We start from the raw sequence: 54,011 nt of genomic DNA on the forward strand, positions 1-54,011 counted from the left end.
TTCCCTTTTCCACGACGCTGATGGTGCGCGACACCTGCCTCTGCCTGCATGTGCAGCGGGCAGCACGCGCGCTTGCCCGGCTGTTCGACGATGCGCTGAGGCCGGCCGGCCTGACCAACGGGCAGTTTTCGCTGATGATGTCGCTGAACCGGCCGGAGCCGCCGCCGATGGGGCCGGTCGCAGCCCTGCTCGCCATGGACCAGACGACGCTGACGGCGGCGTTGAAGCCGCTTCAGCGCAAGGGCTGGGTAACGGTGATGGAGAACCCCAGAGACAGGCGCGGCCGGCTGCTGAGCCTCACCCGTGAGGGCAAGGCGGTGCTGGCAAAAGCGCTGCCGATCTGGAAAAGCACACATGCGATGATCGACGGAAAGCTGCCGGAAGGCGGCTCCGCCCGGCTGCGACAGGATCTGCAGGCGCTGTCATGAATGACGATAGAAACGCCGAGGCCGGCCGGGCTGAACGCCGCCCGGCCGGCAGATGACGGCAGCCGATACGGCTACCAAGTTTTAAGCCGATCAGGCGACGGTGACCGGGACCTCGGTCGAGGTGCGCATCGCGTGGCTGTAGGGGCAGACGATGTGGGCTGCGGCTGCGAGCTTTTCAGCGGTTTCGCGGTCGAGACCCGGGATGTTGACCGTCAGCGCCACTTCGATGCCGAAGCCGCCGCCATCTTCACGCGGGCCGATGCCGACCTTGGCGGAGACCGTCGTGTCCTCGGGAATCTTGACCTTCTGCTGGCCCGCGACAAATTTCAATGCACCGAGGAAGCAGGCGGAGTAGCCGGCAGCGAAAAGCTGTTCGGGATTGGTGCCGGTCGCGCCGTCGCCGCCGAGTTCCTTGGGAACGGTCAGCGTCACGTCCAGAACGCCGTTTTCGGAAACGGCGCGGCCCGCGCGGCCGCCGGTGGCAGAGGCTTTGGTCGTATAGAGAATAGGCATGACGATCTCCTTTGGTTGGCCCTTCGATCGGGTTGGATTTTTATTATCGCACAATTAACTTGTACGCAAGTGAATTTTGCAAATTGCATTTCGGATTCGAAAAGAGGACAATCGGGCTTCAGGGATAATAGATATGAAAGCGCAAACGACGAAGACGATGGAGATACCGCAAGAGGAGAAGCGGCTGGAAAAGCAGTTGTGCTTCGCGGTCTACGCGACGGCGCATGCTTTCACCCGCGCCTACAAGCCGATCCTCGACAGGGTCGGCCTGACCTATCCGCAATATCTGGTGATGCTGGTGCTGTGGGAACGCGGCGAACTGCCGGTCAAGACGATCGGCGAGCAGCTGGATCTCGATTCCGGCACGCTATCGCCGCTGTTGAAACGGCTCGAACAGAGCGGGCTGCTCAAGCGCATCCGCGACCTGCGCGACGAACGGCAGGTGATCGTGTCGCTGACCCCGCAAGGTCAGGCAATGAAGGGGGAGATCGATACGATCATGACGGCGATCGGGCAAGCCGCAGGCTGCACGCTTGAGGAAATGGCCGAGATGCGCGACATGCTGCATCGGCTGCGGGGCAATCTCGGGCGGGCCGGCGCGGGCGGCTGAACGCACTCACCCGGTAGAGCGGGCACCCGGTAGAGCGGGCACCCGGTAGAGCGGGCACCCGGTAGAGCGGGCACCCGGTAGAGCCGGCACCCGGTAGAGCCGGCGTACGCGCCGAGAGATCAGGACCGCGGCTTAGCGGGCGACCGGCGCTTCTTTGCAGGCGCCGCCTTAGGTTCGGCCTCGGCCTCCTGCTGCAAACGCAGCGCCTTCAGCTTCTCCGTCTTCTTGTCACGGGCCGTTGCCTCGGCGGCGATAATGGCGCGCGCCGTGTGATCGGTCGCTTCCGCCTTGTCGCGAGACGAAAGCTTGGCGGGATTGAAGAATTCTCCCTTGGTGGCGGTCATGTGCCCCTTTCCCAGGTGATGGCGGCTTTACCGCATAGTTCCTCAAATCGAAATCGGTTCAAGGAATTATGCTGAAATACAAGTGTTACAGCCCCCTTGCGCGTCTGGAATAGGCGCGCGGCGCTGTAAGCCATGGCTCCACGGCAGAAACCATGATTCCCGGCTGAACCGTGATTGCCACGGTTGGGCCGTGATGCCACAGCCGGGATTAGCGGGTGGGGCGGAGAACCTTCTTCGGTGCCGGCAGCAGACCTTCGCGCTGCAGCTTCTTGCGAGCGAGCTTGCGCTGGCGGCGAATGGCCTCGGCCTTTTCGCGGGCGCGCTTCTCGGACGGCTTTTCAAAGGCGCTGCGAGCCTTCATTTCCCGGAACAGACCTTCCCGCTGCATCTTTTTCTTGAGCACGCGGAGCGCCTGATCGACATTGTTATCTCTGACGAGTACCTGCAAAACGATATCCTTCCTGTTGCGGCGGCGAAGCCGCACTGTCCAAAATTAAAAACCCGGGCCAAAATAAAAAACCCGGAACTACTTCCCGATTTTGATGCTCGAAAACTTCAGCCAGGGCTCGGCGCCGTCGGACTTGGCCACCGCCTCGGGGGAAGCCCTCGACGGCGATTCACCGGTATCGATGTCGGCCTCAGTGATGCGGCGCTCGAAATTCTCCGCGTCGAACTGGACGCGATATTGCACATGCCCGTGGTCGTTGGGCAGGATGCTGGAGATCCGGCACCGCTTGTCGGCTTTCGCCGTGCGGGTGAGGCCGGATTTCAGCACGATCATGTCGCCGACTTTATAGTTTGGTCTGCCCATTTCAGCGTCCCTTCGACTCTTCGGCTGCTCAATCGCTCAATCAGAACGACCGGGGGTCATTCAGGACCGACCGGGGCATTCCGGAAAAGCCTGCGATCAAAGCAAAAAGGCCGGGCTGGTACCCGACCTCTTCCAGTCACTCAGCCCGCCGCCGGTATCGGTAGCTCGCTGCCAGTACATCCGTGGTCAGCTTGCTGCCAGCACATGGCCAGCCCGCTGCCATATTCATGGTCAGCAGAGGAAGAGGCGAATGACAAATCATGCGGCCTGAAGGTTGTCGGCCGAATTCTTGCCGGACTTCTTGTCGCGGACGAGATCGTAGCGGATCTTCTGACCTTCAACGAGTTCGCGCATTCCGGCGCGTTCAACCGCTGAGATATGGACAAAAACGTCCGTAGAACCATCATCAGGCTGAATGAAGCCAAAACCCTTGGTGCCATTGAACCACTTTACGACGCCTGAATTCATAACGATCTCCTTTTCAACCGTTTGTGTTCGCCTGCGGAAAGATATCCGACAAGCCGTATCGATGTTGAGAGGATATCTGACGGAGCGCTCAAGCGCGTGGACAAAGGTCGCAAGCAATTCGATACGCACCATGTAGGATATTTACCGAATTAAGCAATGGTATTTCGGAAAATAATTCTCTCGCGGGCACAAAATGAAGCTCTTGCCCCAGGGGCAAAGCACCCTTTTCCCCGGGGCAAAGCACTCGCTCGCCCGGGGCAAAGCAACCGCTTGCCCGAGGCAAAGCGCCAGCTTGCCTGGGAAAAGCGATCGATCCGAGGCGGCCGGATTGCGGCCGCCTCGATGACGATTACTGCCAGACGACGATGGGCGCCTTGGTGGGAACGCGGTCGTAGAGATCGATGATATCCTGGTTCATCAGCCGCACGCAGCCTGACGAGACGGCCTTGCCGATCGAGCGCCAATCGGGATTTCCGTGCAGGCGGTAGAGCGTGTCCTCTCCATTCGAGAAGATATAGAGCGCGCGGGCGCCGAGCGGGTTCTTCAGACCCGGCTCCATGCCGCCGTTCTCGATCGAATATTTGACGAGTTCGGGCTGGCGGGCGACCATCTCGTTCGGCGGCTTCCAGCGCGGCCATCTCTGACGCCACTGGATGACGCCCGACCCCTGCCAGGCGAAACCCTCGCGGCCGATGCCGACGCCGTAGCGCATCGCCATGCCGTCACCCTGGACGAGATAGAGGAAGCGCGACGGCGTATCGACGACAATGGTGCCGGGAGGCTGACCGGTGGGATCGACGACGCGCTGGCGATAATAGCGCGGATCGATCTGCTCGTAGGGAACGGCTGGAATGAGAAAGCCGCCGTCTTCGATGGGGCCATACATGACGGCAAGCTCAGCCCCACTCGGCACGCTCGACGCACCCGGGGACTGGAACAGGCGCATTGGCGAACGGTAGGTGATCGTCGTATCGCCTGATGTCACGGTGTTGGCTGAGGAGGCGCAGCCGGCGAGCGCGGAGGCTGCGGTCAACGCCGAAAAGGAAAGAAAGCTGCGGCGGGAAAGATGTCTATCGAAGCTCATGACGCGGGACTGATTTCCTCTGATGCGGGAAGCCGGACGGGACGCCGGATAAACCGGTGATTCGTCCAATGCCGATAACAACATCAAAAGATCTATCGGCTTGCGCCAAATAAACCATAGCTTCACGCAGACGTGTCCAGCTCGGAGCGGACGATATGGGAAGCGCTGTTGCAGCGCTACATCACAACGATCTCGGCCTTGGCAGAAACGCGGTCGTAAAGATCGATGACGTCCTGGTTCAGCATGCGCACGCAGCCCGACGAGGTGGCCTTGCCGACCGACTGCCAGTCGGGTGTGCCGTGGATGCGATAGAGCGTATCCTGCCCGTCCTTGAAGATATACATGGCGCGGGCGCCGAGCGGGTTCATCAGCCCTGGATTCATGCCTCCATTCTCCGCTCCGAACGGGCGGACTTCAGGCTGGCGCGAGACCATTTCGACCGACGGCGTCCAGCGCGGCCATTTCTGCTTCCACTGGATGACGCCCCGGCCGGACCAGGCGTAACCGTCGCGGCCGAGGCCGACGCCGTAACGCATCGCCTTGCCGTTGCCCTCGACGAAATAGAGGAAATGCGCCTTGGTATCGATGACCACGGTGCCGGCACGCTCGGTCGTCTGATAATCGACCTCCTGGCGCAAGAACTGCGGCTGCACGCGGCTGACCGGGATCGCCGGCAGGGTGAAATCTTCGTCACGCTGCTGTCCGTACATCGCCATGTGCACGGGGTTGGTGACCGGCAGGCCATAGGTCTGGTGGAACTGGGTCTTGTAGAGCTCGCGCGTCTGCGGCACCGGCTGATCGGGGATCGGCCGCACCCGGCGCGGATCGACGCCGGGCGGCTGATAGAAGACCGGCGAGGTTTCCTGGACGAAGCGGGCGGGCGAATCGGCGGCGACATCGGGAATGAGGATGTTGCAGCCGCTCAGCGACGCAACCGCAATCACGAGCCCAGCAAGCGGGAAGACCCGGCGCAGAAAATTCATGGAACCACCCTTATCAACGATCGGCAGACAGCGACATCTGACGGAACGATGGCATTCGCGGCTGGCGCGAGGCTGGCGTTGGGGTGGAAAATCAGGAAACGAGCAGGACGCCATTGCCATAGGCGGCGGCCAGATCGCGGATCAGCTGCGTCTCCCGCTCGGTCAGCTTGCCAGGATCGACGAAACGCCAGTTGCGCTCATAAAGCGCGAAGGCCTCGCCGGCGGGCATGGCGCGCACGGGATCGCGATTCCAGGCGAGCGATTTCAGCTCGGGGAAGTCGTTCGGCACAATCATGCTCTCTGGCATGCTCTTAGCGTTCGTCGTCATTCCAGCAATATAGGGCTAATGGCCCTCATTTGAAGCGGCTGGAATTCAGGCCGCCACTCCGTGAAAGAAGCGGATGCTCTGTTCGATCTCGGCCGGCAGCGCCGAGGTGTGATTGCCGGCGACGGTTTCCGTTTCGATATGAACGCCGGCGCCGCGGGCGCGGCGGGCCAGCAGATCGGCGCGGTCGTTGAAATGCGGCTCCTCGGTGCCGTGGACGACACGGACCGGGCATTTAAAGCTGTGGGCGTAACACAGCGCCGAACGCACCTCGAATTCATGCCCGTTGCTATCGTCGAAACGGATGTCCTGGGGATAGCGGTTGAAGAAGCGGAAGGCATCGGGGTTGCCTGAAATTGGTGCTGCGGCGCGGAATTTGTGGGTGGTCATCGCCGTCAGCATGGTCAGCGTGCCGCCGATGCTATGGCCGGCGATGAAGAGGCGCTCGGGATCGACACCCGGCAGATGCGCCAGGCGCTCGGTGGCGGCGAGAACGTCGTCGACCTCGTCGTAGAAGCCGGAGAAATTGCCCATCTGGCCGTTTTCGCCACGCAACGACGGCATCATCACGACATAACCGGCATCCATATAGGGCTTCATCAGCTGCCAGTGGCCGATGCCCATGGCATTGCCGCCGTGCAGGAAGAGCACGGCCGGCCTGGCGGCGCGCTCGCGCTTGTATTTCGAGACCCAGGCCGCCAGCTCCAGCTCGCCGTAACCGGAGCGGTAGAAGATCTTGTCGGCATCGGCAGGCGCATTCAGCGGTTCGTATTTGTCGGGCGCCGGCCCCTTCTGCAGCAGCTTGGTGCGGAAATGGTGGCGGACCTTGGCGTAGTCGTGCTTGGCAAGGCGTGGCTCGTCCGGGACATCGAACGCGGCCGCCATGCGCGGCAGGATAAGTGCACCGGCGAGACCCGCCAGCACGGCACGGCGCTGGAGGAAAAGGGAATTTCGTTCACGCGAGCTCATAACGCAGCATCCATCATTTCCCCGGCCAGTCCAAATTAAACAGAGCATGATGTCGTCCGAAAACCGCTTACACTTTTCGGCACCATGCTCGGGAAAATCTGCACCGGAAGATCGTTGCCGCCAATACACATGCTGTTGAAAATATTGCCCTGCGTCATTGTTGCGCAGGGGTTGCAACTTCACGCCGGCTTGGCCTCGATCATGGCGATCAGCGTGCGCAGCCGGTCGGCCTCGTAGGAGGGCTTGTCGGGGCGAAGGCGGGCGATGCGGGGAAAGCGCATGGCGACGCCTGATTTGTGCCGGGTCGAACGGTTGATGCCCTCGAAGGCCACTTCGACGACGAAGCCGAAATCCTTGTCGGCGCGCACGGCGCGTACCGGGCCGAAACGCTCGGTGGTATTGTTGCGCACGAATTTGTCGAGCACCTCGAGCTCGGCATCGGTGAAGCCGAAATAGGCCTTGCCGACGGGCACCAGCTGTTCGCCGTCCTCGTCATCGGCCCAGACGCCGAAGGTGAAATCGGAATAGTAGCTGGAGCGCTTGCCGTGGCCGCGCTGGGCATACATCAGGACCGCATCGACATTATAGGGGTTGCGCTTCCACTTGAACCAAGGCCCCTTCATGCGGCCGGCCTGGTAGACGCTGTCGCGGCGCTTGATCATCACGCCTTCGATGACCGGATCGGGCGGGGCGGCGCGCAGAGTATCGAGCTCTTCCCACGACGAGAACGGCACCAGCGGCGAGAGGTCGAAACGGTCGTGCGGGGCGCGGTCGATGATCTCGGTCAGCCGGTCGCGGCGATCGACATAGGTGCGCCCGCGAACATCGTCGTCGCCATCGAAGAGCAGGTCATAGGTGCGGATGAAGGCGGGGTAATCACCAAGCATCTTTGCCGTTACCGTCTTGCGGTTCAGGCGCTGCTGCAGGTCGGAGAAGGTGCGCGTCGGGCTGTTCGAGCGGGCAGTGCCGCCGACCAGCAGCTCGCCATCGACGACGCCGGAAAAATTGATCGCGTCGAGAATATCGGGAAAGGCGCCTGAAATGTCGTCGCCGGAGCGGGAATAGATCTTGCGCCTGTCGCCGGAGCGGGAGAGCTGGACGCGGATGCCGTCCCATTTCCATTCGGCGGCGTAATTCACCGGATCGAGGCTGGTCAGATCGCCCTCCTCTACCGCATTGGCGAGCATGACGGAATGGAAGATCGCCGGTGTGGCCAGCACCGGCTTTTCGCCGCCGCCCGCCAGCCATTCGAACAGCGTCTCATAAGGCGGCTGCAGACCATGCCAGAGGGTTTCGATCTCGGTGACGTCCTTGTCGCCGAGATCGGCGAGCGCCTGCTTGGCAAGGCGGGCGGAAACGCCGATGCGCATGGCGCCGGTGGCAAGCTTGATGAAGGCGAAACGGCCGGACGAATCCAGCCGGTCGAGAAGATCGCGGACGTAGCTGCGCACTTCGGTGCGGCCGAGCGCGTTCATGCCGGTGACGACCTCGCCGAGACGCGGCTGGGCAAGTGCCGAGCGGTCGATATCCCTCTCATTGTCCCAGACGAGCGAGATGGTTTCGGCAAGATCGCCGACATAATCGTAGGAATAGCGAAACAGCACCTCGTCCATGCGCTCCAGCACCAGCTCGCGCAACATGGCGGGCTTGACGTTGCGCACCTCCAGCGTGCCGGCGATGGCGGCAAGGCCGTAGCCGCGATCAGGATCGGGCGTGTCGCGGAAATAATCGGTGAGCAGCTTCAGCTTGCCGTTGCGGCTGGGGGTCAGCACCAAGCGGTCGAGCAGGTCGGCGAAGGCTTTCATGGGTGCCTCGCGACTTCGGAGGGGTTTTGACGCGGGATATTGCTCATCTTCTCAATCCCCCTCGTCCTCATAACCCACCAGATGCAGCGGCTTCGCCTTGATGCCCTGCAATTGGCACCAGCGCACCAGGGCCTCCTCGCGGCCATGCGTCACCCAGACCTCGGCCGGGTGCAATTCCCGGATCGTTTCGGTCAGTTCCGGCCAGTCGCAATGATCGGAGATGACGAGGGGCAGTTCGACGCCGTGCTGTTTGGCGCGCTGGCGCACCATCATCCAGCCGGAGGCGAAGGCCGGAAGCGGCTCGCTGAAGCGCCGGGCCCAGCGATCGGCGAAGGCCGATGACGGGCCGATGACGACGGCCCCTTTGAAGGCGGACTTGTCGCGGCTTTCGATCGTCGCCGGCAGCAGTTCGCCGAGATCGATGCCCTGCTCGATATAATAGTCGCAGAGTTTTTCCATGGCGCCGTGGATATAGATCGGTTCGGCATAACCGGCATCGCGCAGCAGCCGGATGACGCGCTGGGCCTTGCCGAGCGCATAGGCGCCGACGAGATGGGTGCGCTCGGGAAATTGGCGCAGCGATGCCAAGAGCTTGCCGATCTCGTCCATCGGATCGGGGTGATGGAAGACCGGCAGGCCGAAGGTCGCCTCGGTGATGAAAACATCGCAGGCAACCGGCACATAGGCGGCGCAGGTCGGATCGGGGCGACGTTTGTAGTCGCCGGAGACGACGATGCGGGTGCCGTTCTTCTCGATGGCAATCTGGGCAGAGCCGAGCACATGGCCGGCCGGGTGAAAGCTCACCTTGACGCCGTTGACCAGCAGTTCCTCACCGAAGGCTGCCGCCTGCTCGCTGGCGCAGAAACCGTCGCCGTAACGCAGGCGCATGATGTCCAGCGTCTGGCGGGTGGCAAGCACGTTTACATGGCCCGGCCGGGCATGATCCGAATGGCCATGGGTGACGAGCGCCTGCTCGACGGGCCGCACCGGATCGACATAAAAGCCGCCTTCCGGGCAATAGAGCCCCTCCGGGGCAGGATAAAGCAGCGCATCAGGTCTCATGAAACGAGAGATAGCGGGAAATGGGCGCGAGGCCAGAGGGCGGGAAGAAGGGACTGGCGAATGCGCCGTGGCTCAACGCCGGCGATCGTCACGACCCTATTCCATCGAGGAAGGATTCGACAGCGGCACTAAATTGCGACGGCCGCTGCAGCGGCGCGAAATGGCTGACACCGTTGAGATAGATCATCTCAGCGTTCGGAATGCTGCGGGCAAGATATTCGGCATGGTCTGGCTTGATGAATTCGTCGTGCTCGGCGAGGACGATCGCGACCGGCACGTGGATCAGGCCCAAGTCGGCGGCCTGATAATTCGGCTCTGTCTGCATCATCAGGCTGACCGCCTCGACGAATGGATTAAAATCATCCGGCGTGGTGGACAATGCGGCGTAATCCTTGGCGTGCCGGCCGAAGCATCGGTCGATGACCGGGGTCGGAACGAATTCCAGCGTGCCGCTCGGATCCATGTTGCAGGCGAAGAAAAAGACGCCCTCGACCCGCGACGGCGCCGTCATGGCGAGGATCAAAGCGATGCAGGCGCCGTCGCTCCAGCCGACAATGGCCGCCTTGTCGAGATGCAGTTGGTCCATGACGGCGAGCACATCGGCAGCCATCAGCTCATAGCTATAGGGGCGTGAATCGCGGGTGCTTCTTCCATGGCCGCGGCTGTCGATCAGCACGACGCGGCGGCCGCGGCGCAAGAGTGCCGGGATCTGATAGCCCCAGTTGCCGCTGTGGCCGAGGCCGCCATGGAGGAGAATGACGGCTGGGCCGACGCCGTAGCTCGCATACCAGATACGGGCGCCGTCATGGGCGACATGACCGTCGACTGCTGCCGGCGGCAACGGGGCGGCGCCATGCGCTTCGAAATGGATGAGCTCGTCGTCGTCAAATTCCATAGCGATCAGACTCATTGTTGCCGCAGCATAGAAAAGCCGGAAAACAGCCCAAGAACAACCGGAATCGCTCTCTAGCCCTTGCGATGCAACCAGGGGGATCAGCATTGGGCAGGAAGCTTTTCTATTGTGCGGCGGTGATCGCCATTGCCGCGGCTGGCATTTACCTCAACAATACCAGTATGCTAGCGCAGCATCGATCCGGAAAACCGGTGTTGCTCGCCCATCGGGGCATCGCCCAGCGGTTCGACGAAACCGATCTGAAGAACGACACCTGCACGGCGAGCCGGATGCTGCCGCCGAAACACGATTATCTCGAAAACACCATCAGATCGATGCAGGCTGGCTTTGCCGCCGGCGCCGATATGGTCGAGATCGACGTGCATCCGACGACCGATGGGCAATTCGCCGTCTTTCACGACTGGACGCTCGACTGCCGCACCGACGGGCATGGCGTCACGCGCGAGCATTCGATGGCTGACATGAGGAAGCTCGACATCGGCTATGGCTATACCGCCGATGGCGGCAAGACCTTTCCCTTTCGCGGCCGGGGCATCGGCATGATGCCGACGCTTGCCGAGGTGCTGTCCACCTTTCCGGATCGGCGCTTCCTCATCAACATCAAGAGCCGCGATCCTTCCGAGGGTGAAAAGCTCGCCGCCGTGCTCAATGGGCTCTCCACTGAGCGACGGGCCGAGATCATCGTTTATGGCGGCGACGAGCCGATCGACGTGCTCCGCCTGATGGCACCCGATATCAAGGCCGCCTCGCGCAAGAGCCTGAAGGGCTGCCTGTTCGGCTATATCGGCTATGGTTGGACCGGCCTGCTGCCGGACGAATGCAAACAGGCGATGATGCTGGTGCCGATCAATATCGCGCCGTGGCTCTGGGGCTGGCCGGATCGTTTTCTCGACCGGATGGCGGATGCCGGGACCGAGGTTTTCGTGCTCGGCCCCTATCGCGGCAGCGATTTTTCCACCGGCATCGACGACCCCGCGCAACTGGCGCAGCTGCCTGAGGACTATGCGGCGGGCATATGGACGAACGAGATCGAAGCGATCGGCAGGCTCGTGAAATGAGGTTTGAAAGACGTCACATCGACCAGATCGATGCGAGGTCTTTCAATGTTTCCTTTTGTGCATGTCGTACTCCCAAAACCGCTGCACAGTTTTGGGCGACCTGCATCAGAGACTGCCAGTCTGCAGCAATGCCGGGATCTCCTCCGGGGAGACCGGCTTGGAGAAGCGGAAGCCTTGCGCCTCCTCGCAGTGGGCCTGGCGCAGGAAATCCATCTGGGCGTCGGTTTCGACGCCTTCGGCGAGAACCGAGAGCTTCAGCGTCTGCGCCAGCGAAATGACCGCCGAGGCGATGGCAACGGCGGTCTTGTCGCCCGGCAGGGCCTCGACCAGCGAACGGTCCATCTTCAAGCGGTCGAAGGGGAAGGTCTTCAGCGCCGCCAGGCTGGAATAGCCGGAGCCGAAATCGTCGATCGACAGGCGCACGCCAAGCCCCCGCAGCGTTTCCATCATGGCAAGCGCGCGTTCGGCATTCTGCATCACCACGCTTTCGGTGACTTCCAGCTCCAGCCAGCGGGACTGCAGGCGGTGGCGCTCCAGCGCCTCGGCGACGTGGGTTGCGAAGTCAGGATCGGCGAACTGTTTAGCCGAGACGTTGACGGCAATCGTCAGCGGCGCCAGGCCCATGTCCTGCCAGTGGCGCGCCTGGCGGCAGGCCTCGTTCAGAACCCAGAGGCCGAGGGGAACGATAAGGCCGGTCTCTTCGGCGAGCGGAATGAAATTGACCGGAGGCACCCTGCCCTTTGCCGGATGGTTCCAGCGCACCAATGCCTCCAGCCCGGTGATGCGGCCGGTGGCGACGTCGACCTGCGGTTGGTATTGCAGGAACAACTGCTGGCCAGTGATCGCCTGATGCAGTTCCTCCTGCTCGCCGAGCGGCATTCCCACAGGCGTGCTGCCGCCATCGTGATGCTGCAATGTGTTGCGGCCGAGCTCCTTGGCGCGGTACATGGCGCGGTCGGCATTGGCGAGAAGCTCTTCCGAGGTCGCGCCATCGAAGGGGAAGGCGGCAACGCCGATGCTGGAGGTGACGGTGATTTCGCCATGCGCCCCACGGATCGGCCGGTTGATCGCCTTCTGCAGCTCGCGAAGGCGGCGCGTGATGCCGGCATCGTGGCTCGACTGGTGAACGAGCACCACGAGGAATTCGTCGCCGCCGAGACGCACCACCATATCGGACGCCCTGACGCTGTTGGCCATGCGGGCGGCGATCTCTTTCAGCACCTCGTCGCCGGCGGCGTGGCCGCGGCCGTCGTTGATGTCCTTGAAATTGTCGAGATCGATATAGGCGACGGTCACCTTGCGGTTGTTGCGCCGGGCCTGGTCAAGAATGCTCGCCAGCCGTTCCTTGAGGAAGGCGCGGTTCGGCAGGCCCGTCAGATCGTCATGATGGGCCATGAAATGTATGCGGTCATCGACACGCTTGCGCTCGATGGCGATGCCGGCGATATGGGTGGCGAGCGCCACCAGCGTCATCTCGTGCTCGGTGGGACGGCGGACTTCCCGGGAATAGAGCGCAAACGTGCCGAGCACATTGTTCTGCGAGGTGGCGATCGGCGTCGACCAGCAGGATCGGAAGCCGAACGGCGCGATCATCGCGCGAAAATCCTCCCAGAGCGGATCAATCGTCACGTCCTCGACGATCACCGTCTGGCCGCGCCAGACGGCGGTACCGCAGGAGCCGACCTTGGGGCCAATCGTGACGCCATCGATCAGGCGGCTATAGCCGCCGGGCAGATTGGGGGACGCGCCGTGATAGAGCCTGGTGCCCTCGCCGTCGAGTAGCAGCACGGATCCGTCAATCCCATCCAGCTGCGCCTCGATCATCAGCACGAGCGCCTCGAGGATCATCGGCAACGGCTCGTTGCGGGCGATCATTTCCAGCAGGCTCGCCTGGCCGCGATGCAGATCCTCCTGGCGCTTGCGTTCGGTGATATCACGGGAAACACCGATCAGGCCGACGATCTCGCCGCGATCGTTGCGCAGCGGTATCTTCGAGGTCAGCCGGCATATCGGCTTGCGGGCGCCTGGAAGGGTGTAGGATTCCTCCATGTCGATGCGGGCTTCGCCGGTCGCCATGATCTGCTGTTCGATGTCGAAATGGCGGCACGCCGTCTCGAAATCGAACAGGTCGAAATCGCGCTTGCCGGTGATCAGCGCGGCGCTCTCCAGGCCAAGGCTGCTGGCGGTGACGGCGTTGGCGAAGACGAAGCGGCTGTCACGATCCTTGACGTAAAGGAAATCCGGCAGTTCGTGGACGATCGCTTTGAGGCGCAGGTTCTCGATACCCTCGGAAAGGTGATGAGCGGTCGATGCCATCATTGCCTCCGTCGCGGCGACGATGCGTCGCGTTTCGGCCGTCAGGGCATCGGTCGATTCCCATCGCCTGGCACCCAATTCGTGCATGACGCCATTCTCCCCGCCGGCCGAAGGCCGTATCCCGCAATCGTCATCATTGAAATTCCCTTCAAAGTAGTCCTCATTTCCTTCGGCTTGCTTAAATGAAAGGGTGAACAAGACGACAATATAAGCGGCGATATCCTGCCGTCGCGCTCGGCCATAACGGCAATTTCGCCGGCCTTTGCCAAGCTTGTGCCAAAACAATTCATGCGGGTTTGGCACGTTTCCTGCTACGGCGCGTTATGACAAGTGATCCCCGGATGCGCTCACGCCGCGACATGCTTTTCTTTCTTGCCGCCTCGGCCGTTGCGGGAGGGGCATCGCGCGCACTTGCCTCGCCGCTGACGGCGGCCGCTCAGCCCAATCTGCGCGGGGCGATCGACGCGGTGGACTATCGCGCCATTCCCGACAGCGGCGATCGCAAGACCCGCAACCTGCAGCAGATGATCGAACAAGCGGCGCGCGAGAACGTGCCGGTCTTCCTGCCGCCCGGCACCTACCGGGTCTCCAATCTCACTTTGCCCGACAATACGCGTATCACTGGCGTGCCGGGCGCCTCGCGGATCGTCTATACTGGCGAAGGCCATCTGTTTGCGGCCGAGAACGTGCGGCGGATCGAGCTTTCCAATCTCGTCATCGACGGCGGCAACCGCTGGCTTGGCGACTATGCCGGCGGGCTTTTGCAATTTACCGGCGTCGACGAGGTGCTGATCGACAATTGCGAGATCGGCGGCAGCCGCAAACACGGGCTGCAACTGGAGCGCTGCGGCGGGCGGATCGAGCGCAGCCGCATCTCGGGGGCTGCCCAATCCGGGCTTTACGCGGTGGATTCCAGCACCCTCTCGGTCACCGGCAATACGGTCTCGGATTGCGGCAATGGCGGCATCCTGGTGCATCGCTGGAAGAAGGCGGAGGACGGCACTGTCGTATCAGGCAACCGCATCTCCAACATCCGCGCCAATGACGGGGGCACCGGGCAAAACGGCAACGGCATCAACATCTTCCGCGCCGACGGCGTGATGGTGGTGAATAACCAGATCTCCGATTGCGCCTTTACGGCGATCCGCGCCAATTCGGCTTCGGACATCCAGATCAGCAGCAATCAGTGCCGGCGGTCCGGCGAGACGGCGATCTATGTCGAATTCGCCTTCGAAGGCGCCGTCGTTTCCGCCAACATGATCGACGGGGCGGCGAACGGCATCTCGATCGCCAATTTCGACGAGGGCGGCCGGCTGGCGAGCGTCACCGGCAATGTCGTGCGCAACCTGACGCTGCGCGGCCCATACCAGCACGAGGTCGGCTTCGGCATCGGCATTGCGGCCGAGGCCGATACGCTGATTTCAGGCAATGTGATCGAGGGCGCGCCGCGGTGGGGCCTTCAGATCGGCTGGGGACCGTATCTGCGCAACGTCGTTGTGACAGGCAATGTGGTGCGCAAGGCGCCTGTGGGATGCGCCGTCTCGGTCGCCGATGGCGCAGGCACTGCCGTCATCACCGACAACATCTTCCAGGAGACCGCCGAAGGGGCGGTGCTCGGCTTCCAATGGGAAAAGAAGGTCTCCGGCGAGATGGCGGGCGGCGGCTCGCCCTATGCACAGCTGACTGTCGAGCGGAACCGCGTCTCCTGAGGAGAGCATTTGCTTTCCCGAGAGACGAAAATGCTCTATCTCTTTGTTTTTGTGACATAAAGTCAGCTTATGCCGAAGGCGGCATTTGCTTGGTTTCGCGCGCGGATAGCATTCCTGACAACGGCATTCGTTCCGTGAGTGGCTCCTTCGTCCGCCCCTTGCTCCGTCATGCTCGGCACAGGGCCGAGCATCTGCACCGTATCGATCAATCGCCACGGGCATAGATCCTCGGCACAAGGCCGAGGATGACGGAGGGTGGGAGCGCGTTTCCGCCAAACTCGCACCGGCCTACGGAGGCACCCCGACTTGGTGTCTGTCAGGCACTCGACTCTCTTCCGGCCTGTGAAAACCACCGCGCGGTTTGTACAACTGAGCACTTTTTTACCGGAATTGCTTGGCGCATCAAAAGCTTTCATCATCCCATAAGCGCCAGGGACTTCTCGCAGCCCGATCCGGCATTTACGGTCTTTGGACATATCGAGGGGATATCGTTCATGCTGACAATCTACGGGGTCTACCGATCGCGCGCGTCTCGTGTTTACTGGATGGCGGAGGAACTCGGGCTCGAATTCCGCTCGGTGCCGGTGCTGCAGGCAAGGCGGCTGGCAGAACCGCTCGCAACGGATGCGCCCCTCAATACGCATTCGCCTGATTTCATCGCCGTCAACCCGATGGCGCAGATCCCCAGCATCAGGGATGGCGATCTCGTCATGCACGAGTCGCTGGCCATCAATCTTTACCTGGCACGCAGACATGGCGGGCCGCTTTCCGGCCAAACCGTCGAAGAAGACGGATTGCTGACGATGTGGACGGTCTGGGCGGCGTCGCAGGTCGAACCGCTTACGGTGAAGATCGTGCTCACCTATGATAACGGGCTCGAAAACAGCGAAGGCGGCCAACAGACGATCGCGGTTTCCTGCCGGTCGCTGCGCAAGCCGTTGGCGGTTCTCGAAGGCCACCTTGCCGGAAGGCAGTGGATCGTCGGCGACCGATTTACCGTCGCCGATCTCAACCTCGCCGAAGTTCTGCGCTACGCCCAGAGCGAAGAGAAGCTTTTCCAAGCCCATCCCAATGTCAAAGCCTGGATCGAGCGTTGCCAGTCCCGCCCGGCCTATAAGGCGATGCAGGCGACCCGCGGCAAGGAGCCGATCGAGGTGTGAAAATCACTGGAAAAGCGCGAGCGTGCCGGCCATCTCTTCGCGAATCCAGGCCTTGAAATCCTTGACCTTCTTCGGCTCGCGTATGCCTTCGGAGGTGACGAAGTAGTGGCCGAAGCCGGTACGGGCGCGAATGCCGAAGGGGGCGGCCAGCCGGCCTTCGGCGAGCGCAAAGCCGGAAAGGGTCTGCCAGGCCAGCATGACGCCCTGGCCGGCGATCGCCGCATCGAGGCAGAGCGAGGCATCGTTGAAGACGTGGCGGGTTGAAAGCGTCGCGCCTGATAGTCCGGCCTCGCGCATCCAGACCTCCCAGGTGAACATGGCATGGCCGTCGATGATGGCCGGCAGGGCGAGGATATCGGCGGGTTCTTTCAACTTCGCCGCCATCTCAGGCGAACAGACGGGAAAGACCTCCTGTTCCAGGAGCAATTCGGCCTTCACGTCAGGCCATTTACCGGTGCCGACGCGGATGCCGATATCGACATCGCAAAGCGCCGGACTGACGAGATTGGTCGTTGCATCCAGCCGCAGCTTGATGTCGGGATGACGCTCGGCGAAACGATCGAGCCGGCAGACCAGCCAGCGGGCGGCGAAGACCGGCGCCACCGATATGGTCAGGATCGTATCATCCTTGCGGCTGGCGATCGATACCGCCGCCGAAAGACGGGCAAACCCCTCGTCGAGCGCCAGGAGTACCGGCCGAGCGGCTTCGGTGACGATCATTCCCCGGGCTGTGCGCTCGAAGATCACCTGGCCAAGCTGGGCTTCGGCCTTGATGACCTGCTGGCTGACGGCGCCGACCGAGACGCCGAGTTCGTCGGCCGCTGCCTGCAGCGAGCCGAGACGGCCGACGGCTTCCAGCGCCCGCAGGCCGTTGAGATGGACCATGTTCAGGTTCTTCATATAGTTTTTCTATACCGCCTCAGCGTTATTCTCAATTGAAAATCTGCCTGTTGAGGCCGACATTGCAAGCATAGGCAATCCATTCGAACGCGGGGTGTGGGCGGATGGGACGGCTCAGCAGGCGCCAACCGCTTGCGATCATCCTTCTACGCCACTGAGAAAGCGAGGCATGCCATGTCGTTGCTGAAGTTTTTCTTGAGACCTGCCCTTCAGGTGGGAGGCGCAGAAATTGCCCCGGCCTGGAAGGACGATCCGCTGCGGCATCCCGAGGTCGAGCGCATGTCGATGCGCGAAATCGCCGATCTGCCGCTCGGGATGCAGACCGGCTTTCAGGCGGAGGCCAAGCCGCCGCTGGCGAAATGCGCCTGAAAATATGCGAGAGCCTTTCCGGGTTAGATTGAAGCATTCTGCCGGAGCAGGTTTTCGTCAGGGCAAAGGCGATTGGCGACGGGCATACCCCACGGTACGTCCGAGCCGATCGCCTTTGATCCTGGCGGAAAGATGCCCGGCCCACCGGGTTGGCTGAAACGGGCCGGCTGATCGACCGGCCGGCTTGGCCGTAGAGCCGGGCTACGACGCGCGCCGGCCGGTCGACCATCCGACTCCGTTTGAGCCAACAGAATGCTTCAATCTAACCCGGAAAGGCTCTAGGTTTCGCCCTGGCAGAAAGGGCGGAACCATGGCCTGTCATGTCGATGCGATCTTCGAACGCCTGAAGCGGCTGGCGGCGGAAGCCGGGCTGCCTGATGTCGAGAAGAGCACCTCCTACGGCAATCCGGCGCTGAAGGTCGGCGGCAAGAGTTTTGTGGCGGTGAAGAACGCCGAGACGATCGTGATCTCGATTTCACTCGACGACAAGGATCACCTGCTGGAAATGGCGCCTGACGTCTATTTTCAAACCGATCATTATGTCGGCTGGCCGTATCTGCCGGTGCGCGCCGCCATGATCGGCGACGAGGAATTGCGGCTGCGGCTGATCGGCGCCTGGCTGTTCCGGGCGCCGAAGAAGCTTGCCGCCCGTTTTACCGCATAATTCAAAGTGTCACGGCGTCCTTTGCGCGTCTGAAAAGACGCGCCGGTAGAGATCAGGCCCGATCGTAGGCCAGCGCCCGCTGGACGGCGGGGCGCTGCAGCATGCGGGCGTGGTGATCGCTCGCCTTTTCGAACCGGGCGGGATCGACGCCGTCCGACGGCAGCCAGTCGGTCATGACGAAGAGATAGGGATCGGCGAGCGAATAGGCTTCACCCATCACCCATGGGCCTTCGAACATCGTCTGCTCGATCAGCGTGAAACAATCGGCCATATTCTCAGGCACCTTGGCCTTCATCGCCTCGATGGCCGCCGGCTCGTCTGCCCAGCGCGAGCCGCGCGGGCGATGGGCATGGTTCACATGCACGGTCGAGCAGATATAGCTGTTGAAGGACTGCAGTCTGGCAAATTCAAAGGGATCATCGAGCGGCGCCAGCTTGGCGGCCGGCGCGCTCTGGGCGATATAGGTAAGGATCGCCGGCGTTTCCGTCAGCACGCCATAATCGGTGACCAGTGCCGGCACCCGGCCCTTCGGGTTGATCTTCAGATAGTCCGGCGCACGCTGCTCGCCATCGCGGAGGCTGATATTCTTGACTTCGAAGGCCAGGCCGGATTCTTCCAGGGCAATAAGGCTTGCGAGCGCGCAGGTTCCCGGCGCGTAATACAATGTCAGCATGGTTCTAGACTCCCTTTCGGCAAGGGTTATAGCGTAGCGGTCGGTGCGCCGGAACTGGGGAGATTGGGTTTTGATCTTCCATTGGGACAAGGGTGGGTGCGTCGAGTGTGTGGGGCAATGATCGGTGTGCCGCGCGGCCCCCTCATCCGCCTGCCGGCACCTTCTCCCCGTTGGGGAGAAGAGACTTGTGGCAGCGCCTCACTTCCTCTCAAAGCGCCTATTGGGGAACCGAAGCCAATCGGCTTGCTCCCTCTTCTCTCCATCGGGGAGAAGGTGGCCCGAAGGGTCGGTTGAGGGGGTGAGCGGCAAAGCCGCGAATGCTCTGAGCGCAAGCGAAGGGCAATGTAGAGGCGCGCCAACGCCGCGAACCTCTCAGCCGCAGCCCGGCACATCCTCCAGCCTGTGCCAGACCGGAATGCCGCGTTCCCGGGCGATGCGCACGTCGTTGTCCGCCCCCTTGGAATCGCCGGGCAGACGCAGCACACCCTCGCAGAGTTGCAGCAGCCGGCCGGCGACCGGGTGGAAGATCTCTTCGTAGAGCGCATCGCCGACCGACCGGCCGCCGGCGGCGTGCCAGATCGGCAGGGCCACCCATTCGCCGATCATGGGCACATGGCCGGCTTCAAAGAGCGCGTGCGAAGGCGCTTCCAGCCGCTTCAGGTTGGCGGCCATCTTTTCCGGGTCGTCGCCCGTTCCGGACCGATAAGGCCCGGCAATCAAAATCAACATGATCCACTCCTTCGCTCCGCTTTATGCGTGAGCACTTTCCCGGCCTCATGCACGGAATTTCGTGAAAATGCACGATATTTCTTGAATGTCGAGTCCCTTCGTGCAATATCGGGTTATTATGTTTAATTTCGTGCAGAGAGACGATGCTGACAACGCAACGCAAGACCCTCATTCTCGACATCCTGCGCCGTGACGGCCAAGTGGTCGCCAAGCGCGTCGCCGAGGATTTCGCGCTTTCGGAGGACACGATCCGCCGCGACCTCAGGGAAATGGCGGCGGAGGGGCTGTTGAAACGGGTGCATGGCGGGGCAATGCCGCTGGCGCCAGACCTGCCTGATTTCACCGCGCGGCGCAGCGTCTCGTCGCAGATCAAGGCGCGGCTGGGAGCAGCGGCGGCGGCGATGGTGAGGCCCGGTCAGATGATCTTCCTCGACGGCGGCACGACGACGGCGGAGATCGCCAGGCATTTGCCGCGCGACATGCCGCTGACGGTTGCGACCCACAGCCCGACGATCGCCGCCGAGCTGGAACACCACCCGACAGCCGAGGTGATCCTCACCGGCGGACGGCTCTACAAACATTCGATGGTGGCGACGGGGGCAGCGGCGATGGCGGCGATCTCGCAGCTTCGCCCCGACCTCTTCTTCCTCGGGGTGACGGCGGCGCATCCGGTGCACGGGCTTTCCACCGGCGATTTCGAGGAGGCGGCGATCAAGCGGCATATCGCCCGCTGCGCGGCCGAAACGCATGTGCTGCTGACCGAGGAGAAGTTCGACCTCGTCTCGCCCTGCCCGGTGCTTGGCATTTCCGAGGTGGCGGGGCTGATCGTGCCCATGGAGATGACGGCCGAACAGCTGAAACCCTATCGCGATCTCAACGGCGCAATCGCCGCAGCATGATGGTGCTGCGGGAGGGCTGCGGTGCTGCAGCATGCGGCAAGAGGCTTGCGGCAAGGGCCGCGATGAAGGCCGTCAGCACGGCATAGGCCGGCGCCATGCTGCCGGTTCCAAGTGTGAGTACCGTCTGCAGATATGGCTGCGCCAACGCGATGACGACGGAAAGAGCCGGCATGTCGAGCAGGGTCCCGGCGATGCGCGACAGTTCCGGCATGAAGGCCACGCCGGCAAGCGCGCCGTAGACCGCCGTCAGGCGGAGGGCGAGGCGCAACGGCGCCGAGGCTGCAAGCGGCGGCATGTCGCCATCCTCGACGGCAATCATGAGATAGGCGACGAAAGCCGCCGGAAACAGCAAGGCGACGGGCAGCGCCGCCAAGGTGGCGGGTTGCGTCAGAGCCGCCGCATCCGCCGCCAGGAAGAGCAGGATCGGCGTGGAAGCGACGAACCAGATGGCGACGATCGGCCCCCAGAACCAGATGAGCGAGAGAGTGTGAAGACGGAGCAGCGTCGCCATGAAGAGCATGCCGATCGCAGCCCAGATGCAGGCGGGTTTGAGCATGCCCGATATCAGCCGGAGGACCGGCTCGCAGGCGCCGGGCATATCACCACAGCCGGACAGCTGGATCGTGAGCCAAGTGATATAATCGAGGCTCAGCGCGGCGAACATGAAGATGCCGATCCCCATCAGCATCCACCAGAGATAGCGGCCTGCAAACATGCCCTGCCCTCACGGCTTCCAGGACTGTGCTCACGTCGCCGCGAAAGGGTGCATCCGCGATCGCAGGACGTATCCCTCTTTATATTAGGTAATTCTTATTTTTCTAATAACTTATATACGTAAGCTCGCATTCATCCGGCCAAGGCGGAGGTCACCCTGATATCGCCGACATGGATGCCATTCCAATTGCGCATCGGCGTTGCGGCATGGGCCATCAATGCCGCATGCACCTCGCTCTCCGTCTCGAAGAAGCGGGCGAGGGTCGCCGCCACCATGGCTTCGGCGGCGCGGGTCATGCCATCTTCGCATTTGAGGGCGATGGCGATGCCCTTTTCCGGGATCGCCGCACAGAAAACGCCCTCGGCGCCGGTTTTGACGAAGATCCGGCCGGGGGCGATCTGCATCAACTCCGTGCAGGCGCGGCCGGAGCCGGCGACGTAGAAGGGTTCGGCCATGCAGGCTTCGATCAGGCGGCGTGATGCCTTTGCACGCAGGGGTTCGAGGCCGGTGCCGGTCGCCATTTTGGCAAAACCGTGGGCAAGGCTGCGCAGCGGCACGGCATAAGTTGGAATCGAGCAGCCATCGGTGCCGCAGCTTTCTGCTCCGAGCACCGCGCCGGTCAGGCTTTCCATCGCCGCGCGAATCTCGACCTGCAGCGGGTGCTGGTAGCCGACATAGCCCTTTGGATCGATATCCTGATGGCAGCAGGCGCAGATAAAGCCCGCATGTTTTCCCGAGCAATTGTTGTGCAGCGCGTTCGGCGCATCGAGCGCGCGGACCTGACGGATCAGGACCTTTTGACTCATCGACCAATGGGCGCCGCATTCCAGCGCCTCGGCATCGCGACCGGCCCGCGACAGCATGGACGCGGCAAGCGTCACATGCTCGTCCTCGCCATTATGCGAGGCGCAGGCCAGCGCCAATTCCTTGTCGCCGAAGCCATAGGCATCGGCAGCACCGCTCTCGACCAGCGGCAGCGCCTGCATCGCCTTGCAGGACGAGCGCGGGAAGATCGCAGCCTCGATGTCGCCCAGCGAGAAGACAAGCTTGCCGTCGCCATCAACGACAGCCACCGCGCCGCGATGGCGACTTTCGACGAGCAGGCCGCGGGTGACTTCGACGGTGACGGGATTGGTCATGAGCTTTTGTCCGGATGCTGGCGGGGGTAGCGCAGTCCATAACGCGTCACGCGGGGAAAGCCAACGGGGTTGACGCTTTGCAAGGGTTAGGCGGCCGCGCGAGTGCCTGCCTGATGGAGCACCTGGCGCGCCTGCGGCGAGTTTGGCGAAGACGTCACCGCACATTCCGTCTTCCTCGGCCTTGAGCCGAGGATCCATGCCCGGTGCTGATGGATGCCAGCGTGGGTCCTCGGGTCAAGCCCGAGGAAGACGGAGGCTGGGGTGAGCGTCTGCGCTTTTCTATTCTCTTTCAACAACGATTTTCCGGAGGGCACCGCCACTGTCAGGAACCTGGACTTCGATGGCTTTGCTCTTATTTCCGGGTTTCGCCTTGCCGCAAATTGCAATCGCGGCTCTCATGAGGCCTCTGTCAGTCATGCGTTCTCTGTCAGTCGGTATAACTGGCTTAAAGGTATCTGTGGCTTGTCTCGCCGATTCCCATGTCATCTGGAAACCACATCCCCTCATCACAAGATCCCGAAAGAAGTGTTGAATGAGGGGCCGACCGTCAGGAGCAACGCTACTGCAACCTGCAACGGCAAAGGAAAGCGCCACAGCGCCAACAAAGCGAAATTTCATTGTCCCCATCCAATTGATCAACCCCGGCGAGCACTAAGGGCAGAAGATTGATAGAGTCAATCGGCTGCGGGCACGGCGAGCATTTACCGGGCGAGCTAGGCGCTCAGCCTCGTTGCGGGCTCGTCCGGCGATCACATCGTCCAAATATTCATCACATAAATTGACCGAGGCGATCGAAAACTATCGTTTCTCTGATGGATCCGATGCGGCTAAGAGTGGTGCATCAGGAACCGCTCCCCATGCCATCCACCTTTTCCTTGATCCTTCGCGACAACAGGATCCGTATTCCGACCGTGACACTCGTCGCGCTCGCCTTCACCTATGCGTCGACCGCGCCCTATCAGTCGATCATCGGGATCAACGAACTCGGCATGAGCAACGGCGCCTATTCGGCACTGGTGTTCTTCTCTTCGATCGTCAACGTCACGACGAGCCTGACGCTCGGCATCTGGTCGGACAGGCTGAAGGAGCGCCGGCCGCTGGTGCTGGGGCTTTGCGTCGCCGGCATGCTCGGCTTCGGATCGATCGCGATCATTCATAGCCCCGTTGTCTTCATCTTCTCCACGCTGTTGCTGGTGCCGATGAGCAATTCCACCTATTCGCTGCTGTTTGCCAGCCTGCGCGCCAGGACCAACCAGATGGACCGTGGCCAGGGGGCGGCGATCACCGCAACGGTGCGGGCGCTCTTTTCCGGCTCCTGGGCGCTGGCGCCGGGGTTGATCGGCCTCTATCTCGTCAGTTCGCCGTCGATGACGCCGGCCTATGGGATCGCGGCATTGGCAAGCTGCACCTGCTTCTGCCTGTATTTCTTCTTCGCACCCGGAAATGGCGCCGGCGGCCCTGCCCCCGATCCAGTCGGCTTCCTTGCTTCGCTGAAACGGATTTTCGTGCCGCATGTGCTGTCGCGCGTCATCGTCATGGCGATGCTGTTCGGACTGCAGCGGCTGAATAGCATGCTCCTGCCGCTGATCATCACCCATGCGGCCGGCGGGACCGTGGTCGATGTCGGCTTCATGGCCGGCTTGACGGCTTTGCTCGAGATGCCGTTCATGATGATGTGGGGTTTTGCGCAACGCCGCTTTCGAAGCGCGCATGTGCTCGCCTTCGGCGCGCTGATCTATTGCGTCTATCTACTGCTGCTCGGCTTTGCTTCCGCACCCTGGCACATCTACGCACTCCTCCTCTTCAATGCCTGCGGCGCGGCAGCGATCCTCAGCGTGCCGATCACCTATCTGCAGGACCTGATCGCGGACCGGCCGGGGCTCGGAACCTCGTTGATCTCGCTGAACACGTTCATTGGGGTTGGCGTCAGCGCCGGTCTCTTCGCCTTCGGCACCGCGATCACCGATTATTCCGGCACCGCCTTCGTCGGCGCGGCCGCGGGTCTCGCATCGATCGGAGTGCTGCTCTATCTCGAAAGCAGCAGGCGGCAGGCGCGGCAACCGGCGTGACGTGCGACGTTCCGATCGACAGGCGTCAACCTGGCGTGATGCGATAGGCGCAGCGGCGGGCGCCGGCGAGGATGTGTTCGCTCCGTTCGACGTCAGCGCCGAGGACGGCGCGGAAGGTTTCGAGTTCGGAGCGGCAGAAGCCGGCGCAGGCGGTGGCGGCAGCACAGATCGGGCAGTGGTTTTCGACCAGCATGAAGGAGCCGTCTGCCTCCTGCCAGTGATCGGCCATATAGCCCTCGCGGGTGCGGATGCCGGCAAGGGCCTCGACGCGTGCGGCGAGGTCATGCGCCTGGCTGAGCTCCTCCCGATAGCGCTTCAGCGTCTCGGCCTCGCGGGCGGAAATGACCGTATTGAGGGCCGCGGGGCCGAGCTGTTCGACGAGCGTGCCGAGGAGGTTTGCCGTCAGTTCGGCATGGCCATCCGGGAACTGGCGGTTGCCCGCGGCTGTGAGGTGCCAGAGCTGGCGCGGCCGGCCACGGCCGGCAGCAGCAACGGTGACCGGTTCCACCAGCCCCTCCTCCGCCATCTTCGACAGTTGCTGGCGGGCGGCCTCGCCCGATATGCCAAGCGTATCGCCGATCGCGGCGGCGAGCTGCGGCCCGTCGGTCTTTATCAGGATCAGGATCCGGTTGGCTGGGGACTGGCGCATATTTTCCAAGTCAAGTCTTGTTTAATTCGAGACGGCATGCAATTTTCCAATTTATAACTTGGAAAATAATCCTTCGCCAGTAAAAATCTCGGGATCCTCCCATGTCGAATATCGACCAGACAGCAGCCATTCCCAGCGCCAGCTCCGTCTTCCGCCTCTTCCTGCCCGAGCACCTGCCGGCAACATTGATGCTGGCCGGCGGCGTGACGCTTTATGCGGTGGAGAGTTACATCATGGCGACGATCGCGCCTTCGATCGTGCGCGATATCGGCGGGCTCGCGCTGTTTTCCTGGGTCACCAGCCTGTTCGTCGCCGCTGCCGTGCTCGGCTCGATCTTCGTCGCCATGCGGCCGCGCGGCATCGGGCTTCGATCCGTCTATGTGATCGCAGCTCTGGTCTTCGGCGCCGGCAGCCTGATTGCCGCAGCCGCACCGCCGATGCCGGTCGTGCTGATCGGACGCGCGGTGCAAGGCCTTGGAACAGGCGCACTTGCCGCGCTCGGCTATGCCTTCATCCGCTTCGTCTATCCCGAGCCGCTATGGCCGAAGGCATCGACCCTCTATGCGGCGATCTGGGGGGTCTCGACCGTCATCGGGCCGACGCTCGGTGGCTTCTTTTCTTCGGGCCACGCCTGGCGCTACGCTTTCATCGTGCTGGTGCCGCTCGGGCTGCTGATGGCGCTCTTGGCGCCGCGGCTGTTGCCTGACGTCGAGGATGACCGCGAGCAGGCAAAGACGCCGATTGCCCAGATCGGACTGCTGCTTGCCGCCGTGCTGATGGTCAGCACGGCCGGCGCGATCGAGGCGACAGCCACGAAGGTCGCGCTGATCGCCGCTTCGGTCGTCGCGGTCGCCGGCATGATCGTCATCGAGGGCCGAAGCCCGAACCGCCTGCTGCCCTCCGGCGCTGTCAGTCTTTCCCAGCCGATTTCACGGGTCTACCTGGCGATGCTCGCCATGACCGTCGTCCTCGTCAGCGACGTCTTCATTCCCTATTTCCTGCAGACCCTGCATGGGGTGCCCGCGATCGTCTCGGGTTATCTCGTGGCGCTCGTCGCCCTCGGCTGGACCTTCGCGGCCTTCCTCAGCGGCTCGTGGACCGGCGGTCGAGCCTATTGGGCAATCGTCATCGGCGCCCTCATCGAGGCGGCGGCGACCGCTTGCCTCGCCCTCTTCCTCGCCAAGGACAATCCCGAGGGGCATATGCTGATCATCGTGCCGGCGGCGATCGGCATGTTCATGATGGGCTTCGGCATCGGTCTCGGCTGGGCGCATCTCGTCGCCATGGTGCTGAAACTCGTCGCCGACAACGAGAAGGACAAGGCTTCTGCCGCGATCCCGACGATGAGTTCGCTCGGTGGGGCGTTCGGGGCCGCCTTTGCCGGCGTCATCGCCAATGGCGCCGGCCTCGTTCATCCCGGCGGCGTATCAGGTGCGCTGTCGGCGGCGCACTGGCTCTATCTGCTCATGGCGTTGCCCGGTGTTCTCGCTGTCGCGGTGTCGCTGACGCTCAGCCGACGCGCAGCATGATCTTGCCGACATGGCTGCCGTCCTCCAGCAGCCGGTGCGCTTCGACGACCTCTTCGAATGCAAAGACCTTGTGGATGACGGGGGCGACGGTGCCGGCTTCGAGCAGCGGCCAGACTTCCGAGAGCAAGTCGTCGCGGATGGCGCGTTTTTCTTCCGCCGTGCGCGGCCGCATGGTGGAGCCGGTGACCGTCAGGCGCTTGATCATGATCGGCGAGAGATTGATCTTTTCGGCAAGCGCGCCGCCGAGGAAGGCGATGATCGACAGGCAGCCATCCCTCGCCAGCGAGGCGATGTTGCGCTCGAAATAGGAGGCGCCGATCATGTCGAGGATGATATCGACGCCGTGGCCGGTCTCGGCCTTGATCACCTCGGCGAAGTCCTCGGTCCGGTAGTTGATCGCGCGTTTGGCGCCAAGCTTTTCGCAGGCCTCGCATTTCTCCTTCGAGCCCGCCGTCGCGTAGACCTCGGCGCCGAAGGCGCGGGCGAGCTGGATCGCCGTCGTGCCGATGCCGCTGGAACCACCATGGATCAGCACCGTCTCGCCTTCCGTCAACCCGGCCATCTGGAAGAGATTGGCCCAGACGGTGAAGAAGGTTTCAGGCAAAGCGGCCGCCTTCACCGCGTCATAGCCTTTGGGAAAGGGCAGGATCTGGCCTGCCGGCAGCAGGCAATATTCGGCGTAGGCGCCGCCATTGGCGAGGCCGCAGACCTTGTCGCCGACGGCATGGTCGCCGACGCCCGGGCCGACGGCAACGATTTCGCCCGACAATTCCAGGCCGAGGATCGGGCTCGCACCCTTCGGCGCGGGATAGTTGCCCTGGCGCTGGGCAATATCCGGGCGGTTGACGCCGATCGCCTCGGCGCGCACCAGGACCTCTCCGTCGCCGGGCACAGGAAGCGGACGCCTGCCGATCGTCATCACCTCCGGTCCGCCGAAGGACGGCAGATCGACGAAACGCATATCCTGAGGCAATGGCATGACCGGCTCCTCCCTGGGAGCGGTTCAGCTTTTGGTGGAAGTGGGCGGAACCGCTCTAGCTTTTTGTCTAAAACACAGGAAGTAAATCAGCCCCGCAGGCTTGGGAAGGCTTGATGTGGCAGAGGCGTCAATTCGCCTCGCCCAGCAGATGAAAGACGAGGCCTTCCTCGCTGTCCTTGGCTGCCGATTTGATGATGGCGATCTCGGCGCTGACGCGGTTGATATCGTCGATGACGAGGCATCCCGGCAGTTCGATGACGCCGATCGAGCAGCGCATCAGCGGGAACAATGCTTCGGCGCCGGTGCGGTCGTGACCGAGGATGCGGCCGGCGGCGCGGTCCTCCTCGGAATAGAAATCCCGCACATCGTCGTGGAAATCGCTGATCAGCCGGTCGAGGATCTCCGTCAGCTCTTCCTTGGTCCAGCCGACGACACCGATGAAGAAATCGTCGCCGCCGACATGGCCGAGGAAGTGGCGCTCGGCGAAGAAATAGCGGCGCATCAACGCGGCAAACAGCGAGATCGCGTGGTCGCCGAGATGGAAGCCATAGGCATCGTTGAACGGCTTGAAATTGTCGAAGTCGCAATAACAGAAGTGGCGGAGCTCATCGCCGTCGCGGCCGGACTGACGCATGAAATCGCGGATGGCGCGATTGCCCGGCAGGCCGGTCAGCGGGTTCTGGTCCTGCGCGGTCTTCAGCTGTTTCTCGTTGATGACCTTGATCAGCGAGGCGGCGGAGACGACGCCGGCATAACGCATATTGTCGGTCAGGATCAGGCAGTTGCTGCCTTCCATATTGGCGAAGATCGCCATCAACTGCGGCGTCGCTGTCGAGGCCGACGATCGGCGCCATCTCGACGAAATGCGAGATGCTACGCTCATACATTTTGTTCTTTAAGAGATCGCGGCCGAAGGGCTGGTAGATATATTCCTTGAGGTGATGCTCGTGGATGATGCCGCGCGGCTCGTCATTGGCGTTGAGGACGGGAAAGAAGGCCTGACGCGGATTGCGGCGGAAGAGTTCGAAGACGCTGTCGATGCTGTCGTTCTCATAGACCGTCGGTAGCAGCTCGATCTGCTTGCGGATGAGGATTTCGTCGAGCGACTGGCTGCCCCGCTTGCTCTTGCCGAGCTCCTGCAGATGCGAGAAGGACGGCGCCAGCTCCGATATATGCGTCGTCGGGCGGGAGATGAACCAGCCCTGGACGAGGTCGACGCCATATTCGCGGCAGGCGATGAATTCGGCCTCGGTCTCGATGCCTTCGGCGATGACGCGCGTGCCGAGCACATGGGCAATGTTGACGATGCTCTTCAACAGATGGCGCTTGCGCGGGCTGCGGTCGATCTCGGCGACGAAATGGCGGTCGATCTTGAGATAATCGACGGCATAATCGCAGAGCAGCTTCATCTCGCCGTGACCGACGCCGAAATCGTCGATCGCCAGCTTGAAACCGGCCTTACGCAGCCGGGAAACGAGGCCGGAAAATTCCGGCACGCTGGTATTGTCGAAACGCTCGGAGAATTCGAAGCAGACGGAGGACGGCGGAATATTCGCCTTCCGCAAATGCTGCAGCAGGCTCTCGACCAGGCTTTCGCCGTGCGGGATGAGCCGGACATCGAGGTTGAGGAACAGCGTCGAGGTGGAGAAATTCGACAGCGTCGAAAATTTGGCGAGAGCGCGGCTGGCGACCATCTGTTCGAGCTGCAGCAGCTGGCCGGCCTGGTGAGCCTCGTCGAGGATGTCGACCGGCGTCTCGTAGCCGATGCGATCCTGGCCGCGCATCAGGGATTCGTAGCCGAAGACCGTGCCGGTGCCCGCCTCGACGATCGGCTGGAAGGCATTCTCGACCACGAGCTTGGCAAGGGTTACGATCTGATCGCTGGCGTAGCGGCGCAGGACATCCGGCGCGACGGTGGCAGCCAAGGACACCCCAGTCTTCACGTGGCCGGTCTTCATTGGGGCTGATCTCCACTGTGACTTGTTCTTTTTCGTCCGGAACATGCCGCAGAAGGGTCAATGAACTCTTTCGCCAATGTGAAAGTTTTATGAAACGCGCAAGGGTCTTGCACGCGCTCCGCGTTTATTCAATTTTTCCAATGCAATCAAACGCTTGTTCAGGCGGAGCGACGGCGCTCCGCCTCATGATCGGCGAACATGTCGGCGACGCATCTGCCGCCTGACGGAACGCCCTCGTCGTCGAGAACATCGTCCCGGAACTCATTGAGCTTGCGGGTGGTATCCCAGAGGCGCAGCGCCTCGCGGACGACCTCGCTGCTCGAGGCATAACCGCCATTGTCGACGGCGGCGCGGATGCCCGCTGCCTGTTGCGGAGAGATGGAAACGGTGACCATCGGCATGAACTTCCTCCCTTTTCTGATCAGGCAGAACCCTGCCTCTGGGGGACGCATGACCATTTTTAGCATTCTCGGCGATTTCGCCGGTGCCTTGGTGCATTCGCACTCAGACCGTTCGCTTGCGCGGGACCGGCCTGTAACCCGTTAAGTCTAATCCCCTGTCCTAGTCTTGTCAAAAAAGAACGGGTCTTGTCAAAAAAGAACGGTCAGCGGCATCAGTTTCAATTGCGGATGCCGAGGCCGAAGGCGATCAAGGTCGAGCCCTGGACGATGAGATCGGCGGCCAGGAACAGGCCGAGGATCCACAGGCTGTTCACCGGCCAGCCGAGCGCGATGACGAAACCCGCAAGAGCGGTGATGACACCGCTTGCGACGATCCAGCGCCAGCCCTTGACCGGCTTCATGCGCATGCCGACCCAGGTGCGGAAGACGCCGGCGACGACGAGCGCCAGCGACAGAAACAGTGTCAGCGCCGCCGAAGTCAGGATCGGGTTGATGAAGGCGCAGATGCCGGCAAGCACATAGAGCAGGCCGCTCAGTATCCAGACCAGCACGTGATCCCAGCCGCGCACCTGGAAGGCATGGACGAGATAGATCACGCCGCCGAACAGCATCAGCATGCCGACATAATAGACCGAGACGACGGTGGCGAGCATCAGATTGCCGAGCGCGATCAGACCGCAGACGAGCAGCAGCACGCCGAGGCCGGCAAACCAGATCCATTTCGACTGCAGCGAAGATGTCGGTGTTCCCTCAAAGACATCGGCCATGATCCACCTCCTGAGATTCTGAATATGTTGCAGCAATTTTTCAGGGAAAGACCTGCGCCGGGCCAAATCGAGAAAGATTTTTATTGATTGATCAGTCAATCAAAAATAGCCTACTGCTGATTTCAAGGAGTGGTCTGTTGCCGAAGGTCGGAATGGAGCCGGTGCGCCGCAAGGCGCTTGTCGATGCGGCGCTGCGGGTGATCGGCGATCACGGCTCGCTCGCCGTCACCATGTCGGACATCGCCCGGCAGGCCGGCGTGTCACCAGCCCTGGCGCACCATTATTTCGGCAGCAAGGAGCAATTGCTGACCGAGACGATCCGCTCGCTTCTCCGGCAATTGCGCAGCGATACGGTGGCAGCACTCAAGGTCGCCAGGACGCCGCGCGCCCGGCTTTCGGCCGTCATCCGCGTCAGCTTCCATGCCGACCAGTTTGCGCCGGAGACGATTGCCGCCTGGCTTGCCTTTTACGCCGAAGCGCAGCGTTCGGAAGAGACGCGGCGCTTCCTGGTGATCTATGCGCGACGGCTGCGCTCCAATCTGCTGGCCGATCTGAAAGTGCTGCTGCCCGCTGACGCCGCAGAACGCATCGCCGAAGGCGCTGCGGCGATGATCGACGGGCTCTATATCAGGCAAAGTCTGAAATCGGCGCCGATCGGCATTGAAGCCTCGATCGCGCTGACGGAAGATTATCTGAATGCGCTTTTGGCCACCGCCTCCCCCTCTCCCCGGAGCGGGAAGGGACGACCACATCGAACCACCCAAGGACAAATGACATGAAAGCCCAGCCGAAAGCCTCGCACTTCATCGATGGCGAATATGTCGAGGATACCGACGGCACCGTCATCGAGAGCCTCTATCCGGCGACCGGCGAGGTGATCGCCCGGCTGTATGCCGCAACGCCCGCGATCGTCGAACGGGCGATCGCAGCCGCCAAGCGCGCCCAGCCGGAATGGGCGGCGATGAGCCCGATGGCGCGCGGGCGCATTCTGAAGCGGGCGGCCGACATCATGCGCGAGAGAAACCGGGCGCTCTCCGAACTCGAGACGCTCGATACCGGCAAGCCGATCCAGGAGACTGTTGTCGCCGATCCGACCTCGGGTGCGGATGCCTTCGAATTCTTCGGCGGTATCGCGCCGGCCGGTCTCAACGGGTCGCAGATCCCGCTCGGCCAGGATTTTGCCTATACCAAGCGGGTGCCGCTCGGCGTCTGCGTCGGCATCGGCGCCTGGAACTATCCGCAGCAGATCGCCTGCTGGAAAGCTGCGCCGGCGCTTGTCTGCGGCAATGCCATGGTGTTCAAGCCGTCGGAGAATACGCCGCTCGGCGCATTGAAGATCGCCGAGATCCTGCATGAGGCGGGACTGCCGAAGGGGCTCTTCAATGTGATCCAGGGCAACCGCGACACCGGGCCGCTGCTCGTCAACCATCCCGATGTCGCCAAGGTGTCGCTGACCGGCTCGGTGCCGACCGGGCGCAGGGTGGCGGCGGCTGCTGCCGGCAACCTCAAGCACGTGACGATGGAACTCGGCGGCAAGTCGCCGCTGATCGTTTTCGACGATGCCGATCTCGATTCGGCGGTCGGCGGTGCGATGCTCGGCAATTTCTATTCGACCGGCCAGGTCTGCTCGAACGGCACGCGCGTCTTCGTGCAGAAGACGATCAAGGACGAATTCCTCAAGCGGCTGAAGGTCCGCACCGAGGCGATGCTGATCGGCGATCCGATGGACGAGGCGACGCAGGTAGGCCCGATGGTCTCCTGGGCGCAGCGCGAGAAGGTGATCTCCTACATCGAGAAGGGCAAGGCCGAGGGCGCAACACTCATTGCCGGCGGCGGCATTCCGAACAATGTCTCCGGCGAAGGCTATTACGTGCAGCCGACGGTGTTTGCCGATGTCACCGACGACATGACCATCGCCCGCGAGGAGATCTTCGGGCCGGTCATGTCAGTGCTCGATTTCGACGCCGAGGACGAGGTGATCGCGCGGGCCAATGCCAGCGAATTCGGCCTTTCCGGCGGCGTCTTCACCGCCGACCTCACCCGCGCCCACCGCGTCGTCGACCGGCTGGAGGCGGGCACGCTGTGGATCAACACCTACAATCTCTGCCCGGTGGAAATCCCCTTCGGCGGCTCGAAACAATCCGGCTTCGGCCGCGAGAATTCGCTTGCCGCACTGGAGCATTATTCCGAGCTGAAGACAGTTTATGTGGGCATGGGGCCGGTGGTGGCGCCTTATTGAATTGAAACATATCTGCCCCCTTTGCCCCTCACCCTAACGGGGTCGAGCCACTCGTCTCGACCCGTCCTCCGGACCCCCGCTCGCGGGGAGAGGGGACGTGCCAAACGCGGCGTCGAGATTAGGAAGGCGGTGCGGCATATCCCCTTCTCCCCGCGAGCGGGGAGAAGGTGCCGGCAGGCGGATGAGGGGCAGGCTCTGGGAAAACAAGAAGCAGCCGGATGATGGCCGCTCGAGGGAACAAGACTATGCAAGCAGATTTCGTCATCATCGGCTCGGGCTCCGCCGGCTCCGCCCTCGCCTACCGCTTGTCGGAAGACGGCAAGAACAGTGTCATCGTCATCGAGGCGGGCGGCAGCGATTTTGGGCCGTTCATCCAGATGCCGGCAGCGCTTGCCTGGCCGATGAGCATGAAGCGCTATAACTGGGGTTATCTGTCCGAGCCGGAGGCGAACCTCAACAACCGGCGCATCACCGCGCCGCGCGGCAAGGTGATCGGTGGCTCCTCCTCGATCAACGGCATGGTCTATGTGCGCGGTCATGCCGAGGACTTCAACCGCTGGGAGGAGCTCGGCGCCAGCGGCTGGGCCTATGCCGACGTGCTTCCCTATTTCAAGCGGATGGAACATTCGCATGGCGGCGAAGAAAGCTGGCGCGGCACCGACGGGCCACTGCATGTCCAGCGCGGCGGCTTCACCAATCCGCTCTTCCAAGCCTTCGTCGAGGCCGGCAAACAGGCAGGCTTCGAGACGACGGAAGATTATAACGGCAGCAAGCAGGAAGGCTTCGGCCTGATGGAGCAGACCATCTTCGGCGGCCGCCGCTGGTCTGCCGCCAATGCCTATCTGAAACCGGCGCTGAAGCGGGACAATGTCGCGATCATCTACGGCTTTGCGCAGAGGATCGTGATCGAGGACGGACGGGCGACCGGCGTCGAGATCGAACGCAACGGCAGAATAGAGGTGGTGAAGGCGAACCGCGAGGTGATTGTCTCGGCCTCCTCCTTTAACTCGCCGAAGCTCTTGATGCTGTCGGGCATCGGTCCGGGCCAACATCTGCAGGACATGGGCATTGCGGTAAAGGCAGATCGGCCGGGCGTCGGCGCCAACCTGCAGGACCATATGGAATTCTATTTCCAGCAGGTGAGTACCAAGCCAGTGTCGCTCTATTCCTGGCTGCCGTGGTTCTGGCAGGGGGTGGCGGGCGCGCAGTGGCTGCTCTCGCGCGGCGGGCTCGGCGCCTCCAACCAGTTCGAGGCCTGCGCCTTCCTGCGCTCGGCACCCGGGCTGAAGCAACCCGATATCCAGTATCACTTCCTGCCGGTGGCAATCAGCTATGACGGCAAGGCGGCGGCGAAAAGCCACGGCTTCCAGGTTCATGTCGGCTACAACCTGTCGAAATCGCGCGGCAGCGTGAGCTTACGCTCCGCCGACCCCAAAGCCGATCCGGTGCTGCGCTTCAACTATATGAGCCATGCCGAAGATTGGGAGAAGTTCCGCCACTGCGTGCGCCTCACCCGCGAGATCTTCGGGCAGAGCGCCTTTAACGACTATCGCGGGCCGGAGATCCAGCCGGGCGAAGGCGTGCAGAGCGACGAAGAGATCGACGCCTTCCTGCGCGAACATCTGGAAAGCGCCTATCACCCTTGCGGCACCTGCCGGATGGGCGCCAAGGACGATCCGATGGCGGTGGTCGATCCGCAAACGCGGGTGATCGGCGTCGAGGCCTTGCGCGTCGCCGACAGCTCGATCTTCCCGCACGTCACCTACGGCAACCTGAACGGGCCGTCGATCATGACCGGAGAGAAGGCGGCCGACCACATCCTCGGCAAACAGCCGCTGGCGCGCTCGAACCAGGAGCCGTGGGTCAACCCGCGCTGGGCGGTCAGCGACCGCTGAGGCGTAGAGAGCTATTGGGCGGCAACTGCCACCGACCGGTAGTCGCTGGTCGTCGGGAATGTCTATCGTCAGAGCGATAGAAATACGGATGCCGGTATCAGAAATCGCTCACTCAGCGCGCGGGCTTGTCGAACATTGATTTGTCGCTTCCCGCTCAAAATCTCAGACACGACGGACTGAGCGCCCACTTCCGGCACCTCGGACTGGCCAAGGCTGCGCTCCTCCATGACATAACGCAGCGCATCGGCGCCAGTCACCGGAGGCATTGGGCGGTTTTGCTCGTCATAGGCCTCAACAAGGTCCGCCATGCGAGAGGCAAGCAACGCCAAAGGATGATCCTCATCGTCGCCCACTTCAGCGAGAATCTCGTCAAGTTGCTTCACGAGCTGATCATACTCAGCTTCATTGGCCGGCATGGCAAGAAGAGGAGCCACATACGTCCAGTGCTCGCTAACCAGTTTTACAAGTGCGCTCATCGGCCTAACCCTTCCATGCTCCTTTGTCGTACTCGGCATGATCCATAATCCGCTGAATATAGACCTTCCTGAATTTGTAGTGCACCACCGCGATCAAGCGCAGCTTGTTGCCGCCAATGTCGAACACGTGATGCTGCCCGACTTTGTCCGTTGCCGGAAACAGTGACTTCATGTCGGCGAAGTCTGTCGGCTCCGACGACTTCATCAGTCGATACCAAGTATCCAGGGCATTGGCTGTTTGAGGCCATCGGTCTTTCGCCTCCCAGATCTTTTTCTGTGTGATGACGTGCATAGATCCGGAATCATGTATCGCATTTTGCTATGGCTGCAATCTAGCGCAACTATCCGATTATAGCAAGTTGCTATGGACGAGATTGAAGACCGGCGGACGATGCGCAAACCGCTGGCGCGCTCGAACCAGGAGCCGTGGGTCAACCCGCGCTGGGCGGTCAGCGAGAGATAGTCAGTGGTAATCTTCTTCGCGCTGGTGACGGACGGCGAGGATAATGACGCTCGTTTCACTCATCAGTTTGAAAAGAATGACATATCCGGCTGAACCGAATGGTACGACGAGCTCGCGCAGCAAGGGATCGTCCGCAGAGGCGCGTCTGGCCATAAGCGGGAAATCCTGAAGTATCATCAGAGCTTTCTGGATGGCGTTGATGGCACGTTCGGCCAAATCCGGATCACGTTCGATCAGAAAATCGGCGAGCCGGTCCAGATCTTCATAGAAGGTCTGGGTGTACGTTAGCTCGAAGATCATTTCTGCTGTGCAGCTTTACGGGCTTTCGCCTTTTCAAGCTTTTTGCGCATCAACTCCTGAATGTCGTCCGTTGTATAAAACACACCGGTCCGCTGCGCGTCAGCCAAGCCAGCCAGACCCCGCGCGATGAACTCCGCTTGGGTCCTTCTAAAATCGATCTGGCGGCGAAGAGAGTCCTCTATCAGCGACGACAGGCTCTCGCCTTCTTTCAGAACGCTTTCGGCGGCAGCACGCAATTCAGGATCCACGCGAAGGGACGGGAGAGATGCCGTTTTCATGACGTTCCTCGTGCGTTGCAATTGCAATGCAATATGATGGATCATCGTGTTGTATTCAACTCCCCTCCACCTGACCCAATTCATATGCGCCGCGGTTGAGAAAATCGGGAGCGATCACATCAGAGAAATCCGATCCAGCGGCCGGCGAGCACAGCAGCGATCCAGACCGCGGCCGACAGGGCGGCGGAGAAGCGCAGGCCGGGCCGGACGATGCCTGTCGACACCGCCGTTTTCCAGCCTCGCCCGAAATGAACGATCGACAGGTTGAGAAGGCCGAGGGCGATCAGGCAAAGCTTGGCAAGGAAGGCGGGATTGCCGGCATATTCGACCGCCCTGACGCTGAAGAGGCAGACGCCGGTGACAATGGCCGCGGCAAGGCCGACACCGGCGGCGCGTGACAGAAACGGCGCAACGATCTCAACCGGCACCTTGCGGAAGAAGCCGGCGAGCCTCAGATCAAGTGGCAGGATGGCGCCGACCAAAAGGCCGATCGCCAGGATATGGGCTGCGTTGACGAACAAGTAGAGCGTTCCGGAGCGCCGGAGCGCGAGCGCAGGTGTCGTTGCCGACAGCCATTCGAGAATGTCGATCACAGCTCAGTTCGCCCAGAGGTCAGTTCGTCTTGATGCGGTCGGGATAGATATCGTAGCGCTTCTCGCCGATGGTGAGGCGCACGGCCTTCAGCCGCTTCTCTTTTGGATCCTGCGAACGGTTTCCAAGGACCACCACCTGGTCGCCAGGCTTGGCCACACCTTCGACGAAACCGGAGCGTTCCGTCTGGCGCGGATTGCCGAGTTCGACGAGCCAGACGCCGTCATCGGCGGTGGCGACATCGAGCGTCGGATGCGGTCCGCCCATGGAGATCTTCTCGATGGTGCCGCGAAGCTCGATCTGATCCGCCTCGGCCCAGGACCAGCCGTGATGGGCAATTGCGCCGGTGGCGAAAGCCATCGAAAGCATGGCCGCAGCCACTACTTGCCGTGCTGAAATTCTAAACATGATGTCCTCCCTACCCGTATGGACAGGCAGGTGGAGCATCGAAGCCGGAGGAAAAGGGATTTCACCAAATCTTGAAGAAAGAGGCCGGCGTACGTTCAGGCCAGCAGCCGGGTGACTTCGGCGCTGTGCTTTGGGGCGATGGCATCGGCGATGGTGGTGGAGAACAGCACTTTGCGGGTGGCATCCGCCACCTTGGCGAAGACGTGGCGGATTTGGCAGTTCTGTTCGCCGTCACAATCGTCGCACCGGCGGTAGGCGGTGATCGACAGACACGGAAGCGGCGCGATCGGACCATCGATGATGCGCAGGATCTCGCCGAAGGTGATGGTGTGGGCGGGCTTCAGCAGGAGATAACCGCCCTGCTTGCCGCGGCGGCTGGCGACGACGCCGTGATGTTTCAGGTCGAGCAGGATCTGTTCGAGGAACTTCTTCGGGATCTTCTGCTGCGCCGCGATATCGGAAATCATCACCGGTTCGTCGGCATCGGCATCAGCCAAGACCGTGAGCGCCCGCAGCGCATATTTCGCCTTTTGCGTAATCATTTTTGACCATCGACACACACAGGCGGCACGAATCTTCGCACCGCTACGGAAGTTCTTTTGCCTCTATGGCACAACCAGCATGAACGGAATTTGAACGCACCGGAGAAAGCCTTGAGAGACAAGCGTTTTGGCCTTGTTTTTCTCCCTCGGCCAAGCTCTCTTAATCTATGCCAAAACCGCGCCTTCTGCACCATTTTCGGCATCAATTCAGATTTCGGATTGACAGGCTGCGTGTAACTCTACTATTTCTATAGACATTCGAGTTGCTAATGTGGATTTTCATCCGCAGGCGGCTGCTTTTCTGCATCGCGGCAGCTTCGGAGAGATATTTGCTCCTCCGGCCGCAGCTTTCGAAATCCCTTTTTCTGTCCGATCCATGCGTGAACTGCGATACTCCTGACAACAAAGGACAGGATTCTCATGACTGCTATCAATGCGATTGCGGAAGAAGGGCCGATTGCGGAAGCCCAGGCGCTGAACGACAGGCTGGCAGGCCTCGACCTTGCCGGACGTCTGTCGCTGGTCTCCGGCCTTGGCGGCCGCGTGGTGTTCACGACGTCACTCGGCATCGAGGACCAGGTAATCACCGCCGAGATCGGCACGCACCGCCTGCCGATCGATATCGCCACGCTGCAGACCGGCCGGCTGTTTGCCGAGACGCTGTCGCTGATCGAAGAGACCGAAAGCCAGTACGACATCCATATCCATCGCTTCGAGCCCGAGAAGGCCGATATCGACGCCTATGCGGCGCAATACGGCCTCAACGGTTTCTACGAGAGCGTCGAAGCCCGGCATGCCTGTTGCGGCGTGCGCAAGCTGAAGCCGCTTGCGCGGGCCCTCGACGGTGCTGCGATCTGGATCACCGGCCTGCGCCGCGGCCAATCGGCCAACCGCGCCGAAACGCCGTTTGCCGAATATGACGCCGAACGCCAGCTGCTGAAGGTCAATCCGCTCGCCGACTGGGACCTGGAGGCGATCAAGGCCTTCGTTTCCGCAAACGGCGTGCCGGTCAATCCGCTGCACGCTCGCGGTTATCCCTCGGTCGGCTGCGAACCCTGCACGCGGGCGATCAAGCCTGGCGAGCCGGAACGCGCCGGCCGCTGGTGGTGGGAGCAGGACGAAACGCGCGAATGCGGCCTGCATGTCGCCGAAGAGGCCGCAGCGATCGCCGCACAGTAAATCACCCCACGGCTTTCCCAATCAGGGCGCGGCGACCGCCGCAGCCTTGGGAAAGCCAACTTCCCGGGGAAAACCAACATCAAGGAATTGCTTTGCGGGCACCCGCAAACGATCGACAGTCTGGAGTAAAACATGCCCGATAGCCGTCCGGATACGGAACTCAGCAACCCGCAGAGCGCCAAGGCGCCGCTCGACCCGCATCTGAAAGCGCTGGAAAACGAATCCATCCACATCTTCCGCGAGGTTGCGGCCGAATTCGAGCGTCCCGTCATGCTCTATTCGATCGGCAAGGATTCCTCGGTGCTGCTGCATCTGGCGCGCAAGGCCTTCTATCCCGGTCGCGTGCCCTTCCCGCTTTTGCATGTGAACACCGGCTGGAAATTTTCCGAGATGATCGCCTTCCGCGACGAAACCGCGAAGAAGTACGATCTCGATCTGATCGAGCACATCAATCCGCGCGGCAAGGCCGAAAACATCACACCGTTCACGCATGGATCGGCCGCCTTCACCGATATCATGAAGACCGAGGGGCTCCGCCAGGCGCTCGATGCCGGCCAGTTCGATGCGGCTTTCGGCGGCGCGCGGCGCGACGAGGAAGCCAGCCGCGCCAAGGAGCGGATCTATTCCTTCCGCACGCCCGATCATCGCTGGGATCCGCGCAATCAACGGCCGGAACTCTGGAACATCTATAACGGCATGATCCGCAAGGGCGAGAGCGTGCGCGCCTTCCCGCTGTCGAACTGGACGGAGGTCGATATCTGGCGCTACATCCAGGCCGAGGACATTCCGCTGGTGCCGCTTTACTACGCCAAGAAGCGGCCCTTCGTGGAGCGCGACGGCATGATGATCCTGGCCGAGGATCCGCGCCTGGAACTGCTGCCCGGTGAAGTCCGCCAGGAAGGCATGATCCGCTTCCGCACTCTCGGCGACTTCCCGCTGACCGGCGCCATCCGCTCCCAGGCCACCACCCTCGAAGAGGTGATTGCCGAACTCGAAATTGCAACGGTGTCCGAACGCCAGGGCCGCGCCATCGATCGCGACCAGTCCGGCTCCATGGAAAAGAAGAAGCGTGAAGGATATTTCTGAGATGACCGCAGCCCAAACCGCCGTCTCGGCCGCAACCGTCGTCAACCTGCCCGCCGCCGAGCCGCTCAAGGCCGTGCGCGATACCAGGCCGCTGCGCCTCATCACCTGCGGCAGCGTCGATGACGGCAAATCGACCTTGATCGGCCGCCTGCTCTGGGACACCAAGGCGGTCAAGGAAGACCAGGCCGCCACCCTGCAGCGCGATTCCACCGGCAAGCAGAACGATCTCGGCCTGCCCGACTTCGCATTGCTGCTCGACGGCCTGCAGGCCGAGCGCGAACAGGGCATCACCATCGATGTCGCCTATCGCTATTTCTCGACCGACAAGCGCTCCTTCATCGTCGCCGACACGCCCGGCCATGAGCAATATACCCGCAACATGGCGACCGGCGCCTCGACCGCCGATCTCGCCATTCTGCTGATCGATGCGCGCTTCGGCATTCTGGAGCAGACGCGCCGGCACGCGACGATCGCCTCGCTGCTCGGCATCAAGCAGTTTGTGCTTGCCATCAACAAGATCGACCTGACGGGCTATGACCGCGCCGGCTTCGACAAGATCAGCCATGATTTCCGGGAATTTGCCCTGTCGCTCGGCGTCAAGCAGATTACCGCCATTCCGATGTCGGCGCTGAAGGGCGAAAACGTCGTCTATTCCGGCCAGGCCGCCATGCCCTGGTACAGCGGCCCGACGCTGGTGGAAACGCTGGAGCTTGCCACGGTGCGCTCGTCGCAGACGGTCGGCTTCCGCCTTTCTGTCCAGCGCGTCTCGCGTCCCGGCGAAAGCTTCCGCGGCTATCAGGGCACGGTTGCCGGCGGCTCGGTCAAGCCGGGCGACAGCGTCATGATCCTGCCGTCCGGCATGGTCGCCAATGTCTCCAAGATCGTCACCTTCGATCTCGTCCGCAACGCTGCCGTTGCCGGCGACGCGATCACGCTGGTGCTCGACCGCCAGGTCGACGTGGCGCGCGGCGACATGATCGTCTCGATCGACGCCCAGCCGCAGGTCGGCCTTGCCTTCGACGCGCAGATCGTCGCGCTGCAGCCTGAGGGTATCGAGCCCGGAAAACGCTACTGGCTGAAGAGCGGCAGCCGCCGCCAGCGCGTTCAGGTGCAGCCGCTCAGCCAGTTGGAACTGAAGACCGGCATCTGGAATGCCGCCCAGCGGCTCTACATGAACGCCATCGGCAAAGTCCGGCTCGTCTTCGACGAAGCGGCGATCTTCGACCCCTATGAGCAGAACCGGCTTTCCGGCTCCTTCATCCTGATCGATCCGGAGACCAACAATACGGTCGCCGGCGGCATGGTAACCGGCAAGCGCACGGAACTTGGCGGTCTGCACAATGGCGAAGCCCGCGTCATCCTCTCGCTTCCGGCCGACCTTGCCGAGCAGATCATGGCAAGCGAACTCTTCGCCAGCCGCAGCCACGAGGCCGAGGTGCGGCGCATGACGGCGGCAGAAGCCGCCGACCTCTGGTCGAGCGCTGCTAGCGATATCTGACAAGGGAATAAGGGATAAGGGGCCAGCAAGACTGGCCCCCTCACCGCAGCCAAATCCGCTGGCTGCAGGGCTGGCGGATTCCCTGTCGAGCGGCAAAGAACCGATCAAGGGCTTCGTGTCCGCTTCCGGCCGAATAGTGTTGAAAAAGTCGAAAATCCGGGCTTAACGAAAAGTCAGCCAATTCGTGATTTGAGCGAATGTTGCCGCTCGATGCTGTTTTACTTCCGCTGCGCGGCCCCACGCTGCTTGAACGCAAAATTGACAGGTCCCCCAGCTCAATTTTCTGTGTCTACCGCCCCTAAAAAAATCAGAGTTTGCAGAAAACGGACTTTTTCAATTCACGATTCGCTGTTTACCGCTTGCCCGCGGGCCAATGTGGGGCCATTCTTAGATCGGATCCTGGCGGTGCGGTAAAACGAGAGGTCAGGTCTTGCAACGCTCAATCTCGACCTCGAAGCACTGCCTTTTCTCGGCTGATCCCCGAGCGAGGAGGTTGTCCATGTCCACGCGCTATGTCGACCATCCGCTACAACCGGGCGACCGGGTCCCGAACGTTGTGTTTGATGCGATCTCGAGCGAGGGGAAGATCGCACTTGATGATTTTCGTGGCCGCAGCCCATTGTTGATCGGTTTGTTTCGAGGCCTGCATTGTCCGTTCTGCCGGCGCCATGTCGCGGCCATGGCATATCTCAACCCGATGCTGCGTGAGAAAGGCGTCCAATCCCTGGCGGTGGTAAACACCCCGGTTGAACGCGCACGGCTCTATTTCCGTTACCATCCGATACCCGATCTTCTTGCTGCTTCCGACCCGGTACGGGCTTCGCACCAAGCCTTCGGCCTACGCGAGGTCGGGATCGACACGGCCATGGCGATACTGATCGATCTTCCGGGCGAGTTGCCCGAGCCTATGGGCGTGATGGCAATGGACGAATTTCTCAACGAGAAGGAAGGATATCAGATTACGGAAGCCGATCAGCAGATGATGACTGCCGACCACGGGCAGCTTGTCGGTCAGTTCCTAATCGACCGGGAGGGTATCGTACGCTGGAGCTTCACTGAAGTTCTGGAGGCTGGGCTCCAGACATTCCAGGCACCGAATTCCCAGGAATTGATGTCGGTAGCTTCCCAAGTCGTACATTAACAACGAATAACTCGCTCGACGACCTACCGCCTGGGTGGTGCTCAAGCCAACTGAGCGGACTACTATTTCCCGAGAGCGTTTTTCAGCGCATCGACCACGACGCGGACTGAGGGAACGTCTTTGATGTCCGAATGGACAACCAGCCAGACTTCTCTTGTCAAAGCCTGTTCGGTCTCAATGCGTTGGAGACCGCTGGACTCCAGGACGGCGAAATCGGGGAGCATGACGACACCGGCGCCAAGGCATGCGGTTGCGGCCTGAAACTCCAGAACGGACGACCGCACGGCGATCGGCCGGCCGGCGGCCAGTTCGATCAACCGCAGCTGCTGCGGCGAGGCGTTCATGGTTTCGTCGTAACCGATGAAGGTCCAGTCAGATGGTGGAACCGTTTCGAGATAGGTCTTTGATGCGTAGAGATGGAAGCTTGTCTCGCCGAGCTTGACGATAGAGTAATCGCCGTCTTCCGGACGCGACATTCGCACGGCGATATCGGCCTCTCGTCTGTTCAGGGATGCGAGGCGCTTTTCTCCGACGAGCGTGATCTGAACACCGGGATGGCCTCGCCTGACGGCCGCGATCGGCTTTGCCAGCAGCACGCTTGAGAGAGCGGGAGGCGCGCTGATCCTCACATGGCCACGCAATTCCGTGGCGCTGCTGCGGCCAAGCTGCTCGATTGCCGCAGTCTGCACGGCGACAAGAGCTGCGTGCCTGGCAACCTGCTCTCCCTCCGAGGTTAACATGATGCGCCGTCCGCGGCGGTCTACGAGCTTGCGACCCAGGCCGGCTTCAAGCGACGAAACGCGCCGGCTGATCGTCGCGTGTTCGACACCGAGCTGCTTTGCTGCACCAAGCAACGTTCCCGACTGCGCGAGCGCCAAGAAATGCCGAAGGTCGTCCCAGTCGATTTTTGTGAATTCTCTCCCATTCATTGTGAAACAATAGGGAATTTTCACACATCACGCCATCGCTTAATTTGTGCCCATGAAGGAGCACGAGAGATGACCTACCAAATCATATGGCTGAACGCCCCCGGTGACATCACCCAATTCCATATCGAGGAGCATCACCATTCTGAACCTCCCTGTCATGGCGAGATAAAAATCCGTCATCAGGCGATCGGAACCAACTTTCTCGACATCTATCAACGAAAGGGCATCTATCCGATGCCGTCCTACCCGTCGGTGATCGGTGCCGAGGCGGCGGGCATCGTCGACGATGTCGGGCCTGGCGTCTCCATGTTCCAAAAAGGTGACCGCGTCGCCTATGCCGGGCCGCCGGTTGGCGCCTATCGCTCCACGAGGAATATTGCCGCCGAAAGGGCGATCAAGCTTCCGGATGCCGTTTCGGCGAAAACGGCAGCGAGTTCGCTGCTCAAAGGCATGACCGCCTACATGCTGTTGAAAAAGACCTATGATGTGGGTGCAGGCACTCAGGTGCTGATCCATGCGGCCGCGGGCGGGCTCGGGAGCATCCTCGTTCGTTGGGCCAGATCGCTCGATGCCACCGTGATCGGGACGGTCGGCTCTTCCGAAAAGGCCGCACTCGCCGCATCTTATGGAGCCGATCACCTTATTGTTGGACGAGGCGCCGATATCGTCGCGGAAGTGAAGCGGCTGACGAACGGGCTTGGCGTCGACGTCGCCTATGACGGGATCGGCGGCGATACACTTCTCAAAAGCATACGTTCTGTCCGCCCATTCGGCATGGCTGTCACCATCGGTCAGGCCGCCGGTCCTATTCCACCAGTGCCTGTCGAGGAACTTCGCCCGGGCAAGGCGCTCTGCCATCCAAGCATCATGGCCTGGTGCGCTGACGTTGGACAGTATCGCGAGGCTGCTCTGGCTGCAGTCGGGGCGATGGAAACAGGGATCGTTTCGCAGATCAGTGCCGAATATCGTTTGGCCGATGTTGCCCAGGCGCACGAAGAGATGGAATCCGGACGCTCGGCGGGCAGTATCCTGCTGATCCCTTGATCAGCCAGAGAAACAGTGCCGGCAGAGTCCATGGATCGCTGCCGGTGCTTTTCAGTCCTCGGTGTGTGTTTCGACGCGCTTGGGCGGTACCATTTATCCATAAAATGGCATTATGTTATGTATTTCAGATATCTATAGCCATAGACATTGTTGAGATAGGGTGCCCGCCATTGCGGTGGGCTCTCGGCACAGGCCGACCGCTCTCCCGCAAAATGACGCTTGGCACCGCAGTCGGCGGCCAATGACAGGGAAAGGTTTACAGCTCTATGTCTGCACATGAAAAGCCACTTATCGCGATTGCCGGTGCAACGAGCAAACAGGGGCGCAGCGTCGCCGCGACACTCCTTGACAGCCAACGTTTCCGGGTGCGTGCTTTCACCCGGAAGAAGGATTCGCCTGAGGCTTTACGTCTGGAGGAACGCGGCGCTGAAATCGTGGCCGTCCCTCTCGAACTTGGCCGTCAAAAGGACCTCGTCGCCGCCTTCAAAGGCGCGGATGGCGCATTTCTGATGACGCCGCCGATCGCCCCGCCGGAGACCATCGAGGCTCCTCTCGGCCGACAACTGGCGGATGCCGCCGTTGAGGCCGGCGTCGGGCATATTGTTTTCAGCACCCTTGAGAATGTCGAGAAGATCACCAGCGGGACGAAGTATGCGCCGCATTTTACCGACAAAGCGCTCGTTGCAGACTATATTCGCGGCCTGCCGGTCTCCCATTCCTTCGTCATGCTGGCATTCTTCTACACGAATCTGCTCGAATATTATGTGCCGCGCATGGAGGGCGATACGCTCCTCCTGCCGGTCTATCTTCCTGAAGATTTCCGAGCGCCTTTTGTCGATCCGCTGACGGCGACCGGGCCGGCCGTCCTCGAGATTTTCTCAAACCCCGAGCGCTACAACGGGAAAACGCTGCCGATCGTTGGCGATATCATTTCTCCGCGCGAGATGATCGAAACCTTTCAGCGCGTGACCGGGCTCAAGGCCGCGTATCGAAACGCTTTCACCCAGGATGGCCTCCTGCGCTATTTTCCAGAGTTTGCCGCCAACGAACTTCTCGTTCGAGAGCTTCTGGGGATGGTCGAATATGCTGTCGACTGTGGCTATTTCGGCAAGGAGCACGATCTCGATTGGAGCCGTCGCCTGAACGCCGATACGCTCAACTGGGAGCAGTATCTCAAGACGACGAGGTGGCGTGGCGATAAACAATCTTTTGGACTCTAAATCACGATGGCCGGATTCCCGGCAATTTGGAAATCTCGGCGACAAGAAAGTCGACGAGAAGCCGAACGCGGGCAATGGCTGCACGCTCTGGAACGATCAGCAAGCTCACCGGAACCGGTAAAGGACGATAGTCGCCAAGCACGACCTCGAGCTGGCCGTCATCCAGAAGATCGTGGACCAACCAGAGGTGTGCAGGACCAATGCCGCGTCCGGCGGAAAAAGCTTCGCGCGCCGCAAGCCCGTGATCGACGCGCAACTTCCCACTGACCGGGATTATCAGGCTTGCGCCATCGGCAGAGGAAAGAACGAGCCGATCGCTTCCCGCCACATTCGACATCACGACGGTTTCGTAGCGTGACAGATCGGCTGGGCGCTCCGGCCGTCCGTGAACGGACAAATAGGCCGGAGCGCCCACCAGCAGCCGATGGCTCTCTCCGAGCGCATGAAGTTTCATTGCGCTGTCGGCGAGAGGCCCGAGACGGAGTGCGACGTCAACGCCTTCGCGAACCAGGTCGATCCGCTCGTCCGTCAGGTTGAGGTCGACCCGAATGTCCGGATGCTTGTCCTGGAAATCAAAGATCAGGCGCGTGACGTGCATCACGCCGAGCGCGGCCGTACACGAAAGCCGAACAGCGCCCGCGGGAGCCTGACGGGCATCTCGCGCTTCTTCGGCAGCCTGTTCGACCAGGCGCAATATCTGCAGGCAGTTGGTATAATAGCGGCTGCCTTCGTCGGTCAGGGTGACGCGGCGCGTGGTTCGGCTGAGAAGCGGTACGCCGACAGCCTCTTCAAGCTCATTGAGGTGCCGCGTCACGGTGGATTGACCGACACCCAGCTCTCTTGCGACCATCGACAAATTGCCGCGTTCGGCGACTCGGACAAAGGTGCGCATTCTTTCGAGAGACAATCCCGCACTATCCATTTTTCAGCACAATGATCCTCATTCCCTCCGTATAGGGAATAATCTGGAATGTGCCTAGTTCGAGCATACGACAGTTCGGTCGCATTTCATTCGGCAGATCGTATCGGATTACCGCGTCGAGCCGCGTGGGATGATGGAGAAGCCGCAATCGACCTTGTCTTCGCCGGGCGGCTCGTCGCGGATGGCGCGCAGCAGCATGTCGGCGACGCGGTAGCCGATATCGTAGCGTGCAATCTGCACCGTCGTCAGCGTCGGCTGGGTGAAGGCCGAAAATTCCAGATCGTTGAAGCCGCAGATGCCGACATCCTCCGGCACGCGGATACCGCGCACTGCGCATTCGATGAGGACGCCGAGCGCCAGATCGTCGCTTTGGGCAAAGACGGCATCGATATCCGGCACGCGCTGCAACAGGCGGGCAAATAATTCCCTGCCGAGGCCGGTGCTGCTTCCCTCATCTCCGCCAATGGCGAGATCGGGATCGAAACGGCCGGCTTCCCGCAGCGCGGCCTCATAGCCTTCCTTCCGGCGACGCGAGCGAATATCCGTGCCGCGGCCGATGAAGCCGATCCTCTCATAACCCCTCGACAGCAGGAAGCGGGTGGGTTCGGCGCCTGCCGCATGATGATCGAGGCCGACGACGAGCGTTGCCGGCTCCTGGCTGAGATCGGTGATATGGGCGATCGGACAGGTGGCATTCTCGATCAGCGGCAGAAGATCACGATAGGATTCGGCGCCGGCGATGATGACGCCGGCCGGCTTCTGCGTCAGGACGGATTTGAGCTCGCCGGCCTCGCCGTCGGCATGGTGGAGCGTATTGGAATATTGCACGCGGAATTCGGTGGCGCGCAAGCAATCCTCGATGCCGATCATCAGGCCGGCGAAGCCGTGCTGGTGCAAAGCGGGCGTGATGACGCCGATGATGCCGTTATGGCGGCCGGCCAGCGCCCGGGCGGCAAGATTGGGGATGTAACCCATTTCCTCCACCGTGCGAAGGATGGTCTGGCGCAGATCCTCCGAGACGATTTCAGGATTGCGAAGCGCGCGCGAAATCGTGATCGGGCTGACCCCCACTTTCTTCGCCACATCGCTCAACTTCACCTGCGCACCGCGCCTGGCCTTCCGCCCCCGCTCCACTGCTGCCCTCATCGCCCCGTTATATCTAGCCCGCGAGACTCATTTGCCCTCGAATCGCGGCCTTTACTTTCTGAAGAAGAAATAATTTAGAGTCTACTAACATTTTAAATTCGCAACAGGATCCGGGAATATAACTTCCGGAAAGAGCAACAAGTTCGTCCGTCGGCGAATTACGGAGGCATGCGGCGAACGGATCACCGCCTCCGGGAATAAGTCCATTTATTTTCGAATGAAAACATCGCGAAGGACGCGAGCGCGGCAAAATCGGGCCGGATTTTTTGAGAAGCTCAAACGCTGGGGGAGCGAAGATTAAATTCCAGTCATAGCTTACAAATCGGCAATATAAACATGATCAAACTTTAATTTGTAAATCCGCTCGGTGGGATCATATGAATCCCGAGCGCCAATTCTTCTCTTCCCCCCGGTCGCCGCCCCCGACGACTGCGCGTTCCCAAGAGGAATTGGCGCCAAACGCCATCCGACGCCAGGTCCCAGGACATGGAACCACGACGCCATCCAAAACCAACGCTCTCGCAAGGGATCATCACCCAAGGGACCACCACCATGTCACACATCCTCCGCAACCATCGCGCAGCAGCGCTTGTCGGGGCCGCGTTCATCGCCGGCGCGGCATGCCTACCCTTCGCCATCAACGCCTCCAATGCCGTTGCCGCGCCGTCGGATACCGGCGGTACTCTCGCCCCCAGCGGCTCGTTTGCCTCCATCGTCGATGCCGACAAGCCTGCCGTCGTCACCATTACCACCACAATGAAAGCCACCGATGTCAGCGAGCAGGAATCGCCGATGGACGAGCAGTTCCGCCAGTTCTTCGAGGATCAGGGCATCCCGCTGCCGCGCCAGGCACCGCAAAAGCGGCCTTCGCAGCAGGCGATGGCGCTCGGCTCCGGCTTCATCATCAGCCCGGACGGGGTGATCGTCACCAACAACCATGTCATCGACAATGCCGTCGATATCAAAGTGACGCTGGATGACGGCACGGAACTGCCGGCCAAGCTGATCGGCACCGACCCGAAATCCGATGTCGCCGTGCTGAAGATAGAGGCGGGCAAGCCGCTGCAGACCATTGCCTGGGGCGATTCCGACAGGCTGAAGCTCGGCGACCAGATTCTGGCGATCGGCAACCCTTTCGGCATCGGCACTACGGTGACGGCAGGCATCGTCTCGGCGCGCGGCCGCGACCTGCACAGCGGACCCTATGATGATTTCATCCAGATCGACGCCCCGATCAACCATGGCAATTCCGGCGGTCCGCTGGTCGACCGCAGCGGCAATGTCGTCGGCATCAACACCGCCATCTATTCGCCGAATGGCGGCAGCGTCGGTGTCGGTTTCGCCATTCCTTCCGATGAGGCCAAGGCGATCGTCGCCAAGCTGCAGAAGGACGGCTCGATCGATCACGGCTATCTTGGCGTGCAGATCCAGCCGGTCACCAAGGATGTCGCCGATGCCGTCGGCCTCGATAAGACCGGCGGCGCGCTGGTTGCCGCCGTCACCGCCGATACGCCGGCCGCCCATGCCGGCCTGAAGCCCGGCGATATCGTCACCTCAGTCGGCGGCGAGAGCGTCAAGACGCCGAAGGACCTGTCGCGCCTGGTCGCCGACCTTTCGCCGGGCGCGAAAAAATCCCTCAGCGTCTGGCGCGACGGCAAGACGATCGATCTCAACGTCACCGTCGGCACCAATGAGGAAGGCCAGAAGCAGGCGGCGGCCGAAAGCCCCGACACTCAAGACCAGAGCAGCGGCCAGCCGAGCCTCGGCATCGGCCTTGCCGACCTGACGCCCGACGTGCGCCAGCAGCTTAACCTGCCGCGCTCCGTCAACGGCGCGGTGGTCGCCAAGGTCGCTCCGGACAAGTCTGCGGCTGCCGCCGGCATCCAGTCCGGCGATGTCATCGTCTCGGTGAATGACAGACCTGTTCATAACGCCCGCGACGTCAAGACCGCGATCGCAGACGCAGGCAAGGCCGGCCGCAAGTCGGTGCTGCTGCTCGTCGAACGCGACGGCAACAAAACCTTCGTCGCCGTGCCGTTTGGGGCGGCCTGACGGTCACCCGAGCTTTTGCCGCAAACAGGAAAAGCCCGCCTGAGGCGGGCTTCTCGAACCGGTCTGTCGGCAAGAAATCTATAGGGCGCCGCCCGCCCCTCTATTTCCTGCTCAGGAAGATTTCAGCTTCGTTGTCTTTGCGCGCATCCGGGATTTGCCCTTTTGGCGGTTTGCCTCCTGCTGCTTCACCGCATCGGATTGGCTGCGTTGCGCGGCCTCCAATTGCTGCCGCGTCGGGAGATCATGGTCGTAGCTGGAAGCGCTGAATGCCGTCGCGTTGTCGAACGGACCTTTGTGTGGACGCGCCAGACCATAGGCTTGCTTATCAGCGCTATCGATCCCCTGCTCCGCCGATAGTGACCGCGCTTGACGCGCCTGCGTTATCAGATCGTCGGCGGTCGAGCTTGACGTCGCACTTTTCCGCACGGGGGCGATAATCTTGCGTTTCCTGGCCCTGTCCTTTTGATCGGCGTGAATCCCGGACATGTCTTCTTCCTTGTTCGTCATGTCATCGTGACGATCGATGGGGGGCCGTCGACGTCGCAGCAGACCCGTTCACGGGATCTCGGACAATCGTTCAGGCAGCCTGGTTTTGGGAAAGCGGTAAGCTGGCGGCCGCAGCGATGCGTCCGCACGCCCAGACGCCGTATACCGCGCGATCCGATAGGCTTTCACCGGGGCGCCGCCGTCATCCTGCCATCTGGCAAAGGAGCCGTCTTCCAAAGCCTGCGGAAGCGGGCCTGAACTCAACTGTGTCGCCAGATACATTTTCAGAGCCGATTTCAACGCGGCCTCGTCGACGATCCCCATCTGGAAACAATGAATGAGGAAACTTGTGGCGCTGATCTCGCCATCATCGGTCGCGTAGGTTTCGCCGCCGCGAAAGCCGGCCTTTCGGAGGATGCGGTCCAGCATTCTCAAATTATGGATATCGAAAAATTGATCTGATGTGGAAGACATGGTGTCCTCCTTCGTTGGGGCTAGGGTTCACTGGCGCTAGCGTTACTGGCGCGCCCCAAGCAGCGGTGCCCGTATCGTGCCCGCCGATAGTTTAGCTTGCGCTCTTTACCATCTGACCGCAACCTCATTCGGCGGCCGCCATTGATAATGGCGGGGCGGAACCCATTTTAGAGAGAGGAGGATACGCATCATGCAGTTCAACGGTGAAGCGACCCTCACAAAGCCGTCGGCACTGGCGGTTTCGGAAAGGCGTGCGCTCATAGATCACCTCAGAGAGGTGATCGCAGGCCTGGCTCACGGGCTGGCGGCCGACGGATTGCTGGACCTTGTGCCGCCTCTGCTTGAGATAAACAAAGTCCTCCGCGATATGACGGATGAAATTTCTCGTGCGGACCCGGTCTATTCCGACGAGATCATCACTGGTACGGTGCGCTTGATCAAGACATCGCAGGCTTTGCTTGATGACCGGGTCATCGTGCAGACGATCCATTGAGACTGACGATCGGACATTCCGGCAGGCTGATCGCCAACCATCTGGCATCAAGCTGCCCGTTCCGGCCAGCCGTGCATCGACAATCATCGCCGGGTCCGAGGTCCGCATAGCGGCTCGTGCCCACTTCCAAGGATCAACCGCAATGGCACTTATCTTTCCCAATAGAAGCCGCAGCTTCGACGAAGCGCGAAAAGGTGTCCGCTTCACCGGCTATGACGGCATGTTCGAGGTCAGGTTTCTGGTCGAAGAAGCAGCGCTCGGCAGCGCGGTCACGCACAATTCTTCCGAAGCCGCATACCTCAATGCCTTTGATGCAGCGCGTTCTGCTATTCAGGAGGCGGCATCGAGAGTCTATCAGCATCGACGCGGAAACAACTTCACGCTCACGGCTGCAGATTTTCGCTGACCGCGAGAAGGCGTACGGCCGGCGAACTGAAACGGCCACCATCCTGCTGCTGCCGGATGAGACAGGGGGAGCAGAGCATATGGTTTCCACACGATACCGCCCGAAAGACCTGAAGCTGGCGCGTCGCCATATCGTGAAGGCGGCGCATCGCGTTGCCGATCAGGAAATGGTGATCAGGAAACTATTGCGCAAAGGCAGACCCTCCGGATCGGCCTATGCGCTGCTCAGCAGGCTCTACGACGATCAACGGCGGAAACTCGATCGGCTGAAGCTGATCGAAGCGATGGTTGAGGTAGAAGTGCAACCCTGTATGGACGTGCCCCATAATCCCGGCACCTCCGCGCCTCCCCTTGTGATCGTGCACAGCAGCGAGATCTCTCTGCCGGACCGGCAATCCGCCCCGCCTTGTAGCGCAGATGATTGGCGCCCATATTTGGTGTAGTGGCAGTTTGTGAAACGGGCGCTGCTTCCCGGGTAATCAGAGTTATCCGGCCCCAACCAAAGGAGGGCATGATGTCTTCCACGGTAAACATCCATTCGTGGAAACGCCTCGCCCAGCATATCGGCAGGTTCCGGTACATCGACTTCCTGGTGAAATCGACACCAGCAATCTGTCTGACATTTATCGTCTATATCATTCTCAACGATGTGTTCTGGTAGGCGCTGCAAGACTGTTGCGGCGAGCCAGGACGCTTTGCTGCCGATCAAACGAAGGACTGAAACGCTGACGGAATTGGATAACGCGATGGAATTGCGAGCAATGGGTGAACAAGACTGCCTCGCCTTTCTGGCAGGCCACACCCGTGGCCACCTGGCATGCCTCGGCGAGAAATATCCCTATATCGTTCCCATCCAGTATGCCTATGAAAGAGACCGGCTTTTCATATTTTCCATGCCGGGCCTGAAGATTGATCTATTGCGTGCCCATTCACCAGCCTGTGTTCAGGTTGAAGAATTCGGCGAAAACCGAACATGGAAAAGCGTGCTTGTTCAGGGCACCTATGATGAGCTGACCGATACGCCGTCCCGGCATGACGAACGCATCCACGCCTGGTCTCTCCTGCAGCAGCAACCGTTTTGGTGGGAACCCGGATCGCTTGCCTTAAACTCGGAAAGCGAATACAGCCCTGCTCCCTCCATATTCTTCGGCATTTCGATTGAGGTGGTATCGGGGAGGCAAGTGGTTTAGTATGGAGCCTTCAGGCTCGCCGCGATATCCTTGATTCGCAAGGCGGCGCAGCTGCATGATATATGGAACTCCAGACAGACACTTCCAGCTAAACGCTGTCCGATACCAGCCTTTCCCATAGGGGCGCGGATTGCTTGATGCATCCACCAACGTGGCCAGCCGAACCGCAGCACTGCGTTCAATGCCACGCGACCACTCATAGGGAAAACGATGACAGACGCACCTGAGAATGAAGCGCTTTTCAACATCACCGGACACTATGTGCAGGAATTGAAGGCCGTTCTTCAAAGCGAGAGCATTGTCGAAGGCACCGACTACGAAAACAGCGCCTTTAACGAAAAACGACGGAACGAAGGACTGCACCTGCTGCGATTCCACAAGACCGGCACGGCAGCGCAGGCAACGCAGATCTGGGAAAAACATATGACGGCCCGAGCGCATCGATAGGACGGCACCAAGCCAATTCTTCGATTGAGGCCGGCTTGGCTCGTTCCGGAGCCGATAGAGCATGATGCCGATAAGTGTGAGCGGTTTTCGGACGACACCATGCTCTCAC

The 54,011-nt window shown here is 61.4% G+C and carries 60 protein-coding genes and 1 pseudogene (1 of these 61 only partly in view); 26 read left to right on the plus strand and 35 right to left on the minus strand.

All coding sequences use genetic code 11. The features are described 5' to 3' along the window. On the plus strand, positions 1-428 hold the 3' portion of the coding sequence (locus FFM53_RS06675; RefSeq protein ID WP_138387796.1) for a MarR family winged helix-turn-helix transcriptional regulator. Its footprint begins 19 nt before the window's first position; only the last 428 of its 447 coding nucleotides appear in the window; its start codon lies beyond the left edge, outside the window; it ends in the stop codon at positions 426-428. 90 nt (positions 429-518) lie between these two features. On the opposite strand, the gene FFM53_RS06680 is transcribed toward FFM53_RS06675, so the two are convergent. Then, a complete protein-coding gene (locus tag FFM53_RS06680) occupies positions 519-941 on the minus strand; it encodes an organic hydroperoxide resistance protein (protein WP_003546481.1) in 423 nt (140 codons plus the stop codon). Positions 942-1,065: 124 nt separating this feature from the next. On the opposite strand from FFM53_RS06680, the gene FFM53_RS06685 reads away from it, so the two are divergent. After that, the gene (locus tag FFM53_RS06685; protein WP_138328979.1) at positions 1,066-1,551 is read left to right on the plus strand and encodes a MarR family winged helix-turn-helix transcriptional regulator; all 486 of its coding nucleotides are present in this window, start codon (positions 1,066-1,068) and stop codon (positions 1,549-1,551) included. Positions 1,552-1,670: 119 nt separating this feature from the next. Here FFM53_RS06685 and FFM53_RS06690 read toward each other — a convergent pair whose 3' ends face one another. The 11 genes from FFM53_RS06690 to FFM53_RS06740 all read right to left on the minus strand — a co-directional run bounded on the left by FFM53_RS06690 (position 1,671) and on the right by FFM53_RS06740 (position 10,297). After that, positions 1,671-1,895, minus strand: coding sequence for a hypothetical protein (locus FFM53_RS06690; RefSeq protein WP_138328594.1), 225 nt, complete (start codon positions 1,893-1,895; stop codon positions 1,671-1,673). A 208-nt stretch (positions 1,896-2,103) separates the two neighbouring features. Continuing rightward, positions 2,104-2,343 carry a 30S ribosomal protein S21 gene (rpsU, locus tag FFM53_RS06695; RefSeq protein ID WP_003546477.1) on the minus strand — a complete coding sequence of 80 codons (240 nt, stop codon included), beginning with the start codon at positions 2,341-2,343 and terminating at the stop codon, positions 2,104-2,106. Between the two features lie 78 nt (positions 2,344-2,421). Continuing rightward, complete coding sequence (locus tag FFM53_RS06700) at positions 2,422-2,706, minus strand: cold-shock protein (protein WP_094086441.1); 285 nt, start codon at positions 2,704-2,706, stop codon at positions 2,422-2,424. Between the two features lie 258 nt (positions 2,707-2,964). Next, positions 2,965-3,174 carry a cold-shock protein gene (locus tag FFM53_RS06705; RefSeq protein WP_003546468.1) on the minus strand — a complete coding sequence of 70 codons (210 nt, stop codon included), beginning with the start codon at positions 3,172-3,174 and terminating at the stop codon, positions 2,965-2,967. 349 nt (positions 3,175-3,523) lie between these two features. Beyond that, positions 3,524-4,258: a L,D-transpeptidase gene (locus tag FFM53_RS06710; RefSeq protein ID WP_003557650.1), complete on the minus strand. Its 735-nt coding sequence runs from the start codon at positions 4,256-4,258 to the stop codon at positions 3,524-3,526. A 176-nt stretch (positions 4,259-4,434) separates the two neighbouring features. Further along, positions 4,435-5,241: a L,D-transpeptidase gene (locus FFM53_RS06715; protein ID WP_138387797.1), complete on the minus strand. Its 807-nt coding sequence runs from the start codon at positions 5,239-5,241 to the stop codon at positions 4,435-4,437. Between the two features lie 91 nt (positions 5,242-5,332). Next, positions 5,333-5,536, minus strand: a complete 204-nt coding sequence (locus FFM53_RS06720) for a hypothetical protein (RefSeq protein WP_138328980.1) — start codon at positions 5,534-5,536, stop codon at positions 5,333-5,335. Between the two features lie 78 nt (positions 5,537-5,614). Beyond that, positions 5,615-6,535, minus strand: coding sequence for an alpha/beta hydrolase family protein (locus FFM53_RS06725; RefSeq protein WP_138387798.1), 921 nt, complete (start codon positions 6,533-6,535; stop codon positions 5,615-5,617). A gap of 179 nt (positions 6,536-6,714) precedes the next feature. Then, positions 6,715-8,340 carry a cisplatin damage response ATP-dependent DNA ligase gene (locus tag FFM53_RS06730; RefSeq protein ID WP_138328597.1) on the minus strand — a complete coding sequence of 542 codons (1,626 nt, stop codon included), beginning with the start codon at positions 8,338-8,340 and terminating at the stop codon, positions 6,715-6,717. A 51-nt stretch (positions 8,341-8,391) separates the two neighbouring features. After that, positions 8,392-9,402, minus strand: a complete 1,011-nt coding sequence (locus tag FFM53_RS06735; RefSeq protein ID WP_138328598.1) for a ligase-associated DNA damage response exonuclease — start codon at positions 9,400-9,402, stop codon at positions 8,392-8,394. An 88-nt stretch (positions 9,403-9,490) separates the two neighbouring features. Continuing rightward, complete coding sequence (locus FFM53_RS06740; protein WP_138328981.1) at positions 9,491-10,297, minus strand: alpha/beta fold hydrolase; 807 nt, start codon at positions 10,295-10,297, stop codon at positions 9,491-9,493. Positions 10,298-10,401: 104 nt separating this feature from the next. Between FFM53_RS06740 and FFM53_RS06745 the strand changes: the two genes are divergently transcribed. Then, the gene (locus FFM53_RS06745; RefSeq protein ID WP_138387799.1) at positions 10,402-11,373 is read left to right on the plus strand and encodes a glycerophosphodiester phosphodiesterase family protein; all 972 of its coding nucleotides are present in this window, start codon (positions 10,402-10,404) and stop codon (positions 11,371-11,373) included. Positions 11,374-11,478: 105 nt separating this feature from the next. Here the strand turns inward: FFM53_RS06745 and FFM53_RS06750 are convergent, their stop codons facing one another. Further along, positions 11,479-13,776, minus strand: coding sequence for a sensor domain-containing protein (locus tag FFM53_RS06750; protein WP_138387800.1), 2,298 nt, complete (start codon positions 13,774-13,776; stop codon positions 11,479-11,481). A 254-nt stretch (positions 13,777-14,030) separates the two neighbouring features. Between FFM53_RS06750 and FFM53_RS06755 the strand changes: the two genes are divergently transcribed. Then, a complete protein-coding gene (locus FFM53_RS06755; RefSeq protein WP_138328601.1) occupies positions 14,031-15,398 on the plus strand; it encodes a TIGR03808 family TAT-translocated repetitive protein in 1,368 nt (455 codons plus the stop codon). Between the two features lie 494 nt (positions 15,399-15,892). After that, positions 15,893-16,558 (plus strand): glutathione S-transferase family protein, encoded by a 666-nt coding sequence (locus FFM53_RS06760; protein WP_138387801.1) that lies wholly within the window; start codon positions 15,893-15,895, stop codon positions 16,556-16,558. A 3-nt stretch (positions 16,559-16,561) separates the two neighbouring features. On the opposite strand, the gene FFM53_RS06765 is transcribed toward FFM53_RS06760, so the two are convergent. Beyond that, positions 16,562-17,458, minus strand: a complete 897-nt coding sequence (locus FFM53_RS06765; protein WP_138387802.1) for a LysR substrate-binding domain-containing protein — start codon at positions 17,456-17,458, stop codon at positions 16,562-16,564. Between the two features lie 174 nt (positions 17,459-17,632). Between FFM53_RS06765 and FFM53_RS06770 the strand changes: the two genes are divergently transcribed. Together FFM53_RS06770 and FFM53_RS06775 are read left to right on the plus strand one after the other, a co-directional pair. Further along, entirely contained in the window at positions 17,633-17,827 is a 195-nt protein-coding gene (locus FFM53_RS06770; RefSeq protein ID WP_138328604.1) for a hypothetical protein, read from the plus strand. Between the two features lie 310 nt (positions 17,828-18,137). Beyond that, positions 18,138-18,491, plus strand: coding sequence for an MmcQ/YjbR family DNA-binding protein (locus tag FFM53_RS06775; RefSeq protein ID WP_138388024.1), 354 nt, complete (start codon positions 18,138-18,140; stop codon positions 18,489-18,491). Between the two features lie 52 nt (positions 18,492-18,543). Here FFM53_RS06775 and FFM53_RS06780 read toward each other — a convergent pair whose 3' ends face one another. Then, complete coding sequence (locus tag FFM53_RS06780; protein WP_138387803.1) at positions 18,544-19,164, minus strand: glutathione S-transferase family protein; 621 nt, start codon at positions 19,162-19,164, stop codon at positions 18,544-18,546. Between the two features lie 372 nt (positions 19,165-19,536). Beyond that, positions 19,537-19,893 (minus strand): hypothetical protein, encoded by a 357-nt coding sequence (locus tag FFM53_RS06785; protein ID WP_003546432.1) that lies wholly within the window; start codon positions 19,891-19,893, stop codon positions 19,537-19,539. Between the two features lie 143 nt (positions 19,894-20,036). Here FFM53_RS06785 and FFM53_RS06790 point away from each other — a divergent pair, with 143 nt between their 5' ends. Beyond that, positions 20,037-20,792 carry a DeoR/GlpR family DNA-binding transcription regulator gene (locus tag FFM53_RS06790; RefSeq protein ID WP_138387804.1) on the plus strand — a complete coding sequence of 252 codons (756 nt, stop codon included), beginning with the start codon at positions 20,037-20,039 and terminating at the stop codon, positions 20,790-20,792. Here the strand turns inward: FFM53_RS06790 and FFM53_RS06795 are convergent. Then, positions 20,767-21,507, minus strand: coding sequence for a hypothetical protein (locus FFM53_RS06795; RefSeq protein WP_138387805.1), 741 nt, complete (start codon positions 21,505-21,507; stop codon positions 20,767-20,769). The genes FFM53_RS06790 and FFM53_RS06795 overlap by 26 nt on opposite strands. Positions 21,508-21,638: 131 nt before the next feature. Further along, positions 21,639-22,646, minus strand: coding sequence for an asparaginase (locus tag FFM53_RS06800; protein WP_138387806.1), 1,008 nt, complete (start codon positions 22,644-22,646; stop codon positions 21,639-21,641). A gap of 857 nt (positions 22,647-23,503) precedes the next feature. On the opposite strand from FFM53_RS06800, the gene FFM53_RS06805 reads away from it, so the two are divergent. Next, positions 23,504-24,715: an MFS transporter gene (locus FFM53_RS06805; protein WP_138387807.1), complete on the plus strand. Its 1,212-nt coding sequence runs from the start codon at positions 23,504-23,506 to the stop codon at positions 24,713-24,715. Positions 24,716-24,740: 25 nt separating this feature from the next. Here FFM53_RS06805 and FFM53_RS06810 read toward each other — a convergent pair whose 3' ends face one another. Further along, complete coding sequence (locus FFM53_RS06810; protein ID WP_138387808.1) at positions 24,741-25,364, minus strand: helix-turn-helix transcriptional regulator; 624 nt, start codon at positions 25,362-25,364, stop codon at positions 24,741-24,743. 101 nt (positions 25,365-25,465) lie between these two features. Between FFM53_RS06810 and FFM53_RS06815 the strand changes: the two genes are divergently transcribed. Beyond that, positions 25,466-26,893, plus strand: a complete 1,428-nt coding sequence (locus FFM53_RS06815) for an MFS transporter (protein WP_173883549.1) — start codon at positions 25,466-25,468, stop codon at positions 26,891-26,893. Here the strand turns inward: FFM53_RS06815 and FFM53_RS06820 are convergent. The 4 genes and pseudogenes from FFM53_RS06820 to FFM53_RS06835 form a co-directional block, all read right to left on the minus strand. Further along, positions 26,874-27,872, minus strand: a complete 999-nt coding sequence (locus tag FFM53_RS06820) for an NAD(P)H-quinone oxidoreductase (RefSeq protein ID WP_138387810.1) — start codon at positions 27,870-27,872, stop codon at positions 26,874-26,876. The genes FFM53_RS06815 and FFM53_RS06820 overlap by 20 nt on opposite strands. A 127-nt stretch (positions 27,873-27,999) precedes the next feature. Further along, positions 28,000-29,875 (minus strand): annotated as a pseudogene (locus FFM53_RS06825) (GGDEF domain-containing protein). 113 nt (positions 29,876-29,988) lie between these two features. Next, positions 29,989-30,231: a ribbon-helix-helix domain-containing protein gene (locus FFM53_RS06830; RefSeq protein ID WP_138328617.1), complete on the minus strand. Its 243-nt coding sequence runs from the start codon at positions 30,229-30,231 to the stop codon at positions 29,989-29,991. A gap of 218 nt (positions 30,232-30,449) precedes the next feature. After that, positions 30,450-30,998, minus strand: coding sequence for an HdeD family acid-resistance protein (locus FFM53_RS06835; RefSeq protein ID WP_138387811.1), 549 nt, complete (start codon positions 30,996-30,998; stop codon positions 30,450-30,452). A 152-nt stretch (positions 30,999-31,150) separates the two neighbouring features. On the opposite strand from FFM53_RS06835, the gene betI reads away from it, so the two are divergent. From betI to betA, 3 genes are all read left to right on the plus strand, one after another. Next, positions 31,151-31,777 (plus strand): transcriptional regulator BetI, encoded by a 627-nt coding sequence (gene betI / locus FFM53_RS06840; protein ID WP_138388025.1) that lies wholly within the window; start codon positions 31,151-31,153, stop codon positions 31,775-31,777. Next, positions 31,774-33,237 carry a betaine-aldehyde dehydrogenase gene (gene betB / locus FFM53_RS06845; protein WP_138387812.1) on the plus strand — a complete coding sequence of 488 codons (1,464 nt, stop codon included), beginning with the start codon at positions 31,774-31,776 and terminating at the stop codon, positions 33,235-33,237. The genes betI and betB overlap by 4 nt, the downstream gene beginning before the upstream one ends. 245 nt (positions 33,238-33,482) lie before the next feature. After that, the gene (gene betA, locus FFM53_RS06850; RefSeq protein WP_138387813.1) at positions 33,483-35,132 is read left to right on the plus strand and encodes a choline dehydrogenase; all 1,650 of its coding nucleotides are present in this window, start codon (positions 33,483-33,485) and stop codon (positions 35,130-35,132) included. Positions 35,133-35,200: 68 nt separating this feature from the next. Here the strand turns inward: betA and FFM53_RS06855 are convergent, their stop codons facing one another. From FFM53_RS06855 to FFM53_RS06885, 7 genes are all read right to left on the minus strand, one after another. Further along, complete coding sequence (locus FFM53_RS06855) at positions 35,201-35,608, minus strand: helix-turn-helix domain-containing protein (RefSeq protein WP_138328621.1); 408 nt, start codon at positions 35,606-35,608, stop codon at positions 35,201-35,203. Positions 35,609-35,612: 4 nt separating this feature from the next. Then, complete coding sequence (locus FFM53_RS06860) at positions 35,613-35,900, minus strand: type II toxin-antitoxin system HigB family toxin (RefSeq protein WP_003557588.1); 288 nt, start codon at positions 35,898-35,900, stop codon at positions 35,613-35,615. A gap of 171 nt (positions 35,901-36,071) precedes the next feature. After that, a complete protein-coding gene (locus tag FFM53_RS06865) occupies positions 36,072-36,371 on the minus strand; it encodes a type II toxin-antitoxin system RelE/ParE family toxin (RefSeq protein WP_138387814.1) in 300 nt (99 codons plus the stop codon). Further along, positions 36,368-36,649, minus strand: a complete 282-nt coding sequence (locus tag FFM53_RS06870) for a YlcI/YnfO family protein (RefSeq protein ID WP_138388026.1) — start codon at positions 36,647-36,649, stop codon at positions 36,368-36,370. Before FFM53_RS06870 ends, FFM53_RS06865 begins: the two co-directional genes overlap by 4 nt. A gap of 119 nt (positions 36,650-36,768) precedes the next feature. Then, entirely contained in the window at positions 36,769-37,242 is a 474-nt protein-coding gene (locus FFM53_RS06875; protein ID WP_029874339.1) for a DUF6644 family protein, read from the minus strand. Between the two features lie 19 nt (positions 37,243-37,261). Next, entirely contained in the window at positions 37,262-37,648 is a 387-nt protein-coding gene (locus FFM53_RS06880) for a DUF6152 family protein (RefSeq protein WP_138328625.1), read from the minus strand. Positions 37,649-37,743: 95 nt separating this feature from the next. Beyond that, positions 37,744-38,190, minus strand: coding sequence for an RrF2 family transcriptional regulator (locus FFM53_RS06885; RefSeq protein WP_003546399.1), 447 nt, complete (start codon positions 38,188-38,190; stop codon positions 37,744-37,746). A gap of 420 nt (positions 38,191-38,610) precedes the next feature. On the opposite strand from FFM53_RS06885, the gene FFM53_RS06890 reads away from it, so the two are divergent. The 4 genes from FFM53_RS06890 to FFM53_RS06905 all read left to right on the plus strand — a co-directional run bounded on the left by FFM53_RS06890 (position 38,611) and on the right by FFM53_RS06905 (position 43,094). Next, a complete protein-coding gene (locus tag FFM53_RS06890) occupies positions 38,611-39,369 on the plus strand; it encodes a phosphoadenylyl-sulfate reductase (protein WP_138387815.1) in 759 nt (252 codons plus the stop codon). A 132-nt stretch (positions 39,370-39,501) separates the two neighbouring features. Continuing rightward, the gene (cysD, locus tag FFM53_RS06895; RefSeq protein ID WP_003546395.1) at positions 39,502-40,455 is read left to right on the plus strand and encodes a sulfate adenylyltransferase subunit CysD; all 954 of its coding nucleotides are present in this window, start codon (positions 39,502-39,504) and stop codon (positions 40,453-40,455) included. 1 nt (position 40,456) lies between these two features. Then, positions 40,457-41,953 (plus strand): sulfate adenylyltransferase subunit CysN, encoded by a 1,497-nt coding sequence (cysN, locus tag FFM53_RS06900; RefSeq protein WP_138387816.1) that lies wholly within the window; start codon positions 40,457-40,459, stop codon positions 41,951-41,953. A gap of 499 nt (positions 41,954-42,452) precedes the next feature. Then, positions 42,453-43,094: a peroxiredoxin-like family protein gene (locus FFM53_RS06905; protein WP_138328629.1), complete on the plus strand. Its 642-nt coding sequence runs from the start codon at positions 42,453-42,455 to the stop codon at positions 43,092-43,094. Between the two features lie 62 nt (positions 43,095-43,156). Here the strand turns inward: FFM53_RS06905 and FFM53_RS06910 are convergent, their stop codons facing one another. Beyond that, entirely contained in the window at positions 43,157-44,023 is an 867-nt protein-coding gene (locus FFM53_RS06910) for a LysR family transcriptional regulator (RefSeq protein ID WP_191092489.1), read from the minus strand. Positions 44,024-44,092: 69 nt separating this feature from the next. Here FFM53_RS06910 and FFM53_RS06915 point away from each other — a divergent pair, with 69 nt between their 5' ends. Both FFM53_RS06915 and FFM53_RS06920 read left to right on the plus strand, forming a co-directional pair. Then, the gene (locus FFM53_RS06915) at positions 44,093-45,067 is read left to right on the plus strand and encodes a quinone oxidoreductase family protein (protein WP_138387817.1); all 975 of its coding nucleotides are present in this window, start codon (positions 44,093-44,095) and stop codon (positions 45,065-45,067) included. Positions 45,068-45,333: 266 nt separating this feature from the next. Continuing rightward, positions 45,334-46,287, plus strand: a complete 954-nt coding sequence (locus FFM53_RS06920; protein ID WP_138387818.1) for an NmrA/HSCARG family protein — start codon at positions 45,334-45,336, stop codon at positions 46,285-46,287. Between the two features lies 1 nt (position 46,288). On the opposite strand, the gene FFM53_RS06925 is transcribed toward FFM53_RS06920, so the two are convergent. Together FFM53_RS06925 and FFM53_RS06930 are read right to left on the minus strand one after the other, a co-directional pair. Beyond that, positions 46,289-47,209 carry a LysR family transcriptional regulator gene (locus FFM53_RS06925; protein ID WP_138387819.1) on the minus strand — a complete coding sequence of 307 codons (921 nt, stop codon included), beginning with the start codon at positions 47,207-47,209 and terminating at the stop codon, positions 46,289-46,291. 108 nt (positions 47,210-47,317) lie between these two features. Then, complete coding sequence (locus FFM53_RS06930) at positions 47,318-48,355, minus strand: LacI family DNA-binding transcriptional regulator (protein ID WP_138328634.1); 1,038 nt, start codon at positions 48,353-48,355, stop codon at positions 47,318-47,320. Between the two features lie 552 nt (positions 48,356-48,907). Between FFM53_RS06930 and FFM53_RS06935 the strand changes: the two genes are divergently transcribed. Then, entirely contained in the window at positions 48,908-50,407 is a 1,500-nt protein-coding gene (locus FFM53_RS06935) for a DegQ family serine endoprotease (protein ID WP_138387820.1), read from the plus strand. Positions 50,408-50,518: 111 nt separating this feature from the next. Here FFM53_RS06935 and FFM53_RS06940 read toward each other — a convergent pair whose 3' ends face one another. Further along, positions 50,519-50,893 (minus strand): hypothetical protein, encoded by a 375-nt coding sequence (locus FFM53_RS06940; protein WP_138328984.1) that lies wholly within the window; start codon positions 50,891-50,893, stop codon positions 50,519-50,521. Positions 50,894-50,962: 69 nt separating this feature from the next. Then, positions 50,963-51,367 carry a hypothetical protein gene (locus tag FFM53_RS06945; RefSeq protein ID WP_138328636.1) on the minus strand — a complete coding sequence of 135 codons (405 nt, stop codon included), beginning with the start codon at positions 51,365-51,367 and terminating at the stop codon, positions 50,963-50,965. Positions 51,368-51,557: 190 nt separating this feature from the next. Between FFM53_RS06945 and FFM53_RS06950 the strand changes: the two genes are divergently transcribed. The 6 genes from FFM53_RS06950 to FFM53_RS06975 all read left to right on the plus strand — a co-directional run bounded on the left by FFM53_RS06950 (position 51,558) and on the right by FFM53_RS06975 (position 53,902). Beyond that, positions 51,558-51,860, plus strand: coding sequence for a hypothetical protein (locus FFM53_RS06950; protein WP_018449489.1), 303 nt, complete (start codon positions 51,558-51,560; stop codon positions 51,858-51,860). A 142-nt stretch (positions 51,861-52,002) separates the two neighbouring features. Beyond that, complete coding sequence (locus FFM53_RS06955) at positions 52,003-52,266, plus strand: DUF1488 family protein (RefSeq protein ID WP_138328637.1); 264 nt, start codon at positions 52,003-52,005, stop codon at positions 52,264-52,266. A 79-nt stretch (positions 52,267-52,345) separates the two neighbouring features. Beyond that, positions 52,346-52,708 carry a hypothetical protein gene (locus FFM53_RS06960; RefSeq protein ID WP_138328638.1) on the plus strand — a complete coding sequence of 121 codons (363 nt, stop codon included), beginning with the start codon at positions 52,346-52,348 and terminating at the stop codon, positions 52,706-52,708. A gap of 71 nt (positions 52,709-52,779) precedes the next feature. Further along, positions 52,780-52,926, plus strand: coding sequence for a hypothetical protein (locus FFM53_RS06965; protein WP_173883550.1), 147 nt, complete (start codon positions 52,780-52,782; stop codon positions 52,924-52,926). An 85-nt stretch (positions 52,927-53,011) separates the two neighbouring features. Next, a complete protein-coding gene (locus FFM53_RS06970) occupies positions 53,012-53,455 on the plus strand; it encodes a pyridoxamine 5'-phosphate oxidase family protein (protein WP_138387821.1) in 444 nt (147 codons plus the stop codon). Between the two features lie 210 nt (positions 53,456-53,665). Further along, the gene (locus FFM53_RS06975; protein ID WP_017959490.1) at positions 53,666-53,902 is read left to right on the plus strand and encodes a hypothetical protein; all 237 of its coding nucleotides are present in this window, start codon (positions 53,666-53,668) and stop codon (positions 53,900-53,902) included. Positions 53,903-54,011: the final 109 nt, after the last annotated feature.

Source organism: Rhizobium indicum (assembly GCF_005862305.2).
In the GTDB taxonomy this organism is placed as follows: Bacteria; Pseudomonadota; Alphaproteobacteria; order Rhizobiales; family Rhizobiaceae; genus Rhizobium; species Rhizobium indicum.

What these genes read in the sequence shown, in the direction of transcription:
- FFM53_RS06760 (WP_138387801.1), top strand. Translation starts at nt 15,893, where the DNA reads ATGCTGACAATCTACGGGGTCTACCGATCGCGCGCGTCTCGTGTTTAC.
- FFM53_RS06835 (WP_138387811.1), bottom strand. Translation starts at nt 30,998, where the DNA reads ATGGCCGATGTCTTTGAGGGAACACCGACATCTTCGCTGCAGTCGAAA.
- cysD (WP_003546395.1), top strand. Translation starts at nt 39,502, where the DNA reads ATGCCCGATAGCCGTCCGGATACGGAACTCAGCAACCCGCAGAGCGCC.
- betA (WP_138387813.1), top strand. Translation starts at nt 33,483, where the DNA reads ATGCAAGCAGATTTCGTCATCATCGGCTCGGGCTCCGCCGGCTCCGCC.
- betI (WP_138388025.1), top strand. Translation starts at nt 31,151, where the DNA reads ATGGAGCCGGTGCGCCGCAAGGCGCTTGTCGATGCGGCGCTGCGGGTG.
- FFM53_RS06950 (WP_018449489.1), top strand. Translation starts at nt 51,558, where the DNA reads ATGCAGTTCAACGGTGAAGCGACCCTCACAAAGCCGTCGGCACTGGCG.
- FFM53_RS06930 (WP_138328634.1), bottom strand. Translation starts at nt 48,355, where the DNA reads ATGAGGGCAGCAGTGGAGCGGGGGCGGAAGGCCAGGCGCGGTGCGCAG.
- FFM53_RS06720 (WP_138328980.1), bottom strand. Translation starts at nt 5,536, where the DNA reads ATGATTGTGCCGAACGACTTCCCCGAGCTGAAATCGCTCGCCTGGAAT.
- FFM53_RS06790 (WP_138387804.1), top strand. Translation starts at nt 20,037, where the DNA reads ATGCTGACAACGCAACGCAAGACCCTCATTCTCGACATCCTGCGCCGT.
- FFM53_RS06920 (WP_138387818.1), top strand. Translation starts at nt 45,334, where the DNA reads ATGTCTGCACATGAAAAGCCACTTATCGCGATTGCCGGTGCAACGAGC.
- FFM53_RS06805 (WP_138387807.1), top strand. Translation starts at nt 23,504, where the DNA reads ATGCCATCCACCTTTTCCTTGATCCTTCGCGACAACAGGATCCGTATT.
- FFM53_RS06975 (WP_017959490.1), top strand. Translation starts at nt 53,666, where the DNA reads ATGACAGACGCACCTGAGAATGAAGCGCTTTTCAACATCACCGGACAC.
- FFM53_RS06925 (WP_138387819.1), bottom strand. Translation starts at nt 47,209, where the DNA reads ATGGATAGTGCGGGATTGTCTCTCGAAAGAATGCGCACCTTTGTCCGA.
- FFM53_RS06735 (WP_138328598.1), bottom strand. Translation starts at nt 9,402, where the DNA reads ATGAGACCTGATGCGCTGCTTTATCCTGCCCCGGAGGGGCTCTATTGC.
- FFM53_RS06865 (WP_138387814.1), bottom strand. Translation starts at nt 36,371, where the DNA reads ATGATCTTCGAGCTAACGTACACCCAGACCTTCTATGAAGATCTGGAC.
- betB (WP_138387812.1), top strand. Translation starts at nt 31,774, where the DNA reads ATGAAAGCCCAGCCGAAAGCCTCGCACTTCATCGATGGCGAATATGTC.
- FFM53_RS06905 (WP_138328629.1), top strand. Translation starts at nt 42,453, where the DNA reads ATGTCCACGCGCTATGTCGACCATCCGCTACAACCGGGCGACCGGGTC.
- FFM53_RS06770 (WP_138328604.1), top strand. Translation starts at nt 17,633, where the DNA reads ATGTCGTTGCTGAAGTTTTTCTTGAGACCTGCCCTTCAGGTGGGAGGC.
- FFM53_RS06765 (WP_138387802.1), bottom strand. Translation starts at nt 17,458, where the DNA reads ATGAAGAACCTGAACATGGTCCATCTCAACGGCCTGCGGGCGCTGGAA.
- FFM53_RS06910 (WP_191092489.1), bottom strand. Translation starts at nt 44,023, where the DNA reads ATGAATGGGAGAGAATTCACAAAAATCGACTGGGACGACCTTCGGCAT.
- FFM53_RS06725 (WP_138387798.1), bottom strand. Translation starts at nt 6,535, where the DNA reads ATGAGCTCGCGTGAACGAAATTCCCTTTTCCTCCAGCGCCGTGCCGTG.
- FFM53_RS06795 (WP_138387805.1), bottom strand. Translation starts at nt 21,507, where the DNA reads ATGTTTGCAGGCCGCTATCTCTGGTGGATGCTGATGGGGATCGGCATC.
- FFM53_RS06715 (WP_138387797.1), bottom strand. Translation starts at nt 5,241, where the DNA reads ATGAATTTTCTGCGCCGGGTCTTCCCGCTTGCTGGGCTCGTGATTGCG.
- FFM53_RS06730 (WP_138328597.1), bottom strand. Translation starts at nt 8,340, where the DNA reads ATGAAAGCCTTCGCCGACCTGCTCGACCGCTTGGTGCTGACCCCCAGC.
- FFM53_RS06955 (WP_138328637.1), top strand. Translation starts at nt 52,003, where the DNA reads ATGGCACTTATCTTTCCCAATAGAAGCCGCAGCTTCGACGAAGCGCGA.
- FFM53_RS06710 (WP_003557650.1), bottom strand. Translation starts at nt 4,258, where the DNA reads ATGAGCTTCGATAGACATCTTTCCCGCCGCAGCTTTCTTTCCTTTTCG.
- FFM53_RS06860 (WP_003557588.1), bottom strand. Translation starts at nt 35,900, where the DNA reads ATGCACGTCATCACACAGAAAAAGATCTGGGAGGCGAAAGACCGATGG.
- FFM53_RS06700 (WP_094086441.1), bottom strand. Translation starts at nt 2,706, where the DNA reads ATGGGCAGACCAAACTATAAAGTCGGCGACATGATCGTGCTGAAATCC.
- FFM53_RS06970 (WP_138387821.1), top strand. Translation starts at nt 53,012, where the DNA reads ATGGAATTGCGAGCAATGGGTGAACAAGACTGCCTCGCCTTTCTGGCA.
- FFM53_RS06690 (WP_138328594.1), bottom strand. Translation starts at nt 1,895, where the DNA reads ATGACCGCCACCAAGGGAGAATTCTTCAATCCCGCCAAGCTTTCGTCT.
- FFM53_RS06960 (WP_138328638.1), top strand. Translation starts at nt 52,346, where the DNA reads ATGGTTTCCACACGATACCGCCCGAAAGACCTGAAGCTGGCGCGTCGC.
- cysN (WP_138387816.1), top strand. Translation starts at nt 40,457, where the DNA reads ATGACCGCAGCCCAAACCGCCGTCTCGGCCGCAACCGTCGTCAACCTG.
- FFM53_RS06870 (WP_138388026.1), bottom strand. Translation starts at nt 36,649, where the DNA reads ATGAAAACGGCATCTCTCCCGTCCCTTCGCGTGGATCCTGAATTGCGT.
- FFM53_RS06815 (WP_173883549.1), top strand. Translation starts at nt 25,466, where the DNA reads ATGTCGAATATCGACCAGACAGCAGCCATTCCCAGCGCCAGCTCCGTC.
- FFM53_RS06940 (WP_138328984.1), bottom strand. Translation starts at nt 50,893, where the DNA reads ATGTCCGGGATTCACGCCGATCAAAAGGACAGGGCCAGGAAACGCAAG.
- FFM53_RS06775 (WP_138388024.1), top strand. Translation starts at nt 18,138, where the DNA reads ATGGCCTGTCATGTCGATGCGATCTTCGAACGCCTGAAGCGGCTGGCG.
- FFM53_RS06705 (WP_003546468.1), bottom strand. Translation starts at nt 3,174, where the DNA reads ATGAATTCAGGCGTCGTAAAGTGGTTCAATGGCACCAAGGGTTTTGGC.
- FFM53_RS06935 (WP_138387820.1), top strand. Translation starts at nt 48,908, where the DNA reads ATGTCACACATCCTCCGCAACCATCGCGCAGCAGCGCTTGTCGGGGCC.
- FFM53_RS06885 (WP_003546399.1), bottom strand. Translation starts at nt 38,190, where the DNA reads ATGATTACGCAAAAGGCGAAATATGCGCTGCGGGCGCTCACGGTCTTG.
- FFM53_RS06855 (WP_138328621.1), bottom strand. Translation starts at nt 35,608, where the DNA reads ATGAGCGCACTTGTAAAACTGGTTAGCGAGCACTGGACGTATGTGGCT.
- FFM53_RS06820 (WP_138387810.1), bottom strand. Translation starts at nt 27,872, where the DNA reads ATGCCATTGCCTCAGGATATGCGTTTCGTCGATCTGCCGTCCTTCGGC.
- FFM53_RS06780 (WP_138387803.1), bottom strand. Translation starts at nt 19,164, where the DNA reads ATGCTGACATTGTATTACGCGCCGGGAACCTGCGCGCTCGCAAGCCTT.
- FFM53_RS06740 (WP_138328981.1), bottom strand. Translation starts at nt 10,297, where the DNA reads ATGGAATTTGACGACGACGAGCTCATCCATTTCGAAGCGCATGGCGCC.
- FFM53_RS06750 (WP_138387800.1), bottom strand. Translation starts at nt 13,776, where the DNA reads ATGCACGAATTGGGTGCCAGGCGATGGGAATCGACCGATGCCCTGACG.
- FFM53_RS06830 (WP_138328617.1), bottom strand. Translation starts at nt 30,231, where the DNA reads ATGCCGATGGTCACCGTTTCCATCTCTCCGCAACAGGCAGCGGGCATC.
- FFM53_RS06810 (WP_138387808.1), bottom strand. Translation starts at nt 25,364, where the DNA reads ATGCGCCAGTCCCCAGCCAACCGGATCCTGATCCTGATAAAGACCGAC.
- FFM53_RS06785 (WP_003546432.1), bottom strand. Translation starts at nt 19,893, where the DNA reads ATGTTGATTTTGATTGCCGGGCCTTATCGGTCCGGAACGGGCGACGAC.
- FFM53_RS06915 (WP_138387817.1), top strand. Translation starts at nt 44,093, where the DNA reads ATGACCTACCAAATCATATGGCTGAACGCCCCCGGTGACATCACCCAA.
- FFM53_RS06890 (WP_138387815.1), top strand. Translation starts at nt 38,611, where the DNA reads ATGACTGCTATCAATGCGATTGCGGAAGAAGGGCCGATTGCGGAAGCC.
- FFM53_RS06945 (WP_138328636.1), bottom strand. Translation starts at nt 51,367, where the DNA reads ATGTCTTCCACATCAGATCAATTTTTCGATATCCATAATTTGAGAATG.
- FFM53_RS06880 (WP_138328625.1), bottom strand. Translation starts at nt 37,648, where the DNA reads ATGTTTAGAATTTCAGCACGGCAAGTAGTGGCTGCGGCCATGCTTTCG.
- FFM53_RS06680 (WP_003546481.1), bottom strand. Translation starts at nt 941, where the DNA reads ATGCCTATTCTCTATACGACCAAAGCCTCTGCCACCGGCGGCCGCGCG.
- FFM53_RS06755 (WP_138328601.1), top strand. Translation starts at nt 14,031, where the DNA reads ATGCGCTCACGCCGCGACATGCTTTTCTTTCTTGCCGCCTCGGCCGTT.
- FFM53_RS06800 (WP_138387806.1), bottom strand. Translation starts at nt 22,646, where the DNA reads ATGACCAATCCCGTCACCGTCGAAGTCACCCGCGGCCTGCTCGTCGAA.
- FFM53_RS06965 (WP_173883550.1), top strand. Translation starts at nt 52,780, where the DNA reads ATGTCTTCCACGGTAAACATCCATTCGTGGAAACGCCTCGCCCAGCAT.